This window comes from Lentzea sp. NPDC092896 (assembly GCF_044754905.1).
Taxonomy (GTDB): Bacteria; Actinomycetota; Actinomycetes; order Mycobacteriales; family Pseudonocardiaceae; genus Lentzea.
In genome coordinates this window covers 2,213,931-2,269,771 of sequence record NZ_JBIVPX010000001.1, presented here as the reverse complement: position 1 = coordinate 2,269,771, position 55,841 = coordinate 2,213,931, and the positions used below count along the sequence as shown (strand labels likewise).

Genomic DNA, 55,841 nt, shown 5'->3' with positions numbered 1-55,841 from the left:
GCGGAGGACAGCGGCCTGCCGGCCGTCCACGGTGGACGGTCGCTCGACCGCGCACCCCAGTGGTACGTGGACGCCGACAACCGGGGCGGCGCCCGCACGGCCGTCGAGCACCTGATCTCCTCCGGCCGCACCAGGATCGGCACGATCACCGGCGAGCTCGACACCCACGCCGGCATGTCGCGCTACATGGGTTTCCGCGAGGCCGTCGTCCTGGCGGGACTGAGCGACGAACGCGTGGCGCACGGCGACTTCAGCGAGGCCAGCGGTGCCGCGGGCATGAAACTCCTGCTCGACGACCACCCCGACCTGGACGGCGTGTTCGTCGCGTCCGACGCCATGGCCACCGGGGCGCTCGCCGTCCTGCGGGAACAGGGCAAGCGCGTTCCGGAGGACGTCGCGGTCGTCGGTTTCAACGACATCGTGACGGCGCGGCACACCCAGCCCGCGCTGACCACGGTCCGGCAGCCCATCGAGGCGCTCGGCCGGGAGATGACCAGGATGCTGATCCGGCTGCTGAACGGCGAACAGCCGACGTCGCTGATCCTGCCCACCGAACTGGTCGTGCGCGACTCGGCCTGAGCGAAAGGGTGGCGGGCGCCCGGAGACCGGGCGCCCGCCGTCACCTCAGTGCCGGCCCCAGCCGGGAACGGTGCCGTCGATGGCGACCTCGAACTGGTCGTACTTCGCCATCAGCGTCAGCAACTCGTCCTCGGTGGGCTGGTTGCCGTCCGCGTACATCTCGGACAGGCCCCGGAAGTACTCCTCGCGGTTGAGCGCGGGGGTGAAGATGATGAGCATCGTGGCCTGGTCCTGGTACGGGTTGTGGAACCCGTGCGACACGCCCATCGGGACGTTGACGTACGTGCCGGGAGGCGCGGCGAACGACTTGCCGTCGAGGTGGAGCTCGACCATGCCGCTCAGGACGTAGAACGCTTCCAGCTGCTCGTTGTGCACATGCGGCGAGGCACCGGGAGCTCCCGCGGCCATCCGGTGCTCGTACAGGCCGAGGCGCCCGTCCGTCTCACTGCCCCTGGCCTTGAAGGTGGTGTGGGTGGTCGTGCCGATCTGCACCGACTCGCCTTCGCCGGGAAGCAGGATGTTGGACACTTGCGTCATGTCTGTTCACTCCTCGTTGATGGCTGCGGGCGTCTCGCCGCTGTCCGTCGTGTCTTCCTGGTTGAACCACGAGAGGTACCGCTCGCCCGTGTCCGGGAACACGGTGACCAAGTTCTTGCCCGCGTACTCCGGCCGTGCGGAGAGCACCCGGCAGGCGTGCGCCGCCGCGCCGGAGGAGACCCCGACCAGCAGCCCCGCGGTCCGCGCGAGTTCCCTTGCCGTGCGGTAAGCGTCCTCATTGGACACCGCGAGGACCTCGTCGATCAGGGCCACGTCCGTCGTCGGCGCGACGAACCCGCCGTTGAGCCCGGGAATGCGGTGCAGGCCGCCCCATCCCTGACTGAGCACCGGTGACCCTTCCGGCTCCACCGCGACCACGCGGATGCCGGGATTGCGTTCCTTCAGGTACTTCGCGGTCCCGCTGAGCGTTCCGCCGGTGCCGACACCGCAGACGAAGACGTCCACCTCGCCGTCGGTGTCGTTCCAGATCTCCGGTCCGGTGGTGGCGTAGTGCGCCGCCACGTTGTCGGAGTTCTCGTGCTGGCAGGCGAACCACGACCCGGGCCGTTCGCGGTAGATCTCCTCGGCCTTGGCGATCGCCGCCACGTACCCCTCCTGGTACGGGGTCAGCACGATCTCCGCGCCGAACGCGCGCAGCAGCTGGATGCGCTCGCTGGTCGCGCTGTCCGGCAGGACGATCACGCACTTGTACCCGCGGGCGGCCGCGATGGCCGCCATGGAGATGCCCGTGTTGCCCGACGTCGCCTCGACGATCGTGCCCGTGCCCCTGGTCAGGTCCCCGCGTTCCTCCGCGCCGTTGATCATGTAGAGCGCGGCGCGGTCCTTCACGCTGGACAGGGGGTTGGCCATCTCCAGCTTGGCGTAGAGGTTCGCGGTGGTCACGCCGAGGTCGAGACGGACGGTGGGTGTGCCGCCGATCAGGTCCACGAGCGAGTGCGCGGGCGGTCGTCTGGTGAGGGGCTGACTGACTCGGGTGTTCACGCGAACTCCGATCGGTTAGTTGTCACCAAGTGGGGAACACGGCCTGGGCGCCCTTGTGCCGCAGTCCCGTGATCTGAACGGGATGACGGGCCCTGGCCGCCTTCACCACGCCGCGGGTCGACCTCAGCGCGGGCACTGAGAACGGCGCCAGGACGCGTGAATCCGCTGGTACGTCACGGATCACCAGTGCCTGGGCGCCGACCACCGAGTCGTGGCCGACCGTGATGGGGCCGAGCAGCGTCGCGTTGGCTCCGACGACGACCCGGTCGCCGAGCTTCGGATGCCGCCGGGATCCTTCCGGGCGTTGGTTGTCGTGCCACCACCCGACCGCGCCGAGCGTCACCTGGTGGAAGATCGTGACGTCCTCACCGATGATGACCGTCTCGCCTATGACCACGCCTGCGCCGTGGTCGATGAAGAAACCGCGGCCGATCTCCGCACCGGGATGGATCTCGATGCCACCGGTCAGCAGCCTGGCGATGACCATGACCAGCCGGGCGCTGCGCCGGTGCCCCCGCAGGTGCAACCAGTGCGACACGCGATAGCCCCAGATCGCGATCACCGTCGGGTGCAGCAACGCCTCGCTGCGCGACGTGATCGACGGATCGCGGTCGAGGACCATGTCCAGGTCCGCGGTGATCGCGCCGAGCAGCGCCCGCGGGTTCACCGGACCGCCCCCGCCTTCTCCGGGGTCTTGCGGAGCTGTCCGAGCCTGTTCTCCGCGTAGGCCACGCCGACGAGCACCACGAGACCGCCCGCGATGAGGTTCCACGTGACGTGCTCACCGAGGAACAACACGCTGACGAGCACCGCGAACACCGGTACGACGTAGTTGACCGCCGATGCCGTGGTGGCCCCGACGTCGCCGATGAGGCGGAAGTAGAGCACGTAGGCCAGACCCGTGCTCAGCAGGCCGAGCAGCACGATGCTCATCGTCACCGGGCCGGTGAAGCTGGGCGTGCGCCAGTCGAGGAACGGCGTCACGACCGCCTGCAGCACGGCCGCCGCGACGAGCTGCGACGCGGCCAGCGACAGCGGCGCCAGTCCGAGCGGCGACAGGTACTTGCGGACGTACACGAAGCCGATCGCGTAGCTGATGGCCGCGCCGAAGCAGGCCAGCCGGCCGCTGAGCGAGCCGAGCGACTCGTGCCACGGCCCGATCAGCAGCACCACGCCGATGAAGCCGAGCACCAGGCCGACCGCCTTGCGGGAGGTCGCCCGCTCGGTCGGCAGAGCGGCGGTGGCGAGTGCCAGCGTCAGCAACGGGCTGGCGCCGATCAGGACGCCCGCGATGCCGGCGCCGGTGCTCTTCTCGCCGTAGGACAGCAGGAGGAACGGGATCACGTTGCCGAACAGACCGGCGGCGGCGATGTGCCCCCAGATCTGGGCGGAACGCGGCAGGGCGACCTTGCGGACGGCCGCGATGGAGAGCAGGACGGCCGCGCCCAGGATGAGTCTGCTGAGCACGAGCTGTCCCGGTGTCAACCCTTCCAGGGACACCTTGATCAGAGTGAAGCTGCTTCCCCACAGCAGCGCCAGCAGCAGGAAGCGCGCGACGGATGCCTTGTCCATTGCTTCTCGATTCGGATCATCTGTCAGTAGTCGTTTGGACACTTCAACAGATGCTCCTAGGGGCTCACTAGAGCGAGCCCCGTCAGCGCGAGGAGATCAGCCGGCGACCACCGCGACCCCGGTCCGCCCGCCGTCGACGTCGATCACCGTCCCGTGCACGAACGCGGCGTCGTCCGAGGCCAGGTAGACCGCGGCTCCGGCGATCGCGTCGGGGTGCCCGGACCGGCCGGCCGGTGTGCCGTGCATCATCACCTCGCCGGGGTGGACGGCGCCGGGGTCCCAGTCCGGCGAGACGACGACGCCGGGCGAGATCGCGTTCACCCGCACGCCCTGCGGGCCGAACTCCGCCGCCCACGCGCGGGTAAGCGTTTCCATGGCGCCCTTGGTGGAGCTGTAGAGCGAGCCGCGGGGCACGGCCAGCCGGGCGATCCACGAACCGAGGTTGATGACCACGCCGGAACCCGCGCCGATCATCGCGGGAACCAGGGCCTGCGTCAGGAAGAACGGGGCCTTCACGTTGACGCCGTAGACGCGGTCGAAGGTCTCGTCGTCGGTGTCGAGAGTGCCCGGCGACGGGTAGATGCCGGCGTTGTTCACGAGGATGTCGACGGGGCCGCCCAGCAGCGTCTGGACTTCCGCGGCCAGCGCGCGGCTCGCGGCGGACGAGCCGTCGAGGTCGGCGCGGACGAAGTCGGCGCGGCCACCGGACGAGCGGATCTCCTCGACGACCTCCGCTCCCCTGGCCTCGTCGCGCCCGGAGACGACGACGTGCGCGCCCTCGCGGGCGAAGGCGACCGCGATCGAGCGGCCGATGTTGCTGGTGGAACCGGTGATGAGGGCGGTCCTGCCCTGCAGTCGTTGTGCCATGCACTCGAAGCTAGGTCCGTATTTTTGGACCCGCAAGTCCAGAACTTCAGCCGCGCAGGTAGTCGATGACGACGTCGAGCGCCGCCTCCAGGTGCGTGACGTCGCCGGTCGACCGGAGCACCTGCACTCCTCCCTGGATACCCGCGATCAACGCGGCGGAGACGCGGCCGGCGTCCACACCGGACCGGACCAGACCGGCCTGCTGCATCTCGATGACGCCGCGACGCAGCTCGGACTGCCACTGTTCGAGAAGCGTGCCGATGACCTCGTGCGCGCCCGGTGTGCTGTCGAGCTGACCCATCAGCACACCGAGAGGGCAGGTGCGGCCCTGGGCCCGGTAGCGGGCGACGACCGAGTCGCGCCAGCGTTCCCACGCGGCCCACGACGTGAGGGCGCTGAGATGCGGCTGCTGGTCGGAGAGCACGCGATCGGCCTCGAACCGTGCCACGGCGAGGAAGAGCTCCTCCTTGCCGTCCGGGAAGTAGTGGAAGATCTGCCCCTTGCTGGTGCCGGTGATCGCCCGGATGTCGTCCAGCGTCACGCCGGCCGCGTCATCGCTGCGCAGGTACGAGGCCGCCCCCTCGATGATGCGCTGCCGGGTCGCCTGCCCCTTCGCCGTGAGCTTCATGACGCCAGAGTACGTTTTCTGGACCAGCGGGTCCACTGTGGTTGACTGGGATCATGCTGCCTTGGGAGGGACCGCTCGCCGGCCGGCTCGACCGGCACACCGTCGAGTCCGCGTTGCTGCGCGACAACCCGCTCGGAGATCCGCACGAGCGGCCGCTGTGGGTGTACGTGCCGCCGGGTTACGACTCCGGGACCGAGCACTACCCCACCGTCTACCTGATCCAGGGCTACACCGGGCACGTGCAGATGTGGGCGAACCGCACGCCGTTCCGCCAGCCGTTCATCGAGACGGCCGACGCGGTCTTCGCACAGGGAGCCCCTGGCTGCATCGTCGTGTACGTCGACGCGTGGACGTCGTACGGCGGGTCGCAGTTCGTCGATTCACCCGGCACCGGCCGTTATCACTCATACCTGTGCGACGAGATCGTGCCGTGGGTGGACGAGCACTACCGCACGATCCCGGACCGCGAGTCGCGGGCGATCGCGGGCAAGTCGTCGGGCGGGTTCGGCGCGATGATCACGCCGATGCTGCGGCCGGATCTGTTCGGCGCGTTGGCCACGCACGCGGGCGACTCGCTCTACGAGCTCTGCTACCTCGCGGACTTCGGCAAGGCCGTGCGAGCGTTGCGCGGCTACGACAACGACGTCCAGAAGTGGTGGACGGACTTCCGGAGCCGCACGGCGTTCACCAAGCCCGAGGACATGGACCTGATCGGGATTCTCGGTGTGGCGGCGTGCTTCTCGGCCACCGAGGACGGCGTGCCCGAGTTGCCGTTCGACTCCGTCACCGGAGCGTTGATCCCGGACGTGTGGCAGCGCTGGCTCGACTGGGACCCGGTGCGGATGGTGCCCGGTCACGCCGACGCGATCCGTTCGCTGCGGGCCGTGTGGATCGACGCGGGCACCAGGGACGAGTACTTCCTCGACCTCGGCGCGCACGCGTTCCGCAGGGAGATCGCGCAGGCCGGGATTCCGGACGAGCGCGTGCACTTCGAGCTCTTCGACGCGGGCCACGGCGCGATCGACTACCGATATCCCCTCTCACTCGCGTGGCTCGCGACTAGGCTCGCTCGATGATCAGTGAAGTGACGTTGCGTGGCGTCGAGGACGCGGATCTGGACGTGCTGTTCGAGTTCATGCGCGATCCGGAGGCCGTGTGGATGGCCGCGTTCACGGCGGAGGACCCCGACGACCGCGCGGCGTTCGACGCGCACATGCGCAAGATCCGGGAGAACCCGGAGACCCTCAACCACGTGATCCTCGGTGACGGCGTGGTCGTCGGCAGCATCGCCAGCTTCGTGATGGAGGGCGACACCGAGATCACCTACTGGATCGACCGCGCGGTGTGGGGTCAGGGCGTGGCCGGGCGGGCGTTGGCGTTGCTGCTCGAACGCGTGACGGTCCGGCCGTTGCACGCCCGTGCCGCCAGCGACAACGCGGCCTCGCTGCGCGTGCTGACCAGGGCGGGGTTCAAGCCCGTCGGCACCGACACCGGCTATGCGGCGGCGCGGAAGGCCGAGATCGAGGAGACGATCTTCATCCTCAGCTGACGAACTTCTCCGTGCCCAGCACGCCGAGCAACTGCAGCTTGTCGAACGCCTCGGTGCGCGGCGGTGCGGTCAGCACCAGCAACGCCTGCGACTGGTCCTCGGTGAACAACGCCTGGCAGTCGACCTCGATCTCGCCGAGCTGCGGGTGGATCAGCACCTTGTGGTCCTCGAACCGCTTCGAGACCTCGTGCCGTTCCCACAGCTCGGCGAACTCCGCGCTTTCCTTCTGCAGCGCGCGAACGAGCTCACCGGCCCGTGAACGCGAGCCCATCGAGGCGTAGGCGGCACGCAGGTTCGCCACCTGGGTGCGGCTCTGCCGGTCGCGGTCGGGCTCGGGGTAGATCAGGCGCTCGCCGGGGTCGGTGAACCAGCGGTAGATCCCACTGCGGGCGTGGCCGGTGAAGTGCGAGGAGTCGCCGTACAACGCCTCGGCGAACCGGTTCTGCACGAGGACCTCGCTGAGGTTCGACAGGATCAGCGCGGGCGTGTCGTTGAGGCGGTCCAGCACCCGTTGCAACGCGGGCGCGACGTGCGTGGCGGTGGCCTGCGGTGACGGAGCGTTGCGACCGGCGACGCGGAACAGGTAGTCGCGTTCGTCGTCGCTCAGCCGGAGGGCACGGGCCAGCGAGGTCAGCATCTGCTCGCTCGGCTGCGGGCCGCGTTGCTGTTCCAGGCGCGTGTAGTAGTCCGTGGACATGGCGGCCAGCGCCGCGACCTCCTCACGCCGCAGCCCCGGTGCCCGCCTGCGCGCGCCCACCGGCAGGCCGACGTCTTCAGGCCTCAGTTCCTCCCGGCGACGGCGCAGGAAGCCGGCCAGTTCCACCCGATCCATGTGTTCGAGTATCCGGCTTGTGCGGCCGCGAACCAGGGATCGCCGATCCCCCGATAAGGGCTCTCTGGTGAGGTACCAGCGACCGGGCCGAGACTCAGTGCCATGGACATCACCGGAAACACCGTCTTCATCCCCGGCGCCACCAGCGGCATCGGCCTGGCGCTCGCCCTCGCCCTGCGCGAGCGCGGCAACACCGTGATCGTGGGCGGCCGGCGCACCGAACTGCTCGACCGGATCGCCGCCGAGCACCCCGGCGTCGAGACCGTCCGCATCGACACCGCCGACGCCGCCAGCGTCCAGACCGCGGCGAAGGACGTCATCGCCCGCTTCCCGTCGGTCAACGTGCTGATCACCATGGCGGGCGTCATGCGGATCGAGGACTGGCACCGCCCCGAGTCGTTCCTGGAGTCCGCCGAGGGCATCGTCACGACCAACGTGCTCGGCCCGATCCGCCTGATCGCCGCGTTCGTCGAGCACTTCCAGTCGCTGCCGGACGCCACGATCATGACCGTCTCCTCCGGCCTCGCCTTCGCGCCGTTGAAGATCACGCCGAGCTACAACGCGTCCAAGGCCGCCATCCACATGCTCAGCGAGTCGCTGCGGCTCCAGCTCGCCGACACGTCGGTGAAGGTCGTGGAGCTGGAGCCGCCGTCGGTGCAGACCGACCTGTTGCCCGGCCAGGCCGAGAGCGACCACGCCATGCCGCTCGACGAGTACGTCGCCGAGGTCATGAGCATCATCGAGACCCAGCCCGACGCCCGTGAGATCCAGGTCGAGCGCGTGAAGTTCCTGCGCTACGCCGAGGCCCGCGGCGACTACGACGAGGTCGTCGCCGTGCTCAACGTCTCGGACCCCCACGGGAAGTGACCCTGGCGCACGTACTCGCGGAACGTCACCGGCTCGCGGCCGATCAGCCTCGCCAGCGCGACGGCGTCGGCCGCCATGGTCGAACCGCGCTCCGCGACCCGTGCCGCCACCGAAGTGATGTGGCCCGCCATGTCGGCGTTCACGACGTCGTCCACATCGGACAGTTCGACGAGCTCGCGCCACCACTGCCGCGCGGAGACCGGCTCGAACCGGACCGGCCTGCCGAGCTGCTCGGCGAGGACGGCCGCGATCTCGTGGTGGCTCAGTTCCTCGGCGCCGGCGGGGTAGCAGATCGGGCCGTCGAACCGTTCGGGGTGCAGGATCGCGGCCACGGCCAGCTCCCCCGCGTCCCGGCCGTTGATCCAGGCGACCGGGCCGGGGCCGAAGCAGTTGCGGATCACGCCCTCGTCGCGGACGGACTTCCCGTGCAGCGCCGGGATGTTCTCGTGGAACGCGGCCGCGACGCGCAGGATCAGCACGTCCAGGCCGGCCCACTGCAGGACCTCCTCGGCGAGCCACTGGTCCCGCCCGCGGCCGCTGGGGTGACCGGGATGCGCCGGTCCCATCGACATCACGACCGTGCGCGGTGACGTACCGGACTCCCTCACGGCGGCCGCGAAGTTCGCCGCCGCTCCGATCACTCCCGCGTCGATCGGATACGTGAAGTAAGCCAGTTCCACGTCCTGCAGCGCGGGCACGATGCTGCGGCGGTCCTGCAGATCGCCGACCACCACCTCCGCGCCGAGCGATTCGAGGAACTCGGTGCGGGTACTGCGGGTGCGGGCGAGCACGCGGACGTCCCTGCCCTCCTCGCGCAGCCGTTGCACCAGGTGCGCGCCGGTGCCGCCGTGACGTCCGGTGGCACCGGTCACGAGGATCTTCGTCAACTCTTTCCTTCCTGGATCAGGCAGGTGCTCGTCGCGGTCGCCAGCAGTCGCCCGGCGCCGTCGACGAGACGAGCCTCCGCCATCGCGGTCCGTCTGCCTTGGTGGGCAACGGTTCCGACGCAGGTGACCGTGCCCGTGTCCGTCCTGATCGGACGGAGGAACCGCACGGCCAGATCGAGGCTCGTGTACCCGGTCCCGGCCGGGAGCGTCGAATGCACGGCACAACCCGCCGCCGAGTCGAGCAGCGTCGCGTAGACGCCGCCGTGCACCGAGCCGATCGGGTTGTAGTGGAACTCGGCCGGGTCCAGCGCGAACACGACCGACCCCTTGTCCACCGACACGAGGCGGGCGCCGAGCAGTTCCGCGACGGGCGGGGGCGGCACCTCCCCGGCGGCGACGGCACGGAGGAAGTCCAGGCCGTCGAGCTTCATGGCCAGCGCGGCGGTCTTCCGCGGATCGGCCCAGGTGACCGTCCGCGTGCGTGCGTCGGACATCAGGCGGCCACGGTGCCCTTCATCAGCCACCTCGGCCCCTCGGCGTACGCGCTGGCCTCGGCGAAGAACGCACCGAAGTACGGTCCGCTCGCGTGGGCGGTGAACGCGTCGACGTCGGCGTAGACCTCGTTGAGGTAGAAGAGATCCGGGTTCTCCTCGTCCGCGATGACCTCGAACCGCAGCGAGCCGGGCTCGTTCGCGAGCGAGTCCGCGGCGGTCTTGCGCGCGACCTTCACGAAGTCCTCGCGGTGCGCGGGCTGGACGGTGAACGACACCAGGAACTGGTACATGGCGACAGCCTCTCTCGTCGTAGTTCATTCACTGAACTACGACGAACCGTAGCACGGCAGTTCAGTGAATGAACTACAGTGGGACCCATGGCACTGCCCAGCACCTACGCGGACCGCAACTGCTCGCTCGCACGAGCACTGGAGATCGTCGGCGAGCGGTGGACGTTGCTGATCGTGCGCGACGCCTTCTTCGGCATCAGCCGGTTCGGCGACTTCGCGACCCAGCTCGGCATCCCGCGCGCCGTCCTGACCAACCGCCTGAAGTTCCTCGTGCAGGAGGGCGTGCTCGACCACACCGACGGCGAGTACCGCCTCACCACCAAGGGCGTCCAGCTCTGGCCGATCCTGCGGGCGATGATGGCCTGGGGCGACGACCACTACTCCCCCACCGGCGAGAAGCGCACCTTCTGGCACACCAACGACAACGGCCGCCTCGACCCCGAAGGCCGCTGCTCGGTGTGCGGCGGCCTGGTTCCCGCCGCGGACACCCGCGTGGACCCCGGCCCGGGCTTCGACCCCGGCACCACCAACCCCGACCCGGTCTCGGCGTTGCTCAACACGCCGCGCCGCCTGATGGAGCCGCTCGCATGAACCCGCTCGACCACGCCGCCCACTCGGCCCTCACCGGCCCGCACGCCCGGTTCGCCGAGCACAAGGGCAACGTGCTGCGCTACCCGACGGACATGTCGCCGTTCGTGGCACTGCCGCCTTCGCCTTCCGAAGCCGACTGGCTCGACCTCGCGGCGCTGGCCCCGCACGCCACGGTGACCGGTCTCGAACCTCCAGCCGGTTGGCAGGTGGACGGGCGTCTGCCTCTGTTGCAGTACGTCGGTTCCGGCCTCGCTGCCGCACCGGAGCCCGAGGCCGTTCGCCTTGGTGCCGCGGATGTTCCGGAGATGCTGGCGCTCGCGGAGCTCACCCGGCCGGGGCCGTTCCTGCCCCGCACCATCGAGATGGGTGCGTATTTCGGGGTCCGGCGGGATGGCCGGTTGGTGGCCATGGCGGGCGAACGGCTGCGCGTGCCCGGCTACACCGAGATCAGTGCCGTCTGCACGCATCCCGACGCTCGTGGGCAGGCGTTGGGGACGCGGCTGTTGCTCGCCGTCGCGCATGGCATTCAGGAGCGTGGGGAGACGCCGTTCCTGCACGTGCTCGCGTCCAACACCGGGGCCGTGCGGCTGTACGAGAAGCTCGGGTTCCAGCTGCGACTGAGCACGGAACTCCTGATCCTGACTCACAGCGAGGCCGCATGACCTAGACTGAGGGGACATGACCGCTCGTTGGCGGTCCGATTCGAAAAGAAGTCGCCTGGATGTCCCAGGATCTCTCGCCCATGGTCGACAACGTCCCGTGGGATTCTCTGCACCACCACTACGGCTCTGCCGAGGACATTCCCGCTCTGCTCCGCGCCAGTGCCACCGACGCCGATGCATTCGGTGAACTGCACAACAAGGTGTACCACCAGGGCGGCGGAATCCTGTCCGCCGCACCACCCGTGCTCTCCGTTCTCGTGCTGTGGGCCCATGATCCGGGTTTCGCCCTGCGGAGCGAGGCGATCGAGTTCATCGGCGACCTCGCCCAGACCGCGCGGCAGGCTGATCCCGAGTACGTCAACGCAGCGTGGCCGGCGGCATGGCAGGAAGCACTGCCGCAACTGCTCGTTCTGCTCTCCGACCCCGATCCGGTCGTCCGCCGAGCGGTCGCGTCGGCGTTGGGACAGGCCGCCGGCCAGGCCGCGCTCGTGTTGCCCGCGCTGCTCGCGAGGTGGCACGAAGAGCCCGACGAGGCGGCCCGCGTCCGCTGTGTGCTGGCAGCCGGCCGACTGCTGCGCGACACGTCCGAGGAGTGGCCGGTGGAGGTGATCGACTGGCTTTTCTCCTTGCGGCAGAACGAAAACCGCGCGCTGCGGTTCGCCGGGATTCTGGCGGCCCGTCGCTGCGGGCTCGGTGGCCGCGACCCCCGGCACGTCGACGAGGCCGCGTCCTACCTGTCCACCGCAGATCTGGCTGTGTGGCACGACGTCTGGCCGGTAGGACGACAGGTCGTCGGGCGGCTTCTGTGGTGGACGAACGACGTTCTCGACGACGACCGGGACGGCAGGACCAGGCTGGCCGCGACCCTCCTGGGCAGCGCCGATGCCGACAGGCGCACCAATGCGATGACCGCCGCCGCAGATGTCATGCACCGCTGGCGTTCCCCCGTCGCCACGCTTCTGCCGCTCGTCGCGGACAGACTGTCCGATCCGGACTCGCGGCAGCGGTGGTCGGCGGCCTCGATCCTCGCGGCCGCCGGCCTGGCGGCCGCGCCCTGGACCGCGCAACTGCTCGCCGCGTGCGAGGACGAACCCGAGGTTGCGCGGCCCGCCCTGCAGGCCCTGGTCAGGATCGGTGCTCCCGAGGCCGTCGGCCTGGTCGCGAACCTGCTCGACGCACCAGACCACGGGCTCTCGCACAACGCCGGATGCCACGGTCCATCACTTCCCGACGTCCTCACGCCACTACGTCCCGCCGCCGCGTCGCTGCTGCCAGGTGTCCGGCGGCGACTGACGGCGTCGACCACGCTGATGGAACAACGCGCCTTGCTGCTGGTACTGGCGGACTGGGGTCCTGACGCCCGGGACGCTTTCGCAGAGATCACAGCGTTCCTCGGCACGGAGGCAGAGGCCTGGGCACTGGACGCCCTCATCGCCTTGGACTCCGAGGAAGCGCGCGAGGCGGCGCTGCCCGCGGTCATGGCCGCCCAGGAGGTCCCGATCTCCCGAAGGGCGGCAGTGCGCCGGTGGAAGGTGACCGGCGAGCCCGAGGAACTCCTGCTCCACCTCCAGACGGCCGACCCCACCCTGCGGCAGCACGCCGACGTGCTGGCCCAGCTGGGCCCGGCAGCGGCCGGACTCGCGGACCGGTTGCGCGAGCAGACAGCGCTAAGCCGCGGATGGGACCTGATGGAGCTCCGGTACGCGCTGTGGAAAATGACCGGAGACCCTGAAGACGGGCTCTCGGTCGCCACGGCCGCGAGGTCGGCGCTCCACTCGGACGGGGTCTTCGGTCGCTACGTCATTCGCGCGATCGGCAAGCTGGCGTCGCTGGGCACCCTCGCCGCACCGGCCGTCCCCGCGTTGCGGCCGCTGCTCGCCACGGACGTGCGTCCCACCAGGGGAATCCCAGATGATGACCTGCTGTGCGAGACGGTCCGCGAGGTCCTGGCCGCCGCCGGTAGCGTGAGCCCATGCCACAGATCACCGTCGAGTACTCCGCCGAACTGAGCGACGCGTTCGACCGCCGCGCCTTCGCCCTCGCGCTCCACGAAACCGTGGGCCCGCTGGTCAGCGCGGAGGTGGCGGCGTTCAAGACGCGGTTCCGGCAGATCGAGGAGTCCGTGATCGGGGACGGGTCGCCCGCGGCGATGATCCACGTCAGGGTCGGGTTGCTGACCGGGCGGCCGGTCGAGCTCAAGCAGGAGGTCGGGCGGGTGAGTCTCGGGATCGCTCAGGATCACCTCAAGCCGGTCGAGGGGCTGCCGACGCAGGTGACGCTGGAGGTCTACGACATGGATCGCGAGCAGTACCAGAAGATCGTTCTCTAGGGCAGGAGCCCGACCGCGCTGGTGCTGTACTGCCAGAACGCGTCGATGGCCTCCGGCGTCTCGCCCGTGGTCGGCAGAAGGTGGGTCGGACGCGCGCGGCGGTCGTGCCAGAACTGGCCGGAGCGGGGCGCGGGGGTGGTCGCGGCCAGCCAGACGACGGTGTCCGCGCCTTCCTCGGCGGTGCGCAGGAACGTCCTGGTCAGCCGGTGGAAGCCCGGCAGCGACCCGGCGACGCCAGGCGTGTCGGCCCAGCCGGGGTGCATGGCGTGCACGCCGATGCCGTCCTGGGCGTAGCGCTCGGAGAGCAGTGGCGCGAGCGCGACCTGCATGCGTTTCGTGCGCGCGTAGGCGGTCGCGCCGCGGTAGTCGCCTTCTCGGTACTCGGGGTCGTCCGCGTGGAGGCGTTGGGTGTACATGCCTCCCGACGAGACGAGCACGACTCGCGGGTCCGATGAGGCGGCGAGCTTCGGGCGCAGCAGATCGGTCATCAGCAACGGGCCGAGGACGTGCGTGGCGAACGTCAGCTCGTGGCCGTCTTCGGTCTCCGTGCGCTCCTGCGGCAGGACGCCGGCGTTGTGCACGAGGATGTCGAGGCGGTCCAGCGAGGCAGCGAACCGGCGGACGGACTCAGAGCTCGACAGGTCACAAAGCCTGATCTCCACCACAGCGCCGGGGACGGCGGCGGCGATCTCGTCGCGGGCGGCGGCGCCCTTGCGTTCGTCGCGCACCACCAGGACGACCTCGGCACCGAGACGGGCCAGGCCCAACGCGGTCGCTTTGCCGATGCCCGTGCCTGCTCCGGTCACGACGGCCTTCCTGCCGCGCAACGAGCCGGGCAACAGCGGAGGCCAGCCTCGGCGGCGGAGCTGGAAACCCAGCTTCGAGTAGCCGGGGACCACGAGCCGGTCCGCGACGGTGTCCAGCACGCGGAACAGTCCGCTCACTTGCTTCACTCCCTGCATTCGTCACCCGTAGCGAAGGGGTTTCCTCGCGGGCTCCTCCAGCACACGTGACGCGAGCCACGCCAGGCCGTCGGCGGTGCCGGCCGGGGTGCCCGTCGGCTGGATGACGTGGCTGAGCACCGTCCGGGTCATGAGATCGATCAGCACCTCGATCTGCTCGCCGGTGAGGCCCGGCCGGTAGGACTCGACCCGTGCCGCGAGCATCGCCTTGACCTCGAGCAGCAGGGTTTCGGCCTGGGTGGTCAGCAGCGGCACCAGTTCGGTGTCCGCGCCGTGCGTCGCCGAGGCGATGGCGCGGACCAGCAGGTTGTCGCGGGCCAGGTCGAGGACGTCGCGAACGGCGTCGTAGATCGCCTCGACCAGGTCGTCGGCGTGCCGGTCGAACGCGTCGCCGATCGCGGCGAGGAACCGGCCGAGCTCGTGCGCGAGCATCGCGTCGGCCAGGGAGTTCTTCGAGCCGATCTCGTTGTAGACGGTCTGGCGGCTGACCCCGACCTGCTCGGCGAGCCGCGTCATGGTGACCGCGGCCCAGCCGTCGCGGGCGGTCATCTCGATCGCCGCCTCGATGATCGGCTGCCGCCGACCGGAAGCCGCCGCTGAAGTCGCGCCCATGCCCGCGATCCTAGGCCGTGCCGACACGTCCCGGCGCCACGAAGTCGATCTTCTCGCGCACCCCGCAGTCCGGGCAGCACCAGGAGTCCGGGATGTCCGCCCACGACGTTCCAGCCGGGAAGCCCTCGCGCGGGTCGCCGGTCTTCTCGTCGTAGACGTAGCCGCAGCCGGGGCACATGCCGCCCGCGGTCGCGTCGCCGCGGGTGTCCGTGACGACCGCCGAGCCGGTGTCCACGCCGCCGTACCGGGCGAGGACCTTCGCGCGCTTGCCGGGCTGGATGTTGGCGCGGCTGATGTCACCGCCGAAGTGGCCCTGCACCCGCGGGTCCATCACGCGCCGCCACAACGGCGGTACCAGGGCCAGCAGGATCATGCCCGCGTAGCCGGTCGGCAGCACCGGGGACTCGGCGAAGTCGCGCAGCGTCTGGTAGCGCCGGGTCGGGTTGGCGTGGTGGTCGCTGTGCCGCTGCAGGTGGTAGAGCAGGACGTTCGTGGCGATGTTGTTGGAGTTCCAGCTGTGGCTCGGGTCGACCCGCTCGTACCGCCTGCGCCCCGGCGCGCCGACCATCTGCCGCAGCATCCCGTAGTGCTCCATGTAGTTCACGACCTCCAGCAACGAGAAGCCGATCACCGCCTGGATCACCAGGTACGGCACGATGCCCGCACCGAGCCAGATGATCATCGCCGCCCACAGCACGGCGGACATCAGCCACGCGTTGAGCACGTCGTTGCCCAGGCGGTACGGGTGCCGGTCGCGCCGCCCGTAGCGCTTGCGTTCGAGGCGCCACGCCGACTTGACCGAGCCGAACACGGTGCGCGGCCAGAACCGGTAGAAGCTCTCGCCCACCCTGCTGCTCGCCGGGTCCTCCGGCGTCGCGACCCGCACGTGGTGGCCGCGGTTGTGCTCGATGTAGAAGTGGCCGTAGAAGCTCTGCGCCAGCGCGATCTTCGACAGCCAGCGCTCGTGGCTCTCCTTCTTGTGCCCCAACTCGTGCGCCGTGTTGATGCCGATACCGCCGATGCACCCGATCGACACCGCCAGGCCGATCTTGTCCACAACGGACAGATCTCCGCGCGCGATCAGCCAGAACGCCACCACGAACCCGACGTACTGGATCGGCAGGAACAGGTAGGTGATCCAGCGGTAGTAGCGGTCGTTCTCCAGCCGCTCGATCACGTCGTCGGGAGGGTTGCTGCGGTCGAGGCCCGCGAAGAGGTCGATCGCCGGGACGATGACCAGCACCACGATCGGGCCGATCCAGAACCACACGCCCCAGCCCGTCGCCGCGTGCATCCCGATCGCCAGGAACGCCAGGGACGGCACGACCAGCCCCAACAGCCACAGGTACCGCTTGCCGTCCGTCCACTGCTCGGTTGAGCCGACGGGCACCGTTGCCTTCTTGTCGCTCATGCCACGCTCCTCAGGAGGTTGACAGAACGGTAAGACATGTAAAGCCAGTTTGACAAGAGGGTGCTATTTGTAAACCGCGAGCAGAGTCGTGGCACGCCTCTTGTAGGCGACGGCGGACACCGTCAGGCGCACGGGTACGCCCGGAAGCACCGCGCCGAGTGCCGTGGCGATGTCGTGAACGGTCCGCAACGGCGAACTTCCGCGCCACACCACGACCTCGACGCGGATTCCGTCCTCTGAGGACAGTTCGACGCTGTGCACGGCCGGGTGGCACAGCGCGGTCTGCTCGACGAGCGACAGCCGCTCGTCCTCGGGCAACTGGCGCAGGGACACGAAGTCAGGACCGCACCAGGCCCCGAAACGTCACGCTCGTTCACCGAATCGAGGTACGACGCCGTTCAACCGCAGATACGCGAGCAACGGCTGGGCATGGCTGTGCAGGTTCGCGACGGGGTACGCCTGCATCGCGGTGCCGAAGTCGGGCAGCGCCCACGTCTCGCCGGGGCGGTCGCTCTCCGGCGCGAGATAGCAGTCGGGGCCGGACAGCGTGCCCGTCCACACGTCTGGATAGGCGGCGGTGTGCGCGTGCAGGGTCATGCGTCGCCACTCGTCCCACGCCAGGTCCGGAAAGTAGGTAGAAGCCGCCCAGATCAGCGTCATGTTGACCGACAACCACACCTGGCCGTGCGTGCCCTCGGGAACGGGCCAGCGATGACGAGCGCCCAGTGGCGAACCGGCCCGGCACGTCTCGTCGATCGTGGTGAGCAGTGCGCGCGCTTGATCCGGAGTGGCGGCACCGCACAGGATCGCCCACGGCTGCACTTCCAGCCACAGGTCGTGATCGCCCACGACCTTGCCGCCAGGGCCGTGTGCGCGCCGGAACCAACGGCCGTTCCACTCCCCCGCGACCAGCGAACGGAGTGCGGCGGCGCGTTCGCGTGCCTCGGCGGCCGTGGCGGCATCTTCCAGCCGGTCGGCGAGGTCCGCGTACAGCGGAAGCACCCAGGCGGCCATCGCCGAGTTCAGGACCGACTCCCCCTGCTCGATCATCAGCTCACGGTCCACACCGGACTCTTTGATCGCGAGGTCGTTCCAGTCCGCGTTCAGGATCCGGACGTGGCCGTGCTCCCCCACGCCCACCTCGTCGACGAAGAACCGGAACTGGCGCCGCAGGTTCTCGGCGAGCGGAACGGGATCGGCGCTGTGGCAGGGGTGGTAGGGCACGGGTTCGCTGAACACGGCGAGATCGCCGGTCGTGGCCGCGTACTCGGCAGCGAGCCAGAGCGCCCAGAGGTTCTGGTCGGACGGGCGGAACAGCTGCGTCCACGGTTGTTTGCGGCCGTCGAGCGCGTACGGGAGGTCGCCGTCCGGGCTTCCCCAGGCACAGGTGTTGCGCAGCACCGACAGCGCGAGGTCCGGTTCGAGGTGTACCAACGGCAGGGCGTGCTGAAGCGGATCCCTTGCGGCGCCGTTGAAACCGTGCCGAAAAGAGTAGGCCGACCCCTGGTTCAGGGTGTGCCCGCCGAGCACGCCGTCGACGCAGGCGCCACCCGTCAGCAACGCCACGTGCCACCGGATCTCGGCGGGCGCCGACGGAAGGCGGTCCCTCAGGCCGGCCAGACTGGTCGTGTACAAGGCTTCCGGGTCCGCGGGCCCGTCGAGCAGACCGAACCGGAACCACACCGTGGTCCGCTCACCCGGCCGCAGATCCAGCTCGCTCCCGACCACCAGCGGTCCGGCCGTGGTCTCCACCCGGTCGCCGCCGAGGTTCTCCAGCGCCACCACGGGTGCGTCCGGCGGAGCGTCACCGCGAACGGGCCCGAACTCCAGATCCACCAGGCGCGGCCGCACCTCCCACTCCTCAGCCAACGTCCCGCGCAGCACCGCGTCGCCCCGGTTGAGCACGTCGACCCTGATCAGCACCCACGGCACCTCGCCCTCCGGGCACAGCACCGTGCGTTCGATCTCGACCTCGCCCGACACCACTGCCATCCGGCAGAAGGTCGGCCCGAACAGCTTCGAGGACGAGTCGACGAGCAGGTCACCGAGCCGCGCGATGCCGGTGTGCTCGGCGATCCACCGGCACCCGAGGTGCTCGTCCCACAGACCGAAAAACCCGTCGCTGTCGGCCACCAGCGTGATCCGGCGGTTGCCCACGTGCACCCGATGCGTCGACGACGGCGGGTCGATGATCGGATCCCACGGCCGAGGGCCCGCCCGGTACTCGAACGCGGGCAGGCCCTCGACTGTCGTCCACTCACCGAAGGCGCTCACACCGAAGAGCGTTCCGGCACGACCACCTGGCGGGCAATCGTCCGATCAGCGCCAGAACCTGCGGCGCCGCTCCGGCTCGGCGGCCTTCCCGGCGACGAACTCCCGCAGCACCTCCAGCGCCCGCGCCCAGAGCTCGTCCACGTCTCCCCCGGCCGTGATCTCCGCGACCAGGCCGTGCAACGGCGCGTGGGCATCACCCTGCCGACCGGCGATCAGGGTGCCGAGCCGGCTGGCCAGGTCGGCGAGCAGGTCGCGGCGCTCCCACGAGGGCAGTGCCGCGTCCCTCTCCAGGCGCTGGACCTCCAGCGCGACGATCTCCCGCAGGTCCGTGGATTCCGGCACGGGCACGGGCATGGGCATCGGCGGCGGCACGGGCATCGACGCGGAATCACGCATCAGTTTCGGCGCCGCGGCCCTGGCCATCGGCGCGGCCGCGGGCGGAGGTGCGCCGTAGCCACCGCCAGGCGCGCCACCCGCGAAGCTCGGCGCCGCCGCCACCGGCATCGCGAACTGCGGTACCTGAGGCGCCCATCCGGCGGGCTGTTCGACCGGCTGCACCACGCGATGCACCGTCCCGTCGGACACCACCCGCTCGTCCACCGCCACGAACGCGGTGAAGCGGCACAACACCCCGAACTTCAACGAGGTCCGCACGATCGACGACTCCAGCGACCGGTCACCGACCGCGTACCGGTCCTCCAGGTCACGCAGCGCGGCACGGGCCCACTGCGCCCGGACGGCCGGTGACGTGTGCCGCTGCACGGCCACCGTTTCCTGCCAGTCCGCACCGTCCCGGGTCCGGCCGCGCACGCTGAACGACTCCGGCGCCGCCCCCTGATACCGGCCGAAGGCGACCAGCGGCACGCCCGGATAGATGGCCGTCGGCTGCTTGGGCAGGTCGGACGAGGGCGACAGCACCAAGTCGGTGATGACGGGCGCGCCGATGCGTCGCTGGATGTGCGTCATCGCCTCGTCGAGCCGGTCCTCGCTCTCGACCAGTTCGCAGCGACCCGCCCCGGCGGCGGCCAGCCTGCCGAGGAAGCCCGCGTTCACGGCCGTGTCGATGCCGACGGCGTGGATCCGCGTCCGGTTGATCATCGGCGCGATGTCGCGCAGCACCTGGTCCTCGTTGCCGACCTGGCCGTCCGTGACCAGCACGAGGACGGGGTCGCGGTCCGAGGTCGCGTCGGCGAGCAGGCTCAGGCCCTGCCGCAGCGGTTCGTACATCTCGGTGCCGCCGCGGGCCTGCACGGCCGCCAGGTGTTCTACGGCGCGGAAGCGGTGCCGGTCCGTGGCGGTGACCAGCGCCGAACCGAGCGTCTCCGGCCGTTCCAGGCGGTCGTCGAAGGTGATCACGGAGAACGTGTCGTCCGCGGTCAGCGTGTCCACGATGCGGGCCGCCGCGCGCCTGGCCGCGACCATCTTCCAGCCGGACATGCTGCCGGAGCGGTCGAGCAGCAGCACGACGTCCCGTGCGCGGACCGGCGCCTCGGGCTCGGGCGGCAGAACGGTCAGCTGGTAGGTGCCCTCGCCGTTGTCGTCCAGGTCGGGCACGCACACGACCGCGGAGCTGTTCCCCTGGTACGCCAGGCGAAGCACGAAGTCGCGGTCGACCCGCTCACCCGGCGCGACCGTCACGGTGTTGCCCTCGGCGACGACGGTGTGCAGGCTCGACCGCACCTCGCCGAGCTCGAGGCCGGCCGGGTCGATCTCGACGCCGATGCCCAGCCGCACGGGGTTCGGGAACCCCGGCAGCAGCACGGGCGGCGTGATGCGGGAGGCATCAGGCACCACGTCCGTGTCCTGCGCGTACCCGTCGCCCACCGACGGCCCTGGCAAAGGCGTGCCCGGCACGTACCTCGGCGCCACGACCAGCGGGAACCGGAACGTGGCCGCGCCGTCCTCGAACACCAGCGGCCCCACCAGGGTCAGCTCGACGGTGACCCGTTCGCCCGCCGGGATGTTGCCCACCCGCATGGTGAAGACGTCCGGGCGTTCTTCCTCCACAATGGACGCTCTTTTGCCCGCGGCGATCGCGTCGTCGTAGGTCTGGCGGGCCTGGGCGCGTTCCTGCAGATCGGCTTCCACGGTGCGGTCACCGGCGGTCATCTTCATGCCGGTGACGGCGGCGCGATCCGGCAACGGGAACACGTAGGTCGCTTCAAGTGCGGTGTCATAGGTGTTCACGAACCCGGTCGTCAGCACGACGCGGCCGACGAGACCGGTGATCGACGCTCGCACGTCGAGCCGCTCCAGCGGCAGGTTGCCGCGTTCGGTGCGCAGCGCACCGACACCCGCGTCCTCGGTCGTCCGGCCGATGCGGTCGGCTTCGGCGGCCTTCATCGGGGCGACGGAGATGGTCATGACGAATCCCTTTCGTTGAGCAGGCCACGGGCGGCGAGCAGGTCGAGCAGTGGCCGGGCGGCGGCGGCGATGTCGGCGCGGTCGGCGGCGGTCGGCGTTCCCGGTATCAGCATCACGGCACCTCCGCCGAGCGCGACGCCGTTGAGCGCGAACGCCTCCGGAGGTGCGGGTGGAGCGGGCGGTGCGGCGGCGGGTTCGGCCCAGAACCTCGGGCGAACGGCCTCCGGCTGCGGTGCCTCGCCGGACTCGAACAGGTGCTCCGGGACGCGGGCGATGGCCACCAGCGTCGTGTCGGTGGCGCCCGCGAGCTCCGTCTGGATGTCGGCCAGCGTCCTCCCCTGCGACTGAAGTCTCTTCACCGCCACGAGCTGGAGCAGGTGGCGCTTCTCGTACAACGCGGTGCGGCCGCGCATCGCCGATGGCCGGTCGACCAGCCCCGTCGTCGCGTACCAGCGGACGGCCCGTTTGTCGGGCACGTCCCGGACGCGGCCGTTGGGCGCGCCCGAGTACTCCGCCGTCAGCGCGGCGGAGACACGGTCCAGCAACTCGTCGAGCGTCCACACCCCACGATAGTGACACTGCAACCGTGACAGTGTCAACGTCGAAACCGATGATGTTCACGCCTGGTAGCCGGGTAGGGTCCAGCGCGTCCGCGTGCCCCTGAAAGTTCACCCACATGAGGACGGAGAGCACGAGTGACCACGGACGAGGTCGGCACCCTGACCGACCACCGCGCTGAGTTAGCCCGGTTGAGCACCAAGAAGGCCCAGATCGTTTACGCGCTGGAGAACATGCCGCGCGGCGGCACGGTCGAGGACGTCCGGCGCTGGCTGCACAAGCAAGGCCAGGCGGCGCCCACCCAGTCCCACGCCAGGACGATCGTGAACGACTGGCGTGCGCGCAACGGCATGACCGACACGGGCGGTCACGTGCTGCTGACGCCGGAACTGATCGCCGAGCTCGACAAGGCGGAGGCCACCTCCCCCGCTCCCGAACCTGTGGAACCCGCAGAGCCCGCGGAGCCGTCGAAGCCCGCCGGTGCCAAGGGCTTCTACGCCGTCGCGTTGATGAGCATCGGCGTCAGCGTCGACACCTCGTGGCGGTTCTTCGAGCAGCGTCTGGGCATCACCGACGTCGTGGAGCGGGTCGTCCTGTTCTCCGTGATGGAGGCGGCGCTCGTCGCGTGCGGCTGGGCCATGCGCGGCGGCGTTCGTCGCGACGGCCGTCCCGGTCCGGCCCGCCTCGTGGCGTGGGCCCTGACCGCGTTCGCCGCTTTCGCGGCCTTCAGCCTGTCCGGCCCGGTCGCCGGTACCGCCCGTGTCCTGCTCGGACCGGTCCTCGGCCTCGTGATGCTGCACCTCGCGCTCGGCATCGAGATCCGCGCCTCGCGGCAGCGCACGACGACGTGGGCACGCGTGGGCCGTGAGCTCCGGGAGCGGCTGTTGTCGTTGCTGGGTCTGGGCGACGACCACCGGGACGCCGCCGCGCGCACCCGGGACAAGGCCGCCCTGCGTGCCGCGAAGCTGGCCATCGCGAGCCGGTGGACGCCGCGCCGCAAGGCCCGTCTGCGCAAGGCGCTGCACGCGTCGCACGTCGCGCACGACGCCACCCAGCGCGACCGCATGCTGCGCGAACTCGGCGTGCTCCAGCACGCGGACGAGCTCGCCAAGATCTCCCAGCCGTCGCCGTGGTGACTCCCGTTCTCATCTCCGACACCGGACTGGCCGCAGAGATCGCCGGCCTGATCAACCGCGTGTACGCCGACGCGGAACAGGGGATCTGGCAGGAAAGCGGCGCCCGGACCACCCCGGAGGAAGTCGCGGAGCTCATCGCCACCGGGCAGATCGCCGTGCTCAGGTCGGGCGAGCGCATCGTGGGTTCGGTGCGCGTGCACGAGATCGAGGACGGCGTCGGCGAGTTCGGGATGCTGGTCGCCGCGCCGGAAGAGCGCGGCACCGGCATCGGCCGCGACCTCGTGTCGTTCGCCGAGAACTGGGGCCGTGAGCGCGGCTTCGCCGAGATGCAGCTGGAACTGCTGGTGCCGCAGGGGTGGGCGCATCCGGTGAAGGAGTTCCTGCGCGGCTGGTACACGCGAATCGGCTATCAGGTCGTGCGCAAGGACAGCCTGGAGAGCGCGTATCCGTTCCTGGTGCCGCACCTGGCGTGCCCGTGCGACTTCCTGGTCTTCCGCAAAGTTCTCGATCCCAGTAAGTGAACTCTCAACCGGTTTGATCGAGGTGCGAGGTACCGTCCGCCTCTTAAAGCCGAGTTAGAGGAGACGAACCGTGCGTCGTCGTATGCGTGGCACCGCCGTGGCCGCGATCGCGCTGACCAGCCTCATGGTGGTGAGCGCCTGCGCTAAGGACTCCGGTGGTGGCACCACGCCCACCGGGTCCGGCAGCGCCTGCGAGTTCTCGACGCCGCCCACCGCGCCCGCCACGTCCAGCACCAGCGCCGCTGCCGGCGACAAGGTCGACGGCAGCGCGTTGAAGATCGGCCTGGCCTACGACATCGGCGGCCGCGGCGACGCGTCGTTCAACGACCTCGCCGCCCTCGGGTTCGACCAGGCGATCAAGGACATGGGCGTCAAGAAGGAGAACACCCGCGAGCTCTCCGCCGCGCCGAACGAGGACGAGGCGGCGAAGCAGACCCGTCTGCGCCAGCTCGCGGCCGAGGGCTTCAACCCGATCGTCGGCGTCGGCTTCGCGTACACCGAGTCGCTCAAGGTGGTCGCGCCGGAGTTCCCGAACGTCAAGTTCGGCCTGGTCGACTCCGCGGTCGACGGCGCCGCCAACGTCACGCCGCTGGTCTTCGCCGAGCAGGAGGGCGCGTTCCTCGCGGGCGTCGTCGCCGCGTACCAGAGCAAGAAGTGCCACGTGGGCTTCGTCGGCGGCGTCGACATCCCGCTGATCCAGAAGTTCGAGGCGGGCTACAACCAGGGCGCCCGCACCGCCGCGCCCAAGGTGAAGATCGACAAGAAGTACATCACTCCGGCCGGCGACTTCACCGGCTTCCAGGACCCGCCGAAGGGCCAGGAGGCCGCGAAGGGCCTGATCGACAAGGGCGCCGACGTCGTCTACCCGGCCGCCGGCGCCTCCGGTCTCGGCGTGTTCGCCGCGGTCAAGCAGGCGGGCGTGCTCGCGATCGGCTGCGACGCCGACCAGTACAACCAGCCGGCCGTCGCCGCCAACAAGGACGTCATCGTCGCGTCGAGCCTCAAGCGCGTGGACGTCGCCGTCTACGACTTCTTCCACGCGGCCGCCAAGAACGACCTCGCCTCGCTGCCCAAGGTCTTCGACCTGAAGGTCAACGGCATGGGCTACGCCACGTCCGGCGGCAAGATCGACGCGAAGCTGCAGGGCATTCTCGAGGGCTACAAGAAGGACATCGTCGACGGCAAGATCAAGGTCGCGAATACGCCCTAGTGCTCACGCTGGTGGGGTTCGCCGAGCCCCACCAGCCCGCCGGGACGCGACACTTCAGCTGATCGGGAAGTCGAAGTAGGTGTCCGGGTAGGGCTCGTCGATCAGCGTGTAGTGCCACCACTCGCTGTCGTAGCGGTGGAACCCGCAGGCTTCCATGATCGAGCAGAGGTGCTGCCGGTTCGCCGTTTCGGCCTCGGTGATCCCGAACGCGCCGTGGTGCGAGATCGGGTCCATCAGGTCGTGGTCGCCGCCCATCGGCGCGAGTTCGCCGGTGGTCAGGTGATACAGCGTCAGGTCGACGGTGCTGCCTCGACTGTGGCCTGATCTCCTTGCCACGTAACCCTTCTCGAACATCTCTGCCCTGGTGATGTTCGGGTGGAATCGCGCCTTGGTCCGGCCGTCCTCGGGTTGTTCCGCCCAGCGCAGGAAGCAGTCCACGGCGCGTTGCGGGCGATAGCCGTCCCACAGCAGCAGGCCGAAGCCGAGCGATTCGGCCTTCTCGTGCGCCTTCTCCAGTGCGGCGGTCAGGGCTCGGGTGCCTACGACGCGGTTGACGAGGTAGCCGTCGACTGGTTTGCCGGTGAAGTTGTCCCACGTGGCGTACTTGGCGTCCCAGCGGATTCCGGGTGCGCACTCGTCCACGAAGACGAAGTCCGGGTTCACCGGGACCTGCCCGCCAGTGACACCAGCCGGTCGATCACGTCGCCGAGCGACAGGCCCGCGGCCGCCATCATCCTCGGGTACCGGCTGTAGGAAGTGAGGCCGGGCATGGTGTTGACCTCGTTGAGGACCACCTTCCCGTCCGGCGTCAGGAACATGTCGACGCGAGCGAGGCCGGAGCAGCCCAGGGCGCGGTAGATGACCTTCGCCGTCTCCTGGACGAGTGCGCGCGACTCCTCCGGGATGTCCGCGGGCACGATGAACGCCGAGTTCTCCGAACCCGTTTCTGGCGTGCTCTCCTGGTGGATGCGGAAGAAGCCGTGGGTCAGCGCGACCCGGTCCAGCTCGCCGGCGACCAGGTCCAGGTCGTTGCCCAGGATCGAGCAGCCGATCTCGCTGCCGGCCACCGCTTCCTCGATCAGCACCTTCGAGTCGTACTGCCGGGCGACCTCCACCGCGACCGCCAGTTCGTCCTCCGCGGACACCTTCGTGACGCCGAACGACGACCCGGAGCGGGCCGGCTTGACGAACACCGGATAGATGAGCTCGCCGGGTTCGACCTTCTCGTCCGGCGTCACGGTCCAGAAGTTCGGCGTCGCGACCCCGGCGCTCCTGGCGACGACGTACGTGAGGGACTTGTCCATGCACAGCGCGGAACTCTGGACGTCGCAGCCGATGTACGGCACGCCCGACAGCTCCAGCAGGCCCTGCACCGCGCCGTCCTCCCCCAGCCTGCCGTGCAGCACGGGAAAGACGACGTCCAGGCTGATCGACTCGAACCGGTCCCCGTCCAGGACGAGCAGTCCGCCGGGCGAGAGCACGACCGGGCGGCCGTCCGCCGCGTCCGGGCCGTCGCACAGCCTCCAGTCACCGCCGCGCGTGATCTTGATCCAGAACGGGTCGTACCTCGCGGTGTCGAGGCTCCCCGCGACCTCCTGCGCGGACTTCACCGAGACGGGATGCTCCTCGAACGATCCGCCGAAGATGATCCCGATCTTCACCATGGTCATGTGTTTCCCCCGTTTTCGAAGTTCAGGCAGTTGATGAGACTGTTTTCCACGGTGTCGCTCAGGGCGTGGTCCGTGTAATAAGCCGTGTGCGGGCTGATGAGCACGTTCGGCATTCTTTGCAACTGCGTCAGCGGTTCGCTGTCGATCTCGCGCGCACGGCAGTCGGCGTAGAAGATTCCTTCCTCGCCTTCGACCACGTCCAATGCCGCGCCGCCCAGACGACCACTTTCCAACGCCTCGACGAGTGCCTTGGTGTCGATGAGCGGGCCGCGTCCGGTGTTGATGACGACGGCGCCGTGCTTCATCAGCCCGATGCGGTCGCGGTCGAGGAGATGATGTGTTCCCGCGTTCAACGGCGTGTGCAGCGTGACGATGTCGCACAGCCGCAGCAGTTCGTCCAGCGGCACGTAGTCGGCGGAGTTGCGGGGCCTGCTGTCGTGGGCCAGCACGCCGCAGCCGAAGCCGCGCAGCCGGTCCAGGACCGCCACGCCGATGCGCCCGGTGCCGACCACCCCGACGGTCAGATCGCGCAGTTCCTTGCCGCGCACGGCCTGAAGCCGGTAATCGCGCAGGTCAGCTCGCCTCAACACGGACTTCATGTCCCGGATGACCATCAGCATCAACATCACCGCGTAGTCGGCGACGCTGTCGGGTGAATAGGCGATGTTCCCGACGGTGATGCCCACGCTCTCGGCGTGCTCCACGTCGACGTGGTCGAAGCCGACGCTTCGGGTGGAGATGTAGCGCACGCCGGCGCGAGCGAGCGCCGAAAGCGTGGCAGTGGTGATGCGGGTTTTGTGGCCGACGCTGACGCACCGGTTTCCGCGCGCCAGTTCGGCGTTGGACTCGGACACCGCTTCTTCGATGATGGTCGGTGTCAAGCCGCAGCGGGGTGCCATTTTCCGGAACAGGACGGCCTCGTCCTGTCCGCACCCGTAAATCGTGATGCCCGTTGCCATGCGTCTCAGTCAAGACTGCACGGCGTTGCCGGCCCGTATGCGGTTGTCGATATACCGGCGATATGGCCGCTATTCGGCCTTGGTCACCATCAGACCGATCGCGGCCGGCAACTCGACGCGCAACTGGGCGACGTTGTCCGCGTTGCCCGCCAGGTGGTTCAGCAGCGCCCGCTGGAAGATGCCGTCGAGCGTCACGTAGATCATGGTGGGCGAGACGGCGACCGTGCCGCCGACCAGTTCGGCGTAGCGACTGACCACGCGCCACACCATGTCCTCGCGGTGGCCGTCGATGTCCAGCACGTCGGCGCGGAACGACTCGTCGAACAGGCTCTGGTTGCGCAGGTCGTACCAGAGGCGGTGCAGCGTCGCGTCCTGGCCGAGGGTGTCGAAGAACATCGCCACGAACTCGTCCCGCAGCTGGTCCGCCGTCGTGGAGGTGGCCACGACCTCGTCGTAGCGGGTCACGCAGACGACCTCGTACTGGCGCACGGCCTCGGTGATCAGGTCGCGCTTGTCCGCGAAGTAGTAGTGCAGGACCCCGTGGGAGAACTCGGAGTTCTGCGCGATCTCCCGCAGGCTCGTCCGCGCGTACCCCAGTTCGGCCAGCGTGTGCAGGGTCGCCACGGCGAGTTCGGTCCGCCGGGCGTCGAACTTGTCGACCTGCCGGCGGGTGATGCGGTCCTGCTTGCGCGAAGCGACATCCGTCACGCCTCGGATCCTAACGCTCACTGCGACAAACCTTGACCAAACGTCCAAAAAATCTTGGACAGTCGTCAAAGAAAAACTTGACGACTGTCAAGGAAAAGCTAGTGTGTGAGCCATCTCACCGAGGAGGCGACTCAATGACGAGTTATCAGCTGGACGGGCGGAAAGCGCTGGTCACCGGGGGTGCGCGAGGACTGGGCGCAGGCATGGCCCAGGCCCTGGCGCAGGCCGGCGCGGCGGTGCTGATCGGCGACGTCCTGGAGGAGGAGGGCAAGCAGACCGCCCAGGCGTTGCGTGACTCGGGCGCCACGGCGGAGTTCGTTCCGCTGGACGTCACCGACGACGCGAGCTGGGCCTCCGCGGTGAGCACGGCGGTCGACGCGATCGGCGGCCTCGACATCCTCGTGAACAACGCGGGCATCGAGATCACCAGCCTGATCACCGAGCTCGACCCCGCCGACGTCCGCAAGATGCTCGACGTGAACGTCCTGGGCACCGCCCTCGGCATGAAGCACGGCCTGCGCGCGATGCGTCCCGGTGGCGCGGCGGGCAACGGCGGCTCGATCATCAGCATCGCGTCCGTCGCGGCGACCATCGCCTTCCCCGGCATCAGCGTTTACTCGGCGACCAAGTCCGCCATCGACCGGCTGACCAGGGTCGCGGCCGCGGAGTCGGGCAAGCTCGGCTACGGCGTGCGCGTCAACTGCATCTACCCCGGCCTCACGCCCACCGCCATGGGCAACCAGCTGGCCGTGGACTGCGCCCAGCTGGGCCTGTTCCCGTCGGTCGAGGCCGCGGTCGGCGCGGTCGTGGAGCTCACGCCGCTCGGCCGGCTCGGGCAGGTCGACGACATGGCCGACGCGGTGGTCTTCCTCGCGTCCGACGCCTCCAAGTTCATCACCGGGGCGGGTCTCCCGGTCGACGGCGGAATGGGGATGTGACCGTGCCTACCGACAAGCCCGTCGTCGTTTACGGAGCCTCCGGCTACACCGGACGCCTGATCTGCGAGTACCTGCGCGAGTACGGGATCCCGTTCCTCGCCGCCGGCCGCGATGGCAAGAGGGTCAAGGAGACCGTCGACGCCGTGCCCGGCATCGAGACGGTCGACTACGACGTCCTGGAGGTCGAGCACACCGAGGCGGCGCTGACCGAGGCGTTCACCGGTACCAAGGTCGTGCTCAACACCGTCGGCCCGTTCTCCCGCTACGGCCACGAGGCGGTGCAGGCGAGCCTGAACGTCGGCGCGCACTACACCGACACCAACGGCGAGCAGGACTGGATGATCGACACCGACGCCCGGTACGGCGCCGAGTTCGCGAAGCAGGGCCTGCTGCTCTCCCCCGGCATCGCACAGATGTACACGGTCGGCGAGATCGCCGCGCAGATCTGCCTGGAGCAGCCCGGACTGGACACTTTGGACATCGGGGTGTTCTGGAAGGGTTATCCCACCGTCGCCTCCACCAACACCATCCTCACGAACGCCGCGTTCTCGAAGGCCTTCTACCTGGAGCAGAACGAGTACGTGGAATGGCCTGCGGACGCCGGTCTCTACGAGCTCGTCGTGCCCGGCCAGCACGAGCTGGGCCTGGCGTTGCCGTGGGGTGGCACGGCTCATCCGGTGTGGTTCAAGAGGGATCCGCGGGTCGCGTCGGTGCGGGCGCTCGGCGGCGTGTTCAACCGGCCGTTGATGCAGGGCGTGCCGCAGATCGTCGCGGCGGCGCTGGAGCAGATGGAAGGCAAGTCGGACAAGGAGAAGTACGAGATCGTCGACGCGTTCTCCGCGCAGGTGCGCAGTGAGATGCCGCCGCGGGAGAACCCGAGGATCAACATCTCGCTCGACTCCGTGCACGCATCCGGTCCGCTGGGCCGCGCGAGCTGCGTGATCCACGGCAACTGCAACTACAAGCAGACGGCGCTGCTGAACGTGCACGCCGCCGTGCACCTGTTGCAGGACGCGCCTCGCCGCGTCGGTTTCGCGTCCGGTTGCCAGGCGTTCGGGCACCGGGAGCTGCTGGGCGCGCTGCGGTCGTTCGGCCTGGTGCTCGACCCGATCGTCGAAGTGCACCGCTGATGCGCCTCTGCGACTACCTGGACAAGGGCGCGTCGCTCGGGGGTGACGCGCCCTGCCTGACCATCGGCGGGGTCTCGCAGAGCTACGCCGAGGTGCAGCAACGCTCCCGTGCGATCGCGGGAGCGTTGCAGGGCAGCGGAATCGCCCCCGGTGACCGGGTCGCGGTGCTGTCCGCCAACGATCCGCTCGCGCTCACCTGCGTGTTCGGCATCTCGCGGGCCGGCGCGGTGTGGTGCCCGGTCAACCCCCGCAACGAGGCGGCGGAGAACCGCGAGCTCCTCGACCTGTTCGGCTGCCGGTGCCTGTTCTTCCAGGCGAAGTTCGCACCGCTGGTCGACCGGATCCGCGGCGATCTGCCCGCGCTGACCACGCTGGTGTGCCTGGACGGCGAGGTGGAGGGCGCGGTCACGTTCTCCGACTGGCTCTCCGAGCACGGGCGTGAGCCGGAACCGGTCTCCGTGGCCGACGACGACCTCTGCGTGCTGGCGGGCACCGGCGGCACGACCGGGCGTCCCAAGGGCGTGCGGCTGACCGGGCACAACCTGGAGACCGCGACCGCGCTGACGTTGATGAGCTACCCGTTCGGCGCCCGGCCGCGCTATCTCGCGCTCGCCCCGCTCACGCACTCGGCGGGCGTGCTCACGTTCCCGATCATGTCGCTGGGCGGCGAGACGGTGATCATGCCCGCGCCGGACCTCGGCGAGTTCCTGCGGCTGATCGAGCACCACCGGATCACGCACGCGTTCCTGCCGCCGACCGTGATCTACGGCCTGCTCGACCACCCCGCCCTGGACTCGACGGAACTCGGTTCGCTGCAATGCCTCTGGTACGGCGCCGCGCCGATGTCCCCGGTGCGGCTGACCGAGGCACTCCACCGGATCGGGCCCGTGATGGGCCAGCTGTTCGGGCAGACCGAGGCACCGAACATGATCGCCACCCTCGCCCCTGCCGACCACTTCCTGCCCGACGGGTCGATCGCGGTCGACCGGTTGTCGTCGGCGGGCAGGCCCACGCCGCTGACGCAGGTCGCGATCATGGCCGCGGACGGCACGCTGCTGCCGCCGGGCGAACGCGGCGAGATCGTGGTGCGCGGTCCGTTGGTGATGGCCGGGTACCACGAGAATCCGGCGGCCACGGCGGAGGTCAGTGCTTTCGGCTGGCACCACACCGGCGACATCGGGTACCTCGACGCGGACAACTACCTGTTCATCGTCGACCGCGCCAAGGACATGATCATCACCGGTGGGTTCAACGTGTACTCGGCCGAGGTCGAGCAGGCGTTGCGGGCCCATCCGGCGGTCCAGGACAGCGCCGTCGTCGGACTTCCCGACGCCAAGTGGGGCGAGCGGGTGACCGCCGTGGTGCAGCTGCGGGTCTCCGGCCAGGCCGACTCCGACGCGTTGATCGCGTTCGTGAAGGAGCAGCTGGGCAGTGTGAAGGCGCCCAAGCAGGTGGAGATCTGGCCGGACCTGCCGCGGTCCAAGGTGGGCAAGGTGCTCAAGGCCGAGATCAGGCAGCAGCTGACCTCCGGGCCCTGAGATCGGCGAGGTGGTCCTCGAACGTTCCCGAGGCCTCCGTGAACGGCCCCTGCGGCAGCAACGCGCCGCCGGTCATCGCCTTGCCGACCCGGCCGGGCAGCCGGACCGGGACGAGGATCTTGCGGTCACCCCGCGCCGCGGCGATCCGCTTCGCCATGTCCTGCATGAGCAACTCCCGCGGCCCGGCGATCGGCGGCACGAACTCGCCGGGCCGTCCCACCAACTCCACCAGCCTCGTCGCCACGTCGGCCGCCGCGACCGGACGGCACAGCATCTTCGGCACCACGACGAACGGCCCGCGTGCGTCGAGCAGCGGTTCGGCGAACTCGTGGAACTGGGTGGCACGCAGGATCGTCCACGGCAGCGGACCGCCGCTGACCAACTCCTCCTGCCGGCGTTTGCCCATGTAGTAGCCCGTGTCGACCTTGTCCAGGCCCACAATGGACAGTGCCAGGAAGTGGCCGATCCCCGCCCTCGCACCGGCGTCGAGCAGGTTCGTGGTCACGGTGCCGAAGAACCTGACGGCCGCCTTCCTGCTCAGCAGCATCTGGTTGCTGACGTCGATGATCGCTTCGCAGCCCATCAGCCGTTCCGCGAGCCCCTGCCCGGTCGTCAGGTCCACACCGGTCCCGCGGGACAGCACCACGGCGTCGTGCCCCACCCGTTCCAGCTCCCGCACCACGAACCTGCCGACCGCACCGGTTCCGCCGGCCACTGCCACCCTCATCGCCGTTCTCCTCATCCCTGACCTGTGTCATCAGGTGGACGAGGTGGCGCTCCGATTCGTGACAGCCGCCCGGCCGGGGATCACCAGAACGATCGACGTCACCACGAGCAGGCTCAGCAGAACCACGTTCAGCGCCTGGTCCAGCGGTTGATACAGGTGCAGCATCGTCAGGTGGTAGAGGAAGTGCAGGGTGTTGAACACCAGCAGGGCGGCACCCGCGAGCGGCACGACCCCCGGCTTCTTCGCGTGGGCCAGCGCCATCAGGCTCAGCGCGGTGAACGCCAGGTAGGCCGCGCCCACGTCCTTGGCGAAGTGCTCGTTGTAGGGGCCGAGCTGGGGCAGCCAGCGCAGGCCCAGTCCCGGGAACGTGTCGTACCAGGTCTTCGGGGCGAAGTAGGCGAAGACACCGACGTACGCCGACGTGATCGCGATGAAGGCCAGGCTGATCCGGTCGAGCAGAAGTTTCATGGCACCGTCCTTCGTTGCAGGCAGCGCGAACCTAGCTGACAATTTCCTCACAACTGGTTGGCACCATGCGGCCATGACCGCACGCACCACCTGTGTCCTGTCGGCGCTGTTCGCTCTCACCGTGAGCTCGTGCGGCGCCGGTACCGCGGCGCCCCCGGAGTCCACCTCGAACACAACCACCACCGTCACCACGACGACGAAGGCCCCGTACCCGCCCGCGGTCGACTACACCCCGCACGTGCCCGAGCGGACGCGCAAGACCGCCACCGGCCACCAGGTCAACACGTGCGTCCCCGAAGCACTCGACAAGAACGTCTTCACACTGACCACTTCGGACGGTGTGCGTCTGTCCGCAATGGAGCTGGGCAGCGGCGACCGAGGTGTGCTGCTGTCCCACGAGCAGGGCTACTACATGTGCTCGTGGCTGGCGCTGGGTGAGGAACTGGCGGCGGCCGGGTATCACGTCGTGCTGTTCGAGTACCGCAACCACGGCGCGTCGGAGACGTCCGAGGACAACGACCACATCGATCGGGACACGCGGGCCGCGCTCGCCGCGCTGCACTCGTTCGGTGCGGAGAGGGTGTTGCTGGGCGGTGCCTCGTGCGGTGGCACGTCGAGTGCGGTGACGGCGGCGGACGAGCCGAAGCTGACCGGGCTGCTGATCCTCTCGTCGCCCGCGAAGTGTGCTGGTCAGGACGGGGAGGCGGCCGCCAGGAGGATCACCGCGCCGTCGTTCTTCGCCGTGTCGCCCGAGGACTACAGCGGCAACATGATCAAGGAGACACGGAGGTTGTACGAGGCTTCGGCGGCTGCGGACAAGCACCTGGAGATCGTGCCGGGTGGACGGCACGGGACGGACATGTTGCGGCACGACGACCCGGAGAAGCTTCATCAGCTCGTGCGCGACTTCATCGACTCCGCCTTCCGGGGCTGAGCGGAGATCAACGGGTAGCGTGCAGGTCGTGGAACCTGTTGCGCTGCCGTTGGGACGTCCCCGAGAAGAACGGGCCGACGCCGCGCGCAACCGTGCCCACCTGATCGCCGTCGCCCGCGAGATGGTCGCGGAACTGGGCGTGGACAAGGTCACGATGGACGGGCTCGCCGAACGCGCCGGTCTGGGCAAGGGCACCGTGTTCCGGCGCTTCCGCACCCGTGCGGGCATCTTCCACACCCTGCTGGACGAGGAGGAGAAGCTCTTCCAGGAACGGGTGATGACCGGCCCGCCGCCACTGGGTCCCGGTGCGCCGGCGGCCGAGCGGCTCGCCGCGTTCGGACGGGCCCGGCTCGAGTTCCTGATCGAGCACACCGCCCTCGCCCGTGCTTCGCTGGACCCCGGCCAGCCGGTCCCCGCCGGGGACAGCCCCTCGCTGTTCCACGTCCACATGCTGCTGAGCGAGGCATGTCCGGACGACGCCGCGAGCGGCACCCTCGCCCTTCAGCTCGTCGCCGCGCTGGAGGGGCCGATCCTGCTCTACCTCCAGACGCAGGACGGCGACGCGCCCGACCCGGAAGCCGTGGTGCACAACCTGATCACCAGCTGGCAGGTCCTGGTCGAGCGCGTCTGCGGCTAGCGGGCCCGCACGGTGAAGCGGTCGATCGTCAGCGCGCCCGCGTCCAGCCGCAGGCCCAGCGCCGGTGCCCACCCCGCGACGACCGACGGATCCACGGCGGACCCGATCGGCGCGGACCGCAGCAACGTCCACCGGTTCGCGTGCTGCTGCCAGCTCGTCAGCTGACCGTTCTCGACGACCACGGCGAGCCGGTCGCCCGACGCCCAGTTCAGGCTCGCGCAACACCCGCCGGTCGCCTCGTCGCCCCGGCGCACCCCTTCCACGGTCACGTCGACGCCCGACGCCTTGCCCGCGTTGTTGAACCAGGCCAGGGCGAAGTCGCGGTTGCCGGCGGTCTGGCCGAGGAACAGGCTGTCCTCGGGAGCCGAGCCCGCGAACGACCTGGGTTCGACGACGACAGCGATCCCGCGCGCGTCCCCGGTCACGGGCGCGGCCAGCACCGATCCCGCCCGACCACCGGCTGAGGCGGTCAGCACGCCGTTCGCGACCGTCAACGTCGGCGGCGGCTCACCGAACGGGCCATCCACGCGGTAGGAGGCCAAGCCGGAGTCGAACGTGTCGTCCCACACCACCCTGCCGTAGTCGGCGGGATCGAACACCGTCTGCGCCGAACTCAACGACGACGTCACGCCGTCAGAGCCGGAAGCCGTTGCCAGCAACCGAATCGGCGCCCGCTCCCCCAGCCGCAGGCCCGCCGGCGCGGTGACGCGCCACCGGGTGACGAGGCTTTTGCCCGGTGCGAGCTGCGCGGCGTAGGACGAACTGAGCGGCACAGCGCTCCACCCCGCAGGCACGGCGAGGGTGGCCCGGACACCGCGCAACGGTTGCTGTGCCTGCAAAGTCGTGGTCGTCTCGACCCCACCGGCACGGACGGCGAGATCCTCCGGCAGTGACGCGCGCAGACCCCGGACGGCCGAGCGCCACGACGAGAACGACGTGATGCCAACGGCTCCGCCATCAGCGCGACGAGGCAGGATCCGCACCCGGCTCGCGGTCAGCGCCGGTTGCACGAGGACGCGGTTCACCTGACGCGCCACCGGTTGCGCGGGGGTTCTTTGCTGGCCGGGTACGTCCCGCCACTGGCCGTCCCAGTACTGCAGGTCGAACGTCGTCGGCACCCGCACTCCCCCGCCGTCGTCGTAGAACACGACGCGCAGGTCGGAGATCTGGGTCGGCGCGCCGAGGTCGACCTCCAGCCAGTCCGCGGAGTTCGGGCTGCCGTACGAGGTCCAGCGCGTGCCGGGCACGTCGAGGTGGAAGTCCTGGCCGTCGATCGCCTTCGTGGGCGGATCCGCGCTGTAGCTGTAGGACGCGCGGGCCGTGGGCAGTCCGGTCTGACTCACGTTCGCGAAGTCGTCGACCAGTTCCGGCACGTCCGCCGACCCGCGCGGCGTCACGTTCAGCCGCACCGCCGCCAGACCGGCCTGGGTGTGGGTGAGCCTGCCGTCGACCCAGACGCGCAGACCGGCGCCCTTGCCGTAGCGGCTGCCGTCCCTGTCCCACAGCACGGTGAGGTTGTGGCCGTGGTACGGCACGTTCTCGACGGCGAAGCTGTTCCAGGAGTCCGGGACCAGCGGCGCGATCGACACCGCGTTGCCGAGCTGCGGCCGGATGCCGAGCAGTCCGGAGAGCACGTTGTCGTTGAACGTCGAGTGGTTGTAGTCCTCGCTGTGGCCCTTGCCGTCGTACAGCCAGCGGTTCTCGTCGGGGTGGTGCGCCTCGGCGACGTACGGCTCGCCGTTCTTGCGCTGGGTCAGGGCATAGCCGCGCAGCACGGCGAGGTAGTCGTCGCGGTCGACGTAGGGCTGGCTCGGGTAGTCGATCAGCAGGTTCGCCAGCGCGGTCAGGGTCTGGCTGGTGGCGAACGGCCAGCTGGGGCCGTTCCAGCGGCAGCACCCGTTCAGCGCGTCGCGCATGAACCACGGGCTGCGGCGTTCGGCGGTGGTCGGGCCGTAGGGGGACGCGAAGCCCTGCGGATCGGTCAGTTGTGCCCAGGCCGCGCTGTTCGCGGCCGGTGGCATGTGGAAGTACCACGGCACGAAGCCGATCTCCTCGCGGTCGGCGAGCTTCGTGCGGCCGGGGTTGTTGTCGCGCATGACGTGCTTGTAGAACTTGCCCGCGTCGTCCCAGAGCCACCGCTCCTGGTTGGCGCGCAACGCGTCGGCGGCCTGGTCGAACGGACGCGCGCCCGCGACGTCACCCCGTGCCCTGAACAGCTCCGCGATCGCCCGCGCGTCGCCGTACTGGTAGGCGTTGAGGGTCGGCCGGAAGCCGTCGCCACCGTGGTAGGGGTCGGGGCTCTGGTACGAGCTGGCCGTGTACTCCATCGCGTCCCACACCGGCGTCTGCCAGTAGAGGCCCATGTCCTGGTTGAGCTGTGGCGACCAGCGCTGCCACTGCCGGACCAGCTCGGGCAGCCGGTCGGTGGCGAACTGGGAGCGGCCGTCGACCGCCGCACGGGCGGCCACGGCGTCGGCGGCCCAGAACGAGTACTGGTGAGCCCAGTCGGTGGTGTTCTTGTTCAGGAAGTCGGACGCGGGCTTGGGCCCGGCACCCGATCCACGCAGCCAGTAGTCGACGTAGTCGTCCAGATAGCGGTGGTCACGCAGCCACCGGCCCTCGTAGACGTGATGGCCCGCCGCGGCGACGATTCCGCCGTTCGGCGCCGAGTAGCCGACCGGACCGAGGAACTCCGAGACGATCCAGCCGTCTTTCGGGCCGGTGTACTTGAGCGCCTCGCGGTAGGTCCGCCAGCGGTAGTAGTAGGTGTCGCGGATCTCCCGGTCGGGAAGGTCCACGAACGGGATGTTCGCCTCGTACCAGGCCGGCTCCGGGACGTTGCCCAGCAGCTCGGAGTGGTTGAGGAAGTTCGTACCCGCGCCGACGGCCGGGTACAGGTCGGGCGCCACAGCGCGGTCTTGCTGCGCCACCGCCGGCAGGGTCGAGATCGATAACGCCGCCACCACGAGCATCGTCATTGACACGCGCATGGGCCCTATTGAAGTGGGAGCGCTCTCAACGCGCAAGACTCAACGCAGTCCGACATACCTCCACAGGATCTCGAACATCGGCGATCGTCGCCGCCGCGAGAGCCGCCGCCTCGGCGAAACCGGGGTCGCCCAGCACGCGCGTCACGGCGTCCCGCAGTCCGTCGACGGTGGCCGGCCGGACGATCACGCCGCTGCCCTGCCGTGCGACCCGGCAGGCCATCTCCCACTGGTCGCCACCGCCGGGCACGACCACCACGGGAACCCCGGCCCGCAACGCCTTGACCAGCATTCCGTGCCCGCCGCCGCACACCAGCACCGAGGACTGACGCAGCAGTTCGTCCTGCTTGCCCGGCCCCGACCGCACCCACGGCGGCAGGTCCGCCGGCGGCGGCGCGAACGTGGACACCACCGCCCGCACCTCCATGTCCCGCAACGCTTCCAGGGTCATCTCGGCCATGCTCTCCGCGCCGGTCCAGGCCGTGGACGGGGCCACCATCACCAGCGGGGCGTCGCCCGGTGGCGGGCTCAGCGTCTCCCGGCTCGCCTCCCACAGCAGCGGCCCGACGACGTGGGCGTCGCGCGGCCAGTCCGGGCGCGGCACCTCCAGCGCGGGCAGCGTCGCGATCAACCGGGCGGCCGGGCCGGGTTCCTTCGCGCTCAGCCCGATCTGTTGCCGCACAACGGCTCGCTGCCGTTCACCCTGACGCAGCGACCTGGCCGTCATGGCCCGCAGGACCGCGTCCCGGAGCTTGCCGCGCACCCCGGTTCCGGCGGCCAGTCCGCTGCCCATCGGCGGCAACCACTTCGACGGCTCGTAGAGCGGGTGCGGCGACAACTGCACCCACGGCACGCCGAGCAGTTCCGCGGCCATGCTCGCGCCCAGGGCGAGGACGTCGCAGACCACCAGGTCCGGCTCCAGCTCAGCGAGTTGCGGGGCGAGCGCCGACGCCAGCACCGCGGCCTGGTCGTGCAGCGCGCGCCCGAGATCCGGCACGTCGCGCAGGTCGTCCAGCGACAGACCTTCGACCCGTGAGGCTGTGATGCCCTCGGCGGTGGCGGGTTCGACCCAGCGGTCGCCGGTCAGCAGGACCGGGGTGTCCCCCGCCTCCGTGAACCGCAGGCACAACGCGATGGCCGGCACCACATGACCGGGATCGCCCCCGGAGACCACGACGACTCGCACCGGGCAGATCCTGCCCTGTGCGCGCTGGTGTTGACTGGACGGCATGGACCAGGCCCGCTGGCAGACGTACTGGGACCGCAAGTCGGCGACCTACGACGCCGAGATCGGCGTCCTGGACCGCCGGGTCTTCGGCGACTCCCGCCAGTGGGCCTGTTCGCAGGCCTCCGGGGAGGTGCTGGAGGTCGCCGTCGGCACCGGCCTCAACCTGCCGCACTACCCCGCCGACGCCACGCTGACCGGCCTCGACCTGAGCGAGCAGATGCTCGGCCTCGCCCGCTCCCGCGCCGCGGACCTGGGCCGCGAGGTGACGTTGCGGCAGGGCACCGCGCACGCCCTGCCGTTCGACAACGGCTCGTTCGACACGGTCGTGTGCACGCTGGGTCTGTGCGCAATCCCCGACCACGAGACCGCGGTGACCGAGATGGTCAGGGTGCTGCGGCCGGGCGGGCGGCTGATCCTCCTCGACCACGTGGCCGGCACTTCCCGGCTCGTGCGCGGCGTGCAGTGGCTGGTGGAGCGGATCACGGTGCCGATGGCGGGCGAGCACTTCCTGCGCCGCCCGCTGCACCTCGTCGAGGCTCGCGGCCTGGTCGTCGAGCAACGGCAACGCTTCAAGCTCGGCGTGGTCGAACGGCTCGTCGCCCGCAAACCGGTCAGCAGCAGTGGTGGCCCCGCCACGCCTCCCGGCCTTCCCTGACCGCCACCACGGCGATCACCAGCGCCGCCAGCGGGTCGGCCCACCACCAGCCGAACAGGCTGTTGACCACGAGCCCGACGAGCAGCACCGCCGACAGGTAGGTGCACAACAGCGTCTGCTTCGAGTCCGCCACCGCGCTCGCCGACCCGAGTTCGCGACCGGCTCTGCGCTGGGCGTAGGACAGGCCGGGCATGATCAGCAACGACACCGCGGCCAGCACGATGCCGACCGTCGAGTGCTCCGCCCGTTCCCCCTGCAGCAACGACAGCACGGACTCGACCGACACGTAGGCCGCCAGCGCGAAGAACGACACCGCGATCACCTTGAGCGCCGTCCGCTCGCGCTTCTCGGGATCCCGCCCGGCGAACTGCCAGGCCACGGCCGTGGCCGAGGCGACCTCGATCACCGAGTCCAGCCCGAACCCGATCAGCGCCGTCGAGCCCGCCACCGTGCCCGCCGCGAGCGCGATGACCGCCTCGACGACGTTGTAGGTGATGGTGGCGGCGACGAACATCCGGACCCGCCGCTGAAGCACGAGCTTGCGCTCGTCCACGGCCGGCGCGCAGCAGGCGTCACTCATCGGCGCAGTCCGGTCCGGGCTCGACGGCCAGCACGACGTCCACGAGTTCACTGATCGCTCGCTTCAGGTGCTGGTCCGCGAGTTCGTACCGCACCTGCCGGCCCTGGTAGGTCGCGACGACCAGGCCGCAGCCGCGCAGGCACGACAGGTGGTTGGAGACGTTCGACCTGGTCAGCTCCAGCGTCTCGGCGAGTTGCGCGGGATAGCCGGGGCCGTCGAGCAGGGCGATCAGGATGCGGCACCGGGTCGGGTCCGCCAGGGCGCGGCCCAGCCGGGCGAGGGCCGCCTCCCGCGTCTCACAGGTCAGCATGGGCGGAACAGTACAGTGCTGGCTGTAATACAGCCAGCACTGAACAGTTGTTCAGGGACGGACGCGGTCAGTCGCGCAGCCGACGAGGAGCATCGCCAGGACGACTGCGAGCGCGTGGTCGCCACTGAGCGCGCAGATGCACGCGAGTGTGAGCCAGAGCACAAGCCTCATGGACCGAGGTTAGGGACCGTACGACGGAGATCGCATCTCATTTGGGCAAGGCTTGATGGTCGCTTAGGCAAAACTGCGTTGGTGACGACGCGAGAGTTCTGGGACCGGCACGCCGCAACGTTCGACGACGAGCCTGACCACGGGCTTCGCGACCCTCTCGTGCGCGACGCCTGGGCCCGTCTTCTGCTGCCGCTCGTCCCCGCGGAGTCCTCCGTGGCGGATCTCGGCTGCGGCACCGGCAGCCTGTCGGCCCTGCTCGCCGAGGCGGGCCACGACGTGCGCGGCCTGGACCTGTCCGAGGAGATGGTCAAAGCCGCGCGGGCCAAAGCGCCGGACGCGAGCTTCACCACCGGCGACGCGGCACATCCGCCGTACCCCGAGGCGTCGTTCGACGTCGTGCTGGCGCGGCACGTGCTGTGGGCGTTGCCGGATCCGGCGGCGGCGCTTCGGGAATGGGTGTCGTTGCTCAAGCCGGGCGGCGTTCTCCTGCTCGTCGAGGGCCGGTGGTCGACCGGCGCCGGTCTGACCGCCGCGCAGACCCGCTCGCTGGTGCTCGGGGTGCGAGCGGAGGCCGTGGTCACGCCTTTGAACGGCGAGGCCCTGTGGGGACGACCGATCGAGGACGAGCGCTACCTGCTGGTCAGCCGGCGGTAGTCAGGCCGTCGAGCAACAGCCGGAGCGCGAACTCGAACCGCTCGTGCCCCTCACCGGAGTTCAGCGTGTCCACGTGCTCGACGACGTGCGGGAAGCGGCTCACCGGCAGCATCCGCAGCCGTGCGACCATCTCGGACCGGTCCGGCTGCCCGCCGCGCAAGGACGATTCGAACGTGTAGCCGCTCACGTACAGGAGCACGGCGTCGATCGCCCACGCCGCCGGCTGCGGTGACACGCCGCCGGCCAGGAAGATCCCGAGCAGGCCCTCGGTGATCCGGAGCGTGTCGAGGTTGGCGGGCGGGGCGGACAACGCCGCCCGCGCGATCCCCGGATAGTGCAGGAACTGGTCGCGCAGCTGCCCGCAGACGTCGAGGACCTGCTCGCGCCACCGTCCCGCGTCGGGCGCGGGCACCACGATGTTCCTGCTGAGCGTCCCGATGAGCAGGTCGTCGAGGTCGGCCTTGTTGCGCACGTGCGCGTAGAGCGAGGCGGGCCCGGTCTGCAGCGCGGCGGCGACGCGGCGCATGGTCAGCGCGTCGAAACCCTCGGCCTCGACCAGCTTGAGCGCCGTGGTGACGATGCGGCTGACCGTGATCGGTTCCTTGCGCGCCGGGGCTGACTCCTGCTCCAGCGCGGCGATCTGGGTCGCCCACTCTTCGCGGTTCATGTGACCAGCCTACCAGTTGACTCGAACAGTGTTCGTGAGTAGAACAGTGTTCGTGACTACCTACGATCTCGCGCAGCCAGAACTGCACTCACCGCGGTCGCTCAGGGAGGCGTGGATCGCCCTCGCCGGCCTCTCCGCCGTGTTCCTCTTCGAGATGCTCGACAACTCGATCCTCAACGTCGCCCTGCCCACGATCGGCCGCGACCTGCACGCCTCGACGACCGCACTCCAGTGGGTGTCGAACTCCTACGCCGTCGTGTTCGGCGGCCTGATGCTGGTGTTCGGCGCCGTGGCGGACCGCTTCGGCCGCCGCCGCGTGATGCTCGCCGGCCTCGCGCTGCTTGGTGTGGCGAGCCTCGCGACCCTGTTCGTCACGTCCGTGAGCGGCCTCATCGCCGTGCGCTCGGTGATGGGCATCGCCGCCGCCATGACCACACCGGGCTCGATCGCACTCGCGTTCCGCCTGTTCCAGGCCGACGACCTCCGCATCCGTGCGATGACGCTCATCTCGACCGTGGGCCTCGTCGGCCTGGCGATCGGCCCGCCGCTCGGCGGTTTCCTGCTCGCCATCGCGCCCTGGCAGGCGTTGCTCCTGATCAACGTGCCGATCGCGGTGCTCGCGTTCCTCGGCATCGGCCGCGGCATCCAGGCCGACACGGACCTGCACCGCGGTCCCGCCGACTACCTCGGCGGCCTGCTCGGCACCGCGGCGATCGCACTGGCCCTCGTCACGCCGACGCTCTTCGTCGAAGGCTCCTCCTGGCTCGCGTGGGCCGCCGCCGCACTGACCGTCGTGACCGCGATCCTGTTCGTGGTTCGCGCGCGCACGGCCAGCCATCCGTTGCTGGACCTCAAACTCGTCGCGCACCCGCTGGTCTCGAGCGGCCTCGCGTACAAGGCCGCGACGGGCCTGGCAGCGGCCGGCCTGACCTACCTCGTGACCCTCCAGCTGCAGCTCGACTGGGGCTGGTCCCCCGCACTCGCCGCCGCCGGCATGCTGCCGCAGGTCGCCGTCCTCATCGCCGCGGGCCCGCTGGTCAACCGCTTCGTGCGCTGGGCGGGCCTCGACCGGGCCGTGTGGCTCGGCGCGCTCTGCGTCGTCGCCGGACTGGCCGTCTACGCGCTGCTCGGCCGCCTCGGCTACCCGCCGGTCGCCATGGCGTTGGTGCTGGTCGCCATCGGCATCCGCGTGGTCGGCGCCGTCGCGGGCGTCAACGTCCTCAAGGGCCTGCCCGAGAACCGGACCTCGATCGGTGCCGCTCTGATCGACACCGCGTCCCAGGTCACCTCTGCCGCGGGTGTCGCCGTCAGCGGCACGGTGCTGGCGGTTTTGTTCGTCGGCGGCATCGCGCAGCCGGACTGGTCCAGCGTGCAGACCGCGCAGTTCGAGCGGGCCGTCACGATCGGCAGTCTCGCCCTGACCGCGATGGCCGCCGCCCTCGTCGGCTGGGCGTACCTCCGCGCCCGCCGCGCTGTTTGACCTCGTATGGACTACTGCGTGGCGGCGCGGCGCGCGGTTACCGTGCCTTGTGAGCAACGAGGTCGGTGACGTCCACGGCCAGGTCGTCCAGGCCGGCCACGTGGGCCGCATCGACCTGCATCCTGCACCTGCCCCGGTGACCGCGTTGTCCGGGCTACCACCCGCCACCACGGTCTTCTGCGGCCGGGAAACCGAGCTGGCCACGCTGAGAGACAGCTGGCCAGAAGACGGCCCGGCGATCGCCGTGGCTGGACTCGCGGGCATCGGCAAGACCGAACTCGTCCTGCACGCCGCCCACCAGGCGATCGAGGCGGGCGACTTCCCAGGTGGCGTGCTGTTCGTCGACCTGCAGGGCTACGACGACGCCCACACGATGTCGCCAGCTCAGGCACTCGACAACTTCTTGCGCGCGTTAGGCGTCGACAGCCACCACTTACCACCCGCCGAGGACCAACGGGCTGTTCTCTACCGCTCGATGCTCAGCAGCCGGCCACGCATGTTGATCGTTCTCGACAACGCCTCCTCCATCACCCAGGTACGACCGTTGCTGCCTGGCGGCCGTCACCGGGTGGTGATCACCAGCAGGCACACGCTGTCCGGGTTGGACGAAGCGCACCACCTCGACCTCGGCCTACTGAACGAGTCCGAGGCAGCCGAACTGGTCGGCGATCCCAGGCTGGCAAAGTTGTGCGGGCGGCTTCCACTCGCGCTGCGGATCATGCGAGCGCTCACCGCGACCGACCCGCTCACCGAGTGGGCAACCGAACTCGCCGACACGCAGCACCGGTTGGATCTCCTCGACGACGGTGACAGTCGAGCGGTGCACGCGGCGTTCGCCCTGTCCTACCGCGCACTGGATGACGAGGAGCGTCGCCTCTTCCGTCTGCTCCCTCTTCATCCGACCGACGAGTTCTCGCTGGAGGGCGCGGCGGCGCTGGCCGACCGCACGGTGCAGCGCACCCGAGCCCTGCTCAGGGAACTCGTCCGCGCGCACCTGGTCGAGCCTGGGTCCGACGCTGGTTGGTTCACCTTCCACGACCTGGTCAGGTTGTACGCGGAGCATTGCCGCGCTTGCGATCCCGAAGCCGATCTCGCCGTCAACCGGATGATGATCCACTACGCGATCAAGGCAAGTGCCGCGAGCTGGCGCCGCTCAGCACAGGCTCCTTTCACAAGCCGCGAGGAAGCCTTCGCATGGTTCGACCGCACATGGTCTGTGCTGACCGACACTGCAAGGATCGCCGCCGAACAAGAGCGACCCGATGTCCTGTTTCCCCTCGCCGAAAGCCTCTGGTCCTACTTCGACATTCGCTGGCCACCGGACCGCCTGCGCGAGATCTGCCAGTGGGCTCTGGGCTTGGCCAGAGCCATCGGAGACCGCCGCTGGGAAGCGAAGACGCAAACCGAACTGGGGAACGTTCACGTGCGCACTCGGCAGTTCATGGAGGGCATCGCCCACATCGAGAGCTCATTAGCACTGCACCGCGCAGTCAGCGATGAACACACCCTGGCCGGTGTGCTGAACGACCTCGGCAGTGCATACCGCAAATCGGGACGCCCGATCGACGCCACAGTCGCTTACGCCGAAGCGCTCAGCATCAGGGAAGCAATCGGTTACCGGCACGGTGAAGGGCAGGTGTTGAACAACCTGGGCAACGCGGCGCGCGGGATCGGGGATTTTGCAGCGGCGTCGGAGTGGTACGACAAGGCCTTGGCCCTCCGCGAGCAGATCGGCGATCGCCGCGGCAAGGCGCAAACTCACCACAACATCGCCACGAACCTCATGTACCTGGGCAACTTCGAGGAGGCGATCAGTCGCTACTCGGTGGCCTTGCGCGAACACCGCGATCTGCATCAGCCCTACCGCGAGGCTTGGACGCTCACCATGATGGGCAGAGCGCTGCGAACGGTGAGCAGACGGGCCCAGGCCGAGGAGGCGTGGCGTAGCGCGTTGTCCATTCTTGAACGACTCGGCGCCGAGCGTGAGGCCCAGGAAGTCCGGGCACTGCTCGCCGACATCTAGACGGTCGAATTACTCCGGAAAGTTCTTGCAACGCTATGCCCGGTGTGCCTGCGGATGCTACGACGTGTGTGAACCCCTGCAGCAAGGAGACAACGTGGTTTCCTCGGCTTCGCGCACCCTTCTAGCGGTGCTGCTGATCGTCGGACTGTCCACACCGGTGCAAAGTCTTGCGGCGCCACCGGGCGCCAAGGACGTCACCGTCACCCTGTTCCAATGGCCGTTCGCCCGCGTGGCAACGGAGTGCACGAACGTTCTCGGGCCCAAGGGCTACGGCTACGTCGAGGTCTCCCCCGCGACCGAGCACATCCAGGGTCCGCAGTGGTGGACCAGCTACCAGCCCGTCAGCTACCGGATCGCGGGCAGGCTCGGTGACGAGAACGCGTTCCGGAACATGGTCAGCACCTGCCACAACGCGGGTGTGAAGGTCATCGCGGACGCGGTCATCAACCACATGAGCGCCGGATCCGGCACGGGCACGGGCGGCACCGGCTACTCCAAGTACAACTATCCCGGCGTCTACAGCGACTGGGACTTCCACTCGTGCCGCTCGGCGATCAACAACTACCAGGACCGCTACAACGTCCAGAACTGCGAGCTCGTCAACCTGTCCGATCTGGACACCGGCAGCGACTACGTGCGCGGGGCGATCGCCGGGTACCTGAACCGGTTGATCGGCATGGGCGTGGACGGGTTCCGGGTCGACGCGGCCAAGCACATCGCGGCCGCCGATCTGGCGGCGATCAAGGGGAAGCTGAGCAACCCCAACGTCTTCTGGGTGCACGAGGTGATCTACGGCGCCGGTGAGGCGGTGCAGCCCGGCGAGTACACGGGATCCGGTGACGTGGACGAGTTCCGGTACGCCTACGACGTCAAGCGGATCTTCCAGAACGAGAACCTGGCCTACCTCAAGACGTTCGGGCAGTCGTGGGGCTTCCTGCCCAGTGGTCAGGCACGGCCGTTCGTCGACAACTGGGACACCGAACGCAACGGGTCCACGTTGACGTACAAGGACGGGTCGACCTACACGCTCGCGAACGTCTTCATGCTGGCGTGGAACTACGGTGCGCCGCAGGTGTATTCGGGCTACGAGTTCACCGACAAGGACGCGGGTCCGCCCGGCAACTCGGTCTGCTACAGCGGCTGGAAGTGCCAGCACGCGTGGACGCAGGTCGCGAACATGGTGGCGTTCCGCAACACCGTCGCGGGCACCGACGTGAACAACTGGCAGGACAACGGGTTCGACATGATCGCGTTCGGTCGCGGCAGCAAGGGATTCGTCGCGATCAACCGCGAGACGTTCCCGGTGAGCCGCACGTTCCAGACCGCGTTGCCGGCCGGAAGTTACTGCAACGTCCAGGAGAACGGCTGTGTCCGCGTGACCGTGGACTCGCAGGGCAGGTTCACGACGACGCTCGGCGCGGGAACAGCTCTGGCGTTGCACGTCAACGCCCGCTAGGAGATCACCGGCTGTCCACCACGCGAAGTGGTGGACAGCCGGGAGTTTCATCAGGCGGTGTGCAGCCTCAGGCCGTAGACGTTCAGGATCTCGTTGATCGGCTGGAACCACGTGCGACCGCCGCTGGAGCAGTTGCCGTAGCCGCCGGACGTGACGCCCTGGGCCTGGTCACCGGTGATGAACGAACCACCGGAGTCGCCGCCCTCGGCGCAGACCGAGGTGCCGACCATCTGGTAGACCGCGCCCTGCTGGTAGTTCACGGTCTCGTTGCGGCCCTGGATCACGCCGCAGTGCCACTGGGTCGTCGAACCGGAGCGGCACACCGAGGTGCCGACCGGCGCCTCCCACGAACCGCGCACCAGCGCGTCCGGCACGCGACCCCAGCCGAGCACGACCGGCACGGTCCACCAGCCACCGCCGGTGCGCACCCAGGCGTAGTCGTTGCCGGGGAACGAAGAACCGGCGAAGTTGCCCTGGAAGGAGCGGTCCCAGCCGTAGACGGCCGCGCCGTTGCCGCCGCAGTGGCCCGCGGTGACGTAGCCGCCGTGCACGGAGAAGCCGATGGAGCAGCGGACGTTGCCGGTGTAGTACGGGTCGCCGCCGACCGTGCCCGCGGCGAACGTCTGCGGCTGCCGCACGCCCTCGGTGCGCACGGTGATGGCGCCGAACTGACGTGCCTTGTCCAGGAACGAGGCCACCTCGGCGGTCTGCTTGCCGGCCTCCACGCTCACCTCGACGGTGCCGGTGCGCGCGTCGGGACGCCAGCCCGCGACCGCGGACGGCACCGCGCCGGCCGCGGACAGGGCGTCGAGGCGGTTCTTGTGGGCCGCCATCGAGTTCGCCGAACGGCCGACGACCACCGCTTCGGCACCGGTGGCCTCGACCTTGCGGGCGGCGGAGGCGTCCGTCACCGCGACGACCAGGCGGTTCTTCGTCTCGTCGAACCAGCTGCCGGCGAGTGCGGCACCGGCCTCGCCTTCGGCGCGCGGGGCAAGAGCCGACGCACGTTGTTCCTCGTCCAGACGCAACCGCGCCTGGCTCTCGGTCAGCCCGAACGCCGAGCTCATCGCGGTGAGCAGACCGGGTGACATCTCCTTCTCCGACGCCTGGGCCGGAACGCTGAAGGTGGACCCGACCAGCACGAGTGCCAGCGCGGGCACGATTCTGGGCATGGTGAAGCGCATGCTCTTCTCCTTGTCCGTGCAGGGATCGCCACCCGCCCCGTTGCGAATGACGACGAACATGAGAGCGCTCTCACCGTGCAGCAGGCAGACCTCGGTGGTCAACAGCTGACACCGGAACTGTCCTGCCCGATTCGTGCCCGGATGGGCTTGATCGGGCGTTACTCCATCACGACGACCTGCCGGACGGCCTCGCCGGAGGCGAGCTTCGCGAACCCGTCGTTGATCTCGTCGAGCCGTAGTCGCCCGGACAGCAGTCCGTCGACCGGCAGCCGTCCCGCGCGGTAGAGGTCGACGAACCTGGGCACGTCCCGACGCGGCACGCACGAGCCGAGGTAGCTGCCTTTGAGCGTGCGTTCCTCGGCGACCAGGTTCAGCGCGGGCAGCGACACGGTGCGATCGGGGTGTGGCAGGCCAACGGTGACCGTGGTGCCGCCGACGGACGTGGCGGCGTAGGCCTGTTCGAGCACCGCCGCGACGCCGGTCGTGTCGATGACCTTGTCCGCGCCACCACCGGTCAGGTCGCGCACGTGGGCGACGGCGTCCGGGCCGCCCGCGGCCTCGTGCGTCGCGCCGAGCGTGAGAGCGAGCTTGCGCTTGTGCTCGACCACGTCCACCGCGACGACCTGCGTGGCACCCGCCGTCACGGCCGCGAGCACCGCCGCCAGGCCGACGCCACCGAGCCCGAAGACCGCGACCCGGTCCCCCGGCTTCACCTCGGCGCTGTAGAACGCCGCTCCCGCACCGGTCAGCACCGCGCAGCCGAACAGCGCGGCGATGTCGAACGGCAGATCCGGCGGCACGAGGGTCGCAGACCTGTCGGAGATCACCGTGTACTCGGCGAACCCGGACACGCCCAGGTGGTGGTGCGGACGCGTGCCGTCCGGCAGGGTCCAGCGTCGCTGTCCGCCGAGCAGCGTGCCGTCACGGTTCGCCGCGGCTCCCGGTTCGCACAACGCCTGACGGCCCGACGCGCACCGGCGGCAGGCACCGCACGCGGGCACGAACGACAGCACGACGTGGTCGCCGGGCGCGAACTCGGCGTTCGGGCCCGCCTCCACGACCTCGCCCGCCGCCTCGTGGCCGAGCACCATCGGCAGCGGCCGGATGCGCGAGCCGTCGATCACGGACAGGTCGGAGTGGCACAGGCCGGTGGCGTGCACCCGCACCAGCACCTCGCCGGGACCGGGTGGGTCGAGTTCGAGCTCCACGATCTCCAACGGCCCACCGACCCCGGTCAGCACCGCGCCTCGCGTCTTCACGCCACCACCAGACCTTCCATCGCCGTGCGCAGGTTCGCGGGGATCTCCGCCGGTTTGCGCGTCGCGCGGTCCACGAAGACGTGCACGAAATGGCCCTCCGCCACGACGTCCTCGCGTCCCTCGAAGAAGAACCCGACCTCGTAGCGCACGCTCGACCGGCCGAGGTGCCCGACGCGCAGCCCGGCGTCGACCGCTTCCGGGAAGGAGATGGAGGCCCGGTAGTTGCAGTGGGACTCCACGCAGAGCCCGATCTGCTGCCCGGCCTGGATGTCCAGCCCGGCGCCGATGAGCCACGTGTTGATCACCGTGTCCATGAACGCGTAGTGGACGACGTTGTTCACGTGGCCGTAGACGTCGTTGTCCGCCCACCGGGTCGGAATCCGCTGCCAGTGCCGGTACTGCTCGCGCACACAACCTCCAAGATCAATCGAGTCTCCTGGTGAGCTCGACCCTCGACCGCACGCCGAGCCGCGCGAAGATGTTGCGCAGGTGGTGCTCGACGGTGCGGTGGCTCAGGAACAACCGCGCGGCGACCTCGCGGTTCGTCGCGCCCTCGGCGACCAGCCTGGCGATCTGCGCCTGCTGCGGCGTCAGGCCGGGGTGGTCCTTGGGCTCGCTCGTGGAGTCGCCGGCCGCGCGCAGTTCGGCGCGGGCGCGTTCGACCCAGTGATCGGCCTGGTACGACTGGAAGATGCGCACGGCGTCGCGCAGGTGTTCGCGCGCCGCCTTGGGCTTGCGCCCGCGCCGCAACCGGTTCCCGTACAGCAGCTCGGTCTTGGCCAGTTCCAGCGCGGTGCCGCTGGCGCGGTGCAGCCGGATGGCTTCCTCGAAGTGCTCGTCGGCCGTGCCGGTCTCCATCAGGCCGTGGCAGCGGTGCGAAAGCGCCATGCGGGCCGTGCTTCCCGTTGTGCCGGCCCACTTCTCGTACGGCTGCAGCGCTCTGTCCGCTGTGGACGGTTTGCCGCACGCCACGGCGGCCTCCACCACGTGTGGTGCGGCCATGACCTTGATGCCGGCGTGTCCCGGCTGCAGTCGCAACCGGTCGAGCGCGTCTGCGGGCCGGTCGCGGGCCAGGTCGACGCACGCGAACGCCCAGGCGCCGAACGTGCCGGGCCGGGTGAGTCCGCGCTGGGTGATGTGCTCGGTGGCGGTGTCGATGCGGTGCAACGCCGTGTCCGCGTCACCGCGCAACGCCGCCAGCAACGCGAGGATCGTCAAGTGGTCGACCACGGCGTTGTGCTGCCCGATCGCCGTCGCCGCGTGCACGCCCTCGGTGGCCGCCGTCAGCGCCGCCGCGTGCTGGTCCAGCAGCAACGCCGACAACGCCCGGTACACCAGCGCCCACGGCACCAGCGCGACGAACCCGCTCTCCCGCGCCGCCGTCACCGCGCTGGTCGCCATCTCGTGCGACCGGGCGGCGTCCCCGAGCACGTAGGCGGCCTGGCTCGCCCAGATCCGGGCCTGCGGTCCGGGGACCTGGTCAGCAAGATCCACGACGGTGCGCAGCGCGGGCAACGCCTCGTCGTGGTGGCCGTCGAACGTCGCCAGCATGCCGGTGAGGTGGTCGAGCGTGAGCCGGGTGGCGGGTGGCTCGTCGTCGCGGCGGATCTCCCTCGCGAACTCGGCGACCGCGGTGTAGCGGCGGTGGTCTCCGGCGATGCTGGCCGCCTCGCCGGCGAACCCCAGTGCCGCCACCGCGAGCGTGCGACGGGTGCCGACCAGGCCTTTCGCCGCGCGCACCAACCGGTCCGCCGCCACGTCCGGGAGGCTCTCACCGAGGTCGATGCCGCCGACGACCAGGTCCATGAGCGCCCTGAGCTCCGGTGTGTGGGTCATCCGGACCGCGGTGCGCAGGACGGCCCGCGACCGGTGCGGCGCTCCGTGCGCCCAATGGTCGGCGGCGGCCTTGAGCAGGCGGTGCGCCTTCTCCTCGGGGTCGGTCGTGAGCCGGGCCGCGCGGTCGTGATCGCGTGCGGCGGTGGCGAAGTCGCCACACAGACGGGCGTGTTCGGCGTGGGTGGTGAGGATGTCGGCGAGCCCGGCGTCCTGGGTCGTGACCGCCTGGTGCCACGTGCGCCGGGCACCGGGCGGCAGGGTCTCCGCGAGTTCGGCGTGGGCCCTGCGCCGCAGCGGCAGCGGCACGTCCGCCTGCAGCGCGGACCGGACCAGCCTGCGCGGGTCGACCAACGGGCCCGCCTCGATCACCGCGTCGAGGTCGAGTGCCTCGGCGTCGATCTCCTCGTCCACCGCGGCCAGCGCGACGACGTGCTGTGCCCGGGGCGACAGGCTGTCGAACCGGGCTCGCCATCGCAGCCGCAGAGAGCTGTTCTCCGGCAGTACCTCCGGCGCCGCCGCGATGCCTCCGAGCTGCGCGGACGTCAGCGATCCCGCCAGCTCGACCAGCGCCAGCGGATTCCCGCAGGCGAGGTCGGCGAGGTCCGCGGCGAGCGTGGCGGGCAGGCCGGGCACCAGGTCGTGCAGCACCCGCAGGCTCGTCGCGGGGTCCAACGGGTCGAGCGTGACGCTGGGCAATCCGCACGCCTCGCCCTCGGTCGCGATGAGCAGCGCGGCCCTCGTTCCGACGACGTCCCGTGCGAGCTGCACGAGGTCATCGTCGAGTTCGCGGACATCCACGCACAACAACGCGTCGTAGGTCTGCCGCACGGCGTCGAGCAGCGCTGTCTTGCCCGAGCCGGCCTCGCCGCGCAGCACGAGCACCCCGCCGCGCCCAACGCGCGCACGGTCCACCAACGCGTCCACGGCGACGCGTTGCCGCTCTCGGCCACGCAGCATCGGCCCAGTCTTACGGCGGTAGCGGCCCCTCCGGAAGGGGTAACGCCCAAATTCACCTACCACCGTTAGTTTTGCCACCGAAGTTGTTCACCGAGACCGGTGGTTGCACCGATGCGGACCCGGCGGCCGGGGCAGGAGGGTCGAGAACGTTCCTCCCCTGTTCCCTGCCGAATGAGGTGTACAGCGCTGTGCAACTCCGCACCCTGATCCCCATCGCACTCTCCCTGGTGCTCGTCACGGGCACTGAAGCCCAAGCGGCCGACAACCCGTACGAGCGCGGCCCCGCGCCGACCAACTCGAGCATCGAGGCGACGCGCGGCTCGTTCGCCGTGTCGGAGACCTCGGTGTCGTCCCTGGTGGGCGGCTTCGGCGGCGGCACGATCTACTACCCGACCAGCACCTCCGCGGGCACGTTCGGCGCCGTGGTCATCTCCCCCGGCTACACCGGCACGCAGTCGAGCATCTCGTGGCTCGGCCCGCGCCTGGCCTCGCAGGGCTTCGTGATCTTCACCATCGACACGAACACGATCTACGACCAGCCCGACAGCAGGGCGTCGCAGTTGCTGGCGGCGCTCGACTACCTGACCCAGCAGAGCTCGGTGCGCACCCGGATCGACTCCTCGCGCCTGGGCGTCATGGGCCACTCGATGGGTGGTGGCGGCACCCTGCGCGCCGCCAGCCAGCGTCCGGCACTGCAAGCGGCGATCCCGCTGACCGCCTGGCACACCACGAAGAACTGGTCGTCCGTCCGCGTCCCGACCCTGGTCGTCGGCGCCGAGAGCGACTCGGTCGCCCCGGTCTCGTCGCACTCCGAACCGTTCTACACGTCACTGCCGTCCACTTTGGACAAGGCGTACCTCGAGCTCAACAACGCCTCGCACTTCGCACCCAACTCGTCCAACACGACGATCGCGAAGTACAGCATCTCGTGGCTCAAGCGGTTCATCGACAACGACACCCGCTACGAGCAGTTCCTCTGCCCGGCGCCGGGACGCAGCACGCTGATCGAGGAGTACCGGGACACGTGCCCGCACTCCTGATCCTCTGAACACGGGTCGCGGCGCCACCCCGAGCGCGGGGCGCCGCGACCCGACCCACGTTCAGCTCCTGGTCCTGCGCCTGCGCAGCCACCAGACGGTGAACACCACCATCAGCAGCAGCACCAAGGTGATCACCATGTCCCACGGCACCGTTCTCGCACGCTTCGCGGGTTCGGACCCCAGGGCCCGGATCTGCACCGTCACCCGCTCCGTCACCGCGGTCAGGCTCACCTCCCTGTGGGGGAACGCCGTCTCGACCTCCGCGATCACGACGACCCGCTCCACCTGTTCGGGCGCACGGCGATCCGGGAACCCGACCTCGACGAGGTTGCGCTCCCGCACCTCGGCGGGAATGCCCTCGGTCCCGAGGATCTTCAGGCCTTCCGGCAGGTGGAGGCTCCCGTTGTAGCTGTCGTGGGCGGGGCCTCTCGCCCGGAACTCGCCGATCACCTTGATCCGTTCCCCCACCGCCAGGTCTCGCGGAAAGGTCGAACCGTCGGGGTTGACGACGGTGATCCCCAACGGCTCGACGGTGTTCTGGTCGGCCTTGACGAACGCCGTGTCGACGTCGTCGATGTCGGTGCCGGGAACGTCGACCTTGAGCACCTTTGACTTGCCGTCCGCGACGTCGAACTTCGACACCTGGTCCTCGTCGGCGTCGTCGGACCGCCAGTGGGCGACGCCCCAGGTCGTCTTGTCGATGCCGAGGCGGTCGGCGGACGTCAGCTGGTAGTGGTCGACCGGGAGGTCGCGGAAGCAGTACGTCCCGTCGTCGGCCGTGAAGGCCGTGCGTTCGCCACCGACGTTCACGGGATGACGTGCCTGGATCTCGTGGCCACCGATCAGGCGCTCCCCGTCCTGCCGCTGACCGTCGGCGTTCTCGTCGAGCCAGGCCGTTCCGCAGATCGCGGCGCCGTGCACGCCGATCACCAGCCTGTCGCCGGGATCGACCGCCGCGACCGCCCTGGTCGTGACCACGTACTTGTCCTCCGGGAACGCCACCGCCCACGGGCGCGGTTCGAGCTTCGCCAGGCCGTGGTCGTCGGTGTACATCGGATAGCCCGCGGTGTCCGGATAACCGCGGAAGTTGGGATTCGTGAGGCTGAAGTAGGCGTGAGCGAACGGCGGTTCGTCGGCCTGCCGCACGCCGTCGCGGTTGCGGTCCCAGAAGACCTCGACCTCGGCGCCGTCCTGCGCCGCCGCGACGCCCGTTCCTCCCGTTCCCAGCAGGACGACGAGCACGAAGATGACTTTTCTCAGCACAACCCGGAAGTGCCCGCCACACCGGGAACCGTTGCACGGGCCCCACTCGATCGGCCCAACGGAGTAACGGCCGGACCGGGCGCTCCTATGAAGCAGGGGTGACGCCGCCGCGCATCTCGAAATCCCGTCGCCGGGCGACCATCTGGATCGCCGTGGTCGTGGTGCTCGCGTGCGCCACGACAGCGGTGATCGCCGTCCGATCGGGCTGGTTCCGGTCAGGTTCGTCGGCGACGGACTCCGCCACCGTCGGCCGGGACGGCGTCGACCTCACCGTCGGCGGCGTCCACGTGCACGGCCCGGCCGGCGTCGCACCGGAGGGCACGACCCTCACCGTGCACGCGACCACCGCCGCGTCGCCCGATCTCAGTTCGACGATCACCACGAACACGGCGTCCGGCGTCGAGATCTCGCTCGGCGGCCGTCAACCCGAGAAGCCGCTGGAGCTGCGGTTCCCCGTCACCGGCACGCCACCCGAGGGACAGCACGCGGCCCTCGTCACCACCCCGTCCGACGGGTCCGGGCCGCACCTGATGCCCGCCTCGTTCGACGCCGCCACCAACACGATCACGGCCACCACCGAACACCTGAGCTCGTTCTGGCCGACCTTCGTGGACCTGCGCGCCGCGGGCCGGGTGGCCGACGAGTTCGTCGGCAAGGCACTGGGCATCACCTCGGCTCGGCCGGAGTGCGCCGGAGCCCCCGCCACCGACCCGTCCGGCATGAAGATCGCGATCGACGGCGACTACTCCGCCACCGCCAAGCCTGTTCTGTGGCCGTGCGTCAGCGTGGAGAACGGGCAGATGACGGTCGCGCTGACGAGCAACTCGCCGCTGCCGTGGCGGGTCCGCGCCGCACCCTCCGCGACCCTGGAACCCCAGGGCGAGATCGACCCCGCCAAGGCCGTCGTGCTCGCCGGCTACCACGCGCTGGCCACCAAGCGCCCCTACGCGGAGGGGCTGCTCATCCCCGGCAGCGAGATGAAGTACCGGTTCCCGGTGTCCTCGTTGCCCGCGACCGTCGAGGGCCAGGTCGACGTCGGCACGTGGCTCGTCATGGACCTGGTGTTCGCGGTGCAGGCGATCATGGCGCTGTTCCACGTCGACCTCGGCGCCGTGACGGACGACGTCGCGGTGCTCGGCTGTCTCGGCGACGCCGTCGACGCGGCGAAGCTGGACGGCAAACCGGGCGCCGACGCGGTGGCAGCGCTCGCCAAAGCCGCGTTGTCGTGCCTGGAACCCGTGGCCAAGGCGTTGGGAGGCGCGCTTTCCACGGCCGCGAGCTTCGTCCTGCTCGTCCTGTCGAGCGGTGCCGCGCTGGTGTTCGGCGGCCTGCAGGGCACGGTGATGTCGTTGACCGGCACGGACAGGTTCAAGATCGCCCTCACCGGCACCGGCAGGCCCGTCAGCGCGGCTGACCTCAACTCCGCGCCCGTCCCCAGTGCTTGCCAGCACCCGGCCGGCCGGCTGGTCAACGGCTCGCTCCCCGGCATCCCCGAGATCGACGGCTTCGTCAGCCTCCTCGCGAAAGCACCCGGCAACGTCGACAAACCGATCGTGCTGGGCGACCTCACCGGCGACGGCGCTGGCGACGCGGCAGCCATCATCTCGTGCTCGCGCGGCGGAGTCGGCTGGCCTCACCACATAGTGCT

Annotated in this window: 56 protein-coding genes (2 of these 56 cut by a window edge); 23 read left to right on the top strand and 33 right to left on the bottom strand. The window is 69.7% G+C overall.

Annotated elements, in window-relative coordinates; all coding sequences use genetic code 11:
• Positions 1 to 579: the 3' portion of a LacI family DNA-binding transcriptional regulator gene (locus ACIQF0_RS10060; protein ID WP_401026893.1), read on the top strand. Its footprint begins 423 nt before the window's first position; 579 of the gene's 1,002 nt are visible here — the last part of the coding sequence; the start codon falls outside the window, past its left edge; the stop codon is at positions 577 to 579.
• A gap of 45 nt (positions 580 to 624) precedes the next feature.
• On the opposite strand, the gene ACIQF0_RS10055 is transcribed toward ACIQF0_RS10060, so the two are convergent.
• The 6 genes from ACIQF0_RS10055 to ACIQF0_RS10030 form a co-directional block, all read right to left on the bottom strand.
• A complete protein-coding gene (locus ACIQF0_RS10055; protein WP_319974234.1) occupies positions 625 to 1,116 on the bottom strand; it encodes a cupin domain-containing protein in 492 nt (163 codons plus the stop codon).
• Between the two features lie 6 nt (positions 1,117 to 1,122).
• On the bottom strand, positions 1,123 to 2,118 hold the full coding sequence (cysK, locus tag ACIQF0_RS10050) for a cysteine synthase A (protein WP_401026891.1): 996 nt from the start codon (positions 2,116 to 2,118) through the stop codon (positions 1,123 to 1,125).
• Between the two features lie 22 nt (positions 2,119 to 2,140).
• A complete protein-coding gene (epsC, locus tag ACIQF0_RS10045; RefSeq protein ID WP_319974236.1) occupies positions 2,141 to 2,785 on the bottom strand; it encodes a serine O-acetyltransferase EpsC in 645 nt (214 codons plus the stop codon).
• Positions 2,782 to 3,690, bottom strand: coding sequence for a DMT family transporter (locus ACIQF0_RS10040; protein ID WP_401026888.1), 909 nt, complete (start codon positions 3,688 to 3,690; stop codon positions 2,782 to 2,784). The genes epsC and ACIQF0_RS10040 overlap by 4 nt, the downstream gene beginning before the upstream one ends.
• Before the next feature lie 96 nt (positions 3,691 to 3,786).
• Entirely contained in the window at positions 3,787 to 4,557 is a 771-nt protein-coding gene (locus tag ACIQF0_RS10035) for an SDR family NAD(P)-dependent oxidoreductase (protein ID WP_401026885.1), read from the bottom strand.
• A gap of 46 nt (positions 4,558 to 4,603) precedes the next feature.
• Positions 4,604 to 5,185: a TetR/AcrR family transcriptional regulator gene (locus tag ACIQF0_RS10030; RefSeq protein ID WP_401026883.1), complete on the bottom strand. Its 582-nt coding sequence runs from the start codon at positions 5,183 to 5,185 to the stop codon at positions 4,604 to 4,606.
• A 53-nt stretch (positions 5,186 to 5,238) separates the two neighbouring features.
• On the opposite strand from ACIQF0_RS10030, the gene ACIQF0_RS10025 reads away from it, so the two are divergent.
• On the top strand, positions 5,239 to 6,261 hold the full coding sequence (locus ACIQF0_RS10025; RefSeq protein WP_401026880.1) for an alpha/beta hydrolase: 1,023 nt from the start codon (positions 5,239 to 5,241) through the stop codon (positions 6,259 to 6,261).
• Positions 6,258 to 6,734, top strand: a complete 477-nt coding sequence (locus ACIQF0_RS10020) for a GNAT family N-acetyltransferase (protein WP_401026878.1) — start codon at positions 6,258 to 6,260, stop codon at positions 6,732 to 6,734. Before ACIQF0_RS10025 ends, ACIQF0_RS10020 begins: the two co-directional genes overlap by 4 nt.
• On the opposite strand, the gene ACIQF0_RS10015 is transcribed toward ACIQF0_RS10020, so the two are convergent.
• On the bottom strand, positions 6,727 to 7,566 hold the full coding sequence (locus ACIQF0_RS10015) for a helix-turn-helix transcriptional regulator (protein WP_401026875.1): 840 nt from the start codon (positions 7,564 to 7,566) through the stop codon (positions 6,727 to 6,729). The genes ACIQF0_RS10020 and ACIQF0_RS10015 overlap by 8 nt on opposite strands.
• A gap of 102 nt (positions 7,567 to 7,668) precedes the next feature.
• On the opposite strand from ACIQF0_RS10015, the gene ACIQF0_RS10010 reads away from it, so the two are divergent.
• Entirely contained in the window at positions 7,669 to 8,433 is a 765-nt protein-coding gene (locus ACIQF0_RS10010; protein ID WP_401026872.1) for an SDR family oxidoreductase, read from the top strand.
• Here ACIQF0_RS10010 and ACIQF0_RS10005 read toward each other — a convergent pair.
• Genes ACIQF0_RS10005 through ACIQF0_RS09995 form a run of 3 tightly spaced genes read right to left on the bottom strand, consistent with a single transcriptional unit; the run spans position 8,382 to position 10,104 of the window.
• The gene (locus ACIQF0_RS10005; protein WP_401026870.1) at positions 8,382 to 9,320 is read right to left on the bottom strand and encodes an NmrA family NAD(P)-binding protein; all 939 of its coding nucleotides are present in this window, start codon (positions 9,318 to 9,320) and stop codon (positions 8,382 to 8,384) included. The two genes, ACIQF0_RS10010 and ACIQF0_RS10005, sit on opposite strands and share 52 nt — an antisense overlap.
• Entirely contained in the window at positions 9,317 to 9,814 is a 498-nt protein-coding gene (locus tag ACIQF0_RS10000; RefSeq protein ID WP_401026867.1) for a PaaI family thioesterase, read from the bottom strand. The genes ACIQF0_RS10005 and ACIQF0_RS10000 overlap by 4 nt, the downstream gene beginning before the upstream one ends.
• Entirely contained in the window at positions 9,814 to 10,104 is a 291-nt protein-coding gene (locus ACIQF0_RS09995; RefSeq protein ID WP_401026864.1) for a putative quinol monooxygenase, read from the bottom strand. The genes ACIQF0_RS10000 and ACIQF0_RS09995 overlap by 1 nt, the downstream gene beginning before the upstream one ends.
• Positions 10,105 to 10,191: 87 nt before the next feature.
• On the opposite strand from ACIQF0_RS09995, the gene ACIQF0_RS09990 reads away from it, so the two are divergent.
• From ACIQF0_RS09990 to ACIQF0_RS09975, 4 genes are read left to right on the top strand one after another with little or no spacing between them, the layout of a single operon-like run.
• Complete coding sequence (locus ACIQF0_RS09990) at positions 10,192 to 10,695, top strand: winged helix-turn-helix transcriptional regulator (protein ID WP_401026862.1); 504 nt, start codon at positions 10,192 to 10,194, stop codon at positions 10,693 to 10,695.
• Positions 10,692 to 11,357, top strand: a complete 666-nt coding sequence (locus ACIQF0_RS09985; RefSeq protein ID WP_401026859.1) for a GNAT family N-acetyltransferase — start codon at positions 10,692 to 10,694, stop codon at positions 11,355 to 11,357. The genes ACIQF0_RS09990 and ACIQF0_RS09985 overlap by 4 nt, the downstream gene beginning before the upstream one ends.
• Before the next feature lie 59 nt (positions 11,358 to 11,416).
• Positions 11,417 to 13,366: a HEAT repeat domain-containing protein gene (locus ACIQF0_RS09980; protein ID WP_401026857.1), complete on the top strand. Its 1,950-nt coding sequence runs from the start codon at positions 11,417 to 11,419 to the stop codon at positions 13,364 to 13,366.
• A complete protein-coding gene (locus tag ACIQF0_RS09975; protein WP_401026855.1) occupies positions 13,330 to 13,686 on the top strand; it encodes a 5-carboxymethyl-2-hydroxymuconate Delta-isomerase in 357 nt (118 codons plus the stop codon). The genes ACIQF0_RS09980 and ACIQF0_RS09975 overlap by 37 nt, the downstream gene beginning before the upstream one ends.
• On the opposite strand, the gene ACIQF0_RS09970 is transcribed toward ACIQF0_RS09975, so the two are convergent.
• From ACIQF0_RS09970 to ACIQF0_RS09940, 7 genes are all read right to left on the bottom strand, one after another.
• Complete coding sequence (locus tag ACIQF0_RS09970) at positions 13,683 to 14,630, bottom strand: SDR family NAD(P)-dependent oxidoreductase (RefSeq protein WP_401026853.1); 948 nt, start codon at positions 14,628 to 14,630, stop codon at positions 13,683 to 13,685. The two genes, ACIQF0_RS09975 and ACIQF0_RS09970, sit on opposite strands and share 4 nt — an antisense overlap.
• 21 nt (positions 14,631 to 14,651) lie before the next feature.
• Positions 14,652 to 15,260 (bottom strand): TetR family transcriptional regulator, encoded by a 609-nt coding sequence (locus ACIQF0_RS09965; protein WP_401026851.1) that lies wholly within the window; start codon positions 15,258 to 15,260, stop codon positions 14,652 to 14,654.
• 10 nt (positions 15,261 to 15,270) lie between these two features.
• Positions 15,271 to 16,671, bottom strand: coding sequence for a fatty acid desaturase (locus tag ACIQF0_RS09960; protein ID WP_401026850.1), 1,401 nt, complete (start codon positions 16,669 to 16,671; stop codon positions 15,271 to 15,273).
• Between the two features lie 63 nt (positions 16,672 to 16,734).
• The gene (locus tag ACIQF0_RS09955; protein WP_401026848.1) at positions 16,735 to 17,004 is read right to left on the bottom strand and encodes a hypothetical protein; all 270 of its coding nucleotides are present in this window, start codon (positions 17,002 to 17,004) and stop codon (positions 16,735 to 16,737) included.
• 30 nt (positions 17,005 to 17,034) lie between these two features.
• Positions 17,035 to 18,945: a GH36-type glycosyl hydrolase domain-containing protein gene (locus ACIQF0_RS09950; protein WP_401026845.1), complete on the bottom strand. Its 1,911-nt coding sequence runs from the start codon at positions 18,943 to 18,945 to the stop codon at positions 17,035 to 17,037.
• A 45-nt stretch (positions 18,946 to 18,990) separates the two neighbouring features.
• A complete protein-coding gene (locus ACIQF0_RS09945; RefSeq protein WP_401026842.1) occupies positions 18,991 to 21,309 on the bottom strand; it encodes a VIT domain-containing protein in 2,319 nt (772 codons plus the stop codon).
• Positions 21,306 to 21,872, bottom strand: a complete 567-nt coding sequence (locus ACIQF0_RS09940) for a MerR family transcriptional regulator (RefSeq protein ID WP_401026839.1) — start codon at positions 21,870 to 21,872, stop codon at positions 21,306 to 21,308. Before ACIQF0_RS09940 ends, ACIQF0_RS09945 begins: the two co-directional genes overlap by 4 nt.
• Positions 21,873 to 22,004: 132 nt before the next feature.
• Here ACIQF0_RS09940 and ACIQF0_RS09935 point away from each other — a divergent pair, with 132 nt between their 5' ends.
• The 3 genes from ACIQF0_RS09935 (at position 22,005) to ACIQF0_RS09925 (ending at position 24,734) form a co-directional block, all read left to right on the top strand.
• Positions 22,005 to 23,003: a hypothetical protein gene (locus tag ACIQF0_RS09935; RefSeq protein ID WP_401026837.1), complete on the top strand. Its 999-nt coding sequence runs from the start codon at positions 22,005 to 22,007 to the stop codon at positions 23,001 to 23,003.
• Positions 23,000 to 23,524: a GNAT family N-acetyltransferase gene (locus ACIQF0_RS09930; RefSeq protein WP_401026835.1), complete on the top strand. Its 525-nt coding sequence runs from the start codon at positions 23,000 to 23,002 to the stop codon at positions 23,522 to 23,524. The genes ACIQF0_RS09935 and ACIQF0_RS09930 overlap by 4 nt, the downstream gene beginning before the upstream one ends.
• 82 nt (positions 23,525 to 23,606) lie before the next feature.
• Positions 23,607 to 24,734: a BMP family protein gene (locus tag ACIQF0_RS09925; RefSeq protein WP_401027778.1), complete on the top strand. Its 1,128-nt coding sequence runs from the start codon at positions 23,607 to 23,609 to the stop codon at positions 24,732 to 24,734.
• Between the two features lie 54 nt (positions 24,735 to 24,788).
• On the opposite strand, the gene vanX is transcribed toward ACIQF0_RS09925, so the two are convergent.
• The 4 genes from vanX to ACIQF0_RS09905 all read right to left on the bottom strand — a co-directional run bounded on the left by vanX (position 24,789) and on the right by ACIQF0_RS09905 (position 28,071).
• Positions 24,789 to 25,397, bottom strand: a complete 609-nt coding sequence (gene vanX, locus ACIQF0_RS09920) for a D-Ala-D-Ala dipeptidase VanX (RefSeq protein ID WP_401026832.1) — start codon at positions 25,395 to 25,397, stop codon at positions 24,789 to 24,791.
• Positions 25,394 to 26,404, bottom strand: a complete 1,011-nt coding sequence (locus ACIQF0_RS09915; RefSeq protein WP_401026829.1) for a D-alanine--D-alanine ligase family protein — start codon at positions 26,402 to 26,404, stop codon at positions 25,394 to 25,396. The genes vanX and ACIQF0_RS09915 overlap by 4 nt, the downstream gene beginning before the upstream one ends.
• Complete coding sequence (locus ACIQF0_RS09910) at positions 26,401 to 27,363, bottom strand: D-isomer specific 2-hydroxyacid dehydrogenase family protein (protein WP_401026827.1); 963 nt, start codon at positions 27,361 to 27,363, stop codon at positions 26,401 to 26,403. Before ACIQF0_RS09910 ends, ACIQF0_RS09915 begins: the two co-directional genes overlap by 4 nt.
• Before the next feature lie 69 nt (positions 27,364 to 27,432).
• Positions 27,433 to 28,071 carry a TetR/AcrR family transcriptional regulator gene (locus ACIQF0_RS09905; protein ID WP_360030088.1) on the bottom strand — a complete coding sequence of 213 codons (639 nt, stop codon included), beginning with the start codon at positions 28,069 to 28,071 and terminating at the stop codon, positions 27,433 to 27,435.
• A gap of 134 nt (positions 28,072 to 28,205) precedes the next feature.
• Between ACIQF0_RS09905 and ACIQF0_RS09900 the strand changes: the two genes are divergently transcribed.
• The 3 genes from ACIQF0_RS09900 to ACIQF0_RS09890 are packed head-to-tail and all read left to right on the top strand — an operon-like array spanning position 28,206 to position 31,677.
• Positions 28,206 to 29,009: an SDR family NAD(P)-dependent oxidoreductase gene (locus ACIQF0_RS09900; RefSeq protein WP_401026824.1), complete on the top strand. Its 804-nt coding sequence runs from the start codon at positions 28,206 to 28,208 to the stop codon at positions 29,007 to 29,009.
• A 2-nt stretch (positions 29,010 to 29,011) separates the two neighbouring features.
• Positions 29,012 to 30,139: a DUF5938 domain-containing protein gene (locus ACIQF0_RS09895; protein WP_401026821.1), complete on the top strand. Its 1,128-nt coding sequence runs from the start codon at positions 29,012 to 29,014 to the stop codon at positions 30,137 to 30,139.
• A complete protein-coding gene (locus ACIQF0_RS09890) occupies positions 30,139 to 31,677 on the top strand; it encodes a long-chain fatty acid--CoA ligase (protein WP_401026818.1) in 1,539 nt (512 codons plus the stop codon). The genes ACIQF0_RS09895 and ACIQF0_RS09890 overlap by 1 nt, the downstream gene beginning before the upstream one ends.
• Here the strand turns inward: ACIQF0_RS09890 and ACIQF0_RS09885 are convergent.
• Positions 31,649 to 32,404, bottom strand: a complete 756-nt coding sequence (locus tag ACIQF0_RS09885) for an SDR family oxidoreductase (protein WP_401026815.1) — start codon at positions 32,402 to 32,404, stop codon at positions 31,649 to 31,651. The genes ACIQF0_RS09890 and ACIQF0_RS09885 overlap by 29 nt on opposite strands.
• 30 nt (positions 32,405 to 32,434) lie before the next feature.
• On the bottom strand, positions 32,435 to 32,872 hold the full coding sequence (locus ACIQF0_RS09880) for a hypothetical protein (protein WP_401026812.1): 438 nt from the start codon (positions 32,870 to 32,872) through the stop codon (positions 32,435 to 32,437).
• 73 nt (positions 32,873 to 32,945) lie between these two features.
• Between ACIQF0_RS09880 and ACIQF0_RS09875 the strand changes: the two genes are divergently transcribed.
• Both ACIQF0_RS09875 and ACIQF0_RS09870 read left to right on the top strand, forming a co-directional pair.
• Positions 32,946 to 33,806 (top strand): alpha/beta hydrolase, encoded by an 861-nt coding sequence (locus tag ACIQF0_RS09875; RefSeq protein WP_401026810.1) that lies wholly within the window; start codon positions 32,946 to 32,948, stop codon positions 33,804 to 33,806.
• Between the two features lie 28 nt (positions 33,807 to 33,834).
• The gene (locus ACIQF0_RS09870) at positions 33,835 to 34,443 is read left to right on the top strand and encodes a TetR/AcrR family transcriptional regulator (RefSeq protein ID WP_401026807.1); all 609 of its coding nucleotides are present in this window, start codon (positions 33,835 to 33,837) and stop codon (positions 34,441 to 34,443) included.
• Here ACIQF0_RS09870 and ACIQF0_RS09865 read toward each other — a convergent pair.
• Positions 34,440 to 37,433, bottom strand: coding sequence for an MGH1-like glycoside hydrolase domain-containing protein (locus ACIQF0_RS09865; protein WP_401026804.1), 2,994 nt, complete (start codon positions 37,431 to 37,433; stop codon positions 34,440 to 34,442). The genes ACIQF0_RS09870 and ACIQF0_RS09865 overlap by 4 nt on opposite strands.
• Positions 37,434 to 37,458: 25 nt before the next feature.
• Positions 37,459 to 38,616 carry a glycosyltransferase gene (locus tag ACIQF0_RS09860; protein ID WP_401026802.1) on the bottom strand — a complete coding sequence of 386 codons (1,158 nt, stop codon included), beginning with the start codon at positions 38,614 to 38,616 and terminating at the stop codon, positions 37,459 to 37,461.
• Between the two features lie 43 nt (positions 38,617 to 38,659).
• Here ACIQF0_RS09860 and ACIQF0_RS09855 point away from each other — a divergent pair, with 43 nt between their 5' ends.
• Positions 38,660 to 39,313 (top strand): class I SAM-dependent methyltransferase, encoded by a 654-nt coding sequence (locus tag ACIQF0_RS09855; RefSeq protein WP_401026799.1) that lies wholly within the window; start codon positions 38,660 to 38,662, stop codon positions 39,311 to 39,313.
• Here ACIQF0_RS09855 and ACIQF0_RS09850 read toward each other — a convergent pair.
• Together ACIQF0_RS09850 and ACIQF0_RS09845 are read right to left on the bottom strand one after the other, a co-directional pair.
• The gene (locus ACIQF0_RS09850; RefSeq protein ID WP_401026796.1) at positions 39,270 to 39,893 is read right to left on the bottom strand and encodes a cation diffusion facilitator family transporter; all 624 of its coding nucleotides are present in this window, start codon (positions 39,891 to 39,893) and stop codon (positions 39,270 to 39,272) included. The two genes, ACIQF0_RS09855 and ACIQF0_RS09850, sit on opposite strands and share 44 nt — an antisense overlap.
• On the bottom strand, positions 39,886 to 40,203 hold the full coding sequence (locus ACIQF0_RS09845) for a metalloregulator ArsR/SmtB family transcription factor (RefSeq protein WP_360030064.1): 318 nt from the start codon (positions 40,201 to 40,203) through the stop codon (positions 39,886 to 39,888). The genes ACIQF0_RS09850 and ACIQF0_RS09845 overlap by 8 nt, the downstream gene beginning before the upstream one ends.
• A gap of 252 nt (positions 40,204 to 40,455) precedes the next feature.
• Here ACIQF0_RS09845 and ACIQF0_RS09840 point away from each other — a divergent pair, with 252 nt between their 5' ends.
• Entirely contained in the window at positions 40,456 to 41,028 is a 573-nt protein-coding gene (locus ACIQF0_RS09840) for a class I SAM-dependent methyltransferase (RefSeq protein WP_401026792.1), read from the top strand.
• Here the strand turns inward: ACIQF0_RS09840 and ACIQF0_RS09835 are convergent.
• Positions 41,015 to 41,695: a TetR/AcrR family transcriptional regulator gene (locus tag ACIQF0_RS09835; protein ID WP_401026789.1), complete on the bottom strand. Its 681-nt coding sequence runs from the start codon at positions 41,693 to 41,695 to the stop codon at positions 41,015 to 41,017. The genes ACIQF0_RS09840 and ACIQF0_RS09835 overlap by 14 nt on opposite strands.
• A 52-nt stretch (positions 41,696 to 41,747) precedes the next feature.
• Here ACIQF0_RS09835 and ACIQF0_RS09830 point away from each other — a divergent pair, with 52 nt between their 5' ends.
• The 3 genes from ACIQF0_RS09830 (at position 41,748) to ACIQF0_RS09820 (ending at position 46,654) form a co-directional block, all read left to right on the top strand.
• The gene (locus ACIQF0_RS09830; protein ID WP_401026786.1) at positions 41,748 to 43,175 is read left to right on the top strand and encodes an MFS transporter; all 1,428 of its coding nucleotides are present in this window, start codon (positions 41,748 to 41,750) and stop codon (positions 43,173 to 43,175) included.
• Positions 43,176 to 43,224: 49 nt separating this feature from the next.
• A complete protein-coding gene (locus tag ACIQF0_RS09825) occupies positions 43,225 to 45,198 on the top strand; it encodes an ATP-binding protein (protein WP_401026783.1) in 1,974 nt (657 codons plus the stop codon).
• A 94-nt stretch (positions 45,199 to 45,292) separates the two neighbouring features.
• Positions 45,293 to 46,654, top strand: a complete 1,362-nt coding sequence (locus ACIQF0_RS09820; RefSeq protein ID WP_401026780.1) for an alpha-amylase family protein — start codon at positions 45,293 to 45,295, stop codon at positions 46,652 to 46,654.
• Positions 46,655 to 46,704: 50 nt separating this feature from the next.
• On the opposite strand, the gene ACIQF0_RS09815 is transcribed toward ACIQF0_RS09820, so the two are convergent.
• From ACIQF0_RS09815 to ACIQF0_RS09800, 4 genes are all read right to left on the bottom strand, one after another.
• Complete coding sequence (locus tag ACIQF0_RS09815; RefSeq protein ID WP_401027775.1) at positions 46,705 to 47,826, bottom strand: S1 family peptidase; 1,122 nt, start codon at positions 47,824 to 47,826, stop codon at positions 46,705 to 46,707.
• 170 nt (positions 47,827 to 47,996) lie between these two features.
• Positions 47,997 to 49,097 carry a zinc-binding dehydrogenase gene (locus ACIQF0_RS09810; RefSeq protein WP_401026777.1) on the bottom strand — a complete coding sequence of 367 codons (1,101 nt, stop codon included), beginning with the start codon at positions 49,095 to 49,097 and terminating at the stop codon, positions 47,997 to 47,999.
• Positions 49,094 to 49,507, bottom strand: a complete 414-nt coding sequence (locus ACIQF0_RS09805; protein ID WP_360030053.1) for a thioesterase family protein — start codon at positions 49,505 to 49,507, stop codon at positions 49,094 to 49,096. The genes ACIQF0_RS09810 and ACIQF0_RS09805 overlap by 4 nt, the downstream gene beginning before the upstream one ends.
• A 13-nt stretch (positions 49,508 to 49,520) precedes the next feature.
• Positions 49,521 to 51,890, bottom strand: coding sequence for a LuxR C-terminal-related transcriptional regulator (locus ACIQF0_RS09800; protein WP_401026774.1), 2,370 nt, complete (start codon positions 51,888 to 51,890; stop codon positions 49,521 to 49,523).
• Positions 51,891 to 52,078: 188 nt separating this feature from the next.
• Here ACIQF0_RS09800 and ACIQF0_RS09795 point away from each other — a divergent pair, with 188 nt between their 5' ends.
• Positions 52,079 to 52,930, top strand: coding sequence for an alpha/beta hydrolase family protein (locus ACIQF0_RS09795; protein WP_401026771.1), 852 nt, complete (start codon positions 52,079 to 52,081; stop codon positions 52,928 to 52,930).
• Positions 52,931 to 52,990: 60 nt separating this feature from the next.
• Here the strand turns inward: ACIQF0_RS09795 and ACIQF0_RS09790 are convergent, their stop codons facing one another.
• Positions 52,991 to 54,193 (bottom strand): hypothetical protein, encoded by a 1,203-nt coding sequence (locus ACIQF0_RS09790; RefSeq protein WP_401026769.1) that lies wholly within the window; start codon positions 54,191 to 54,193, stop codon positions 52,991 to 52,993.
• A gap of 98 nt (positions 54,194 to 54,291) precedes the next feature.
• On the opposite strand from ACIQF0_RS09790, the gene ACIQF0_RS09785 reads away from it, so the two are divergent.
• Positions 54,292 to 55,841: the 5' portion of a hypothetical protein gene (locus ACIQF0_RS09785; RefSeq protein WP_401026766.1), read on the top strand. Its footprint extends 238 nt past the window's final position; only the first 1,550 of its 1,788 coding nucleotides appear in the window; the start codon lies at positions 54,292 to 54,294; its stop codon lies beyond the right edge, outside the window.

Coding starts and splice junctions, on each gene's coding strand:
- ACIQF0_RS10055 (WP_319974234.1), bottom strand. CDS start 1,116: ATGACGCAAGTGTCCAACATCCTGCTTCCCGGCGAAGGCGAGTCGGTG.
- ACIQF0_RS10040 (WP_401026888.1), bottom strand. CDS start 3,690: ATGGACAAGGCATCCGTCGCGCGCTTCCTGCTGCTGGCGCTGCTGTGG.
- ACIQF0_RS10035 (WP_401026885.1), bottom strand. CDS start 4,557: ATGGCACAACGACTGCAGGGCAGGACCGCCCTCATCACCGGTTCCACC.
- ACIQF0_RS10030 (WP_401026883.1), bottom strand. CDS start 5,185: ATGAAGCTCACGGCGAAGGGGCAGGCGACCCGGCAGCGCATCATCGAG.
- ACIQF0_RS10025 (WP_401026880.1), top strand. CDS start 5,239: ATGCTGCCTTGGGAGGGACCGCTCGCCGGCCGGCTCGACCGGCACACC.
- ACIQF0_RS10020 (WP_401026878.1), top strand. CDS start 6,258: ATGATCAGTGAAGTGACGTTGCGTGGCGTCGAGGACGCGGATCTGGAC.
- ACIQF0_RS10015 (WP_401026875.1), bottom strand. CDS start 7,566: ATGGATCGGGTGGAACTGGCCGGCTTCCTGCGCCGTCGCCGGGAGGAA.
- ACIQF0_RS10010 (WP_401026872.1), top strand. CDS start 7,669: ATGGACATCACCGGAAACACCGTCTTCATCCCCGGCGCCACCAGCGGC.
- ACIQF0_RS10000 (WP_401026867.1), bottom strand. CDS start 9,814: ATGTCCGACGCACGCACGCGGACGGTCACCTGGGCCGATCCGCGGAAG.
- ACIQF0_RS09995 (WP_401026864.1), bottom strand. CDS start 10,104: ATGTACCAGTTCCTGGTGTCGTTCACCGTCCAGCCCGCGCACCGCGAG.
- ACIQF0_RS09990 (WP_401026862.1), top strand. CDS start 10,192: ATGGCACTGCCCAGCACCTACGCGGACCGCAACTGCTCGCTCGCACGA.
- ACIQF0_RS09985 (WP_401026859.1), top strand. CDS start 10,692: ATGAACCCGCTCGACCACGCCGCCCACTCGGCCCTCACCGGCCCGCAC.
- ACIQF0_RS09980 (WP_401026857.1), top strand. CDS start 11,417: ATGTCCCAGGATCTCTCGCCCATGGTCGACAACGTCCCGTGGGATTCT.
- ACIQF0_RS09975 (WP_401026855.1), top strand. CDS start 13,330: ATGCCACAGATCACCGTCGAGTACTCCGCCGAACTGAGCGACGCGTTC.
- ACIQF0_RS09965 (WP_401026851.1), bottom strand. CDS start 15,260: ATGGGCGCGACTTCAGCGGCGGCTTCCGGTCGGCGGCAGCCGATCATC.
- ACIQF0_RS09960 (WP_401026850.1), bottom strand. CDS start 16,671: ATGAGCGACAAGAAGGCAACGGTGCCCGTCGGCTCAACCGAGCAGTGG.
- ACIQF0_RS09945 (WP_401026842.1), bottom strand. CDS start 21,309: ATGACCATCTCCGTCGCCCCGATGAAGGCCGCCGAAGCCGACCGCATC.
- ACIQF0_RS09925 (WP_401027778.1), top strand. CDS start 23,607: ATGCGTGGCACCGCCGTGGCCGCGATCGCGCTGACCAGCCTCATGGTG.
- ACIQF0_RS09915 (WP_401026829.1), bottom strand. CDS start 26,404: ATGACCATGGTGAAGATCGGGATCATCTTCGGCGGATCGTTCGAGGAG.
- ACIQF0_RS09910 (WP_401026827.1), bottom strand. CDS start 27,363: ATGGCAACGGGCATCACGATTTACGGGTGCGGACAGGACGAGGCCGTC.
- ACIQF0_RS09900 (WP_401026824.1), top strand. CDS start 28,206: ATGACGAGTTATCAGCTGGACGGGCGGAAAGCGCTGGTCACCGGGGGT.
- ACIQF0_RS09890 (WP_401026818.1), top strand. CDS start 30,139: ATGCGCCTCTGCGACTACCTGGACAAGGGCGCGTCGCTCGGGGGTGAC.
- ACIQF0_RS09885 (WP_401026815.1), bottom strand. CDS start 32,404: ATGAGGGTGGCAGTGGCCGGCGGAACCGGTGCGGTCGGCAGGTTCGTG.
- ACIQF0_RS09880 (WP_401026812.1), bottom strand. CDS start 32,872: ATGAAACTTCTGCTCGACCGGATCAGCCTGGCCTTCATCGCGATCACG.
- ACIQF0_RS09875 (WP_401026810.1), top strand. CDS start 32,946: ATGACCGCACGCACCACCTGTGTCCTGTCGGCGCTGTTCGCTCTCACC.
- ACIQF0_RS09865 (WP_401026804.1), bottom strand. CDS start 37,433: ATGCGCGTGTCAATGACGATGCTCGTGGTGGCGGCGTTATCGATCTCG.
- ACIQF0_RS09855 (WP_401026799.1), top strand. CDS start 38,660: ATGGACCAGGCCCGCTGGCAGACGTACTGGGACCGCAAGTCGGCGACC.
- ACIQF0_RS09850 (WP_401026796.1), bottom strand. CDS start 39,893: ATGAGTGACGCCTGCTGCGCGCCGGCCGTGGACGAGCGCAAGCTCGTG.
- ACIQF0_RS09845 (WP_360030064.1), bottom strand. CDS start 40,203: ATGCTGACCTGTGAGACGCGGGAGGCGGCCCTCGCCCGGCTGGGCCGC.
- ACIQF0_RS09835 (WP_401026789.1), bottom strand. CDS start 41,695: ATGAACCGCGAAGAGTGGGCGACCCAGATCGCCGCGCTGGAGCAGGAG.
- ACIQF0_RS09815 (WP_401027775.1), bottom strand. CDS start 47,826: ATGCCCAGAATCGTGCCCGCGCTGGCACTCGTGCTGGTCGGGTCCACC.
- ACIQF0_RS09800 (WP_401026774.1), bottom strand. CDS start 51,890: ATGCTGCGTGGCCGAGAGCGGCAACGCGTCGCCGTGGACGCGTTGGTG.